At 64.4% G+C, this 42,168-nt stretch carries 39 protein-coding genes and 1 tRNA gene; 18 read left to right on the top strand and 22 right to left on the bottom strand.

Translation table 11 applies throughout. The features are described from left to right. Positions 1-5: 5 nt before the first annotated feature. Positions 6-698 (top strand): thiamine ABC transporter ATP-binding protein, encoded by a 693-nt coding sequence (gene thiQ, locus DYI42_RS12300; protein ID WP_213546237.1) that lies wholly within the window; start codon positions 6-8, stop codon positions 696-698. 125 nt (positions 699-823) lie between these two features. On the opposite strand, the gene DYI42_RS12295 is transcribed toward thiQ, so the two are convergent. Genes DYI42_RS12295 through petA form a run of 3 tightly spaced genes read right to left on the bottom strand, consistent with a single transcriptional unit; the run spans position 824 to position 3,576 of the window. Continuing rightward, the gene (locus DYI42_RS12295; protein WP_213546233.1) at positions 824-1,654 is read right to left on the bottom strand and encodes a cytochrome c1; all 831 of its coding nucleotides are present in this window, start codon (positions 1,652-1,654) and stop codon (positions 824-826) included. 18 nt (positions 1,655-1,672) lie between these two features. Next, positions 1,673-3,001, bottom strand: a complete 1,329-nt coding sequence (gene petB, locus DYI42_RS12290) for a cytochrome b (protein ID WP_213546232.1) — start codon at positions 2,999-3,001, stop codon at positions 1,673-1,675. Positions 3,002-3,015: 14 nt separating this feature from the next. Next, positions 3,016-3,576, bottom strand: a complete 561-nt coding sequence (gene petA / locus DYI42_RS12285) for a ubiquinol-cytochrome c reductase iron-sulfur subunit (protein ID WP_213546231.1) — start codon at positions 3,574-3,576, stop codon at positions 3,016-3,018. A 285-nt stretch (positions 3,577-3,861) separates the two neighbouring features. Between petA and DYI42_RS12280 the strand changes: the two genes are divergently transcribed. Further along, a complete protein-coding gene (locus tag DYI42_RS12280) occupies positions 3,862-4,542 on the top strand; it encodes an outer membrane protein (protein WP_213546230.1) in 681 nt (226 codons plus the stop codon). A 51-nt stretch (positions 4,543-4,593) separates the two neighbouring features. On the opposite strand, the gene DYI42_RS12275 is transcribed toward DYI42_RS12280, so the two are convergent. From DYI42_RS12275 to dapF, 4 genes are all read right to left on the bottom strand, one after another. Then, entirely contained in the window at positions 4,594-5,208 is a 615-nt protein-coding gene (locus DYI42_RS12275) for a glutathione S-transferase (RefSeq protein ID WP_213546229.1), read from the bottom strand. Between the two features lie 72 nt (positions 5,209-5,280). Then, positions 5,281-5,931, bottom strand: a complete 651-nt coding sequence (locus DYI42_RS12270; RefSeq protein WP_244867870.1) for an FMN-binding negative transcriptional regulator — start codon at positions 5,929-5,931, stop codon at positions 5,281-5,283. A gap of 72 nt (positions 5,932-6,003) precedes the next feature. Beyond that, the gene (gene mtaB / locus DYI42_RS12265; RefSeq protein WP_213546228.1) at positions 6,004-7,257 is read right to left on the bottom strand and encodes a tRNA (N(6)-L-threonylcarbamoyladenosine(37)-C(2))-methylthiotransferase MtaB; all 1,254 of its coding nucleotides are present in this window, start codon (positions 7,255-7,257) and stop codon (positions 6,004-6,006) included. Further along, positions 7,254-8,036 carry a diaminopimelate epimerase gene (gene dapF / locus DYI42_RS12260; protein WP_244867869.1) on the bottom strand — a complete coding sequence of 261 codons (783 nt, stop codon included), beginning with the start codon at positions 8,034-8,036 and terminating at the stop codon, positions 7,254-7,256. Before dapF ends, mtaB begins: the two co-directional genes overlap by 4 nt. 136 nt (positions 8,037-8,172) lie before the next feature. On the opposite strand from dapF, the gene DYI42_RS12255 reads away from it, so the two are divergent. Further along, a tRNA-Lys gene (locus DYI42_RS12255) sits at positions 8,173-8,248 on the top strand. A 34-nt stretch (positions 8,249-8,282) separates the two neighbouring features. On the opposite strand, the gene DYI42_RS12250 is transcribed toward DYI42_RS12255, so the two are convergent. From DYI42_RS12250 to DYI42_RS12235, 4 genes are all read right to left on the bottom strand, one after another. After that, positions 8,283-8,714: a universal stress protein gene (locus DYI42_RS12250; RefSeq protein ID WP_213546226.1), complete on the bottom strand. Its 432-nt coding sequence runs from the start codon at positions 8,712-8,714 to the stop codon at positions 8,283-8,285. Continuing rightward, entirely contained in the window at positions 8,711-11,323 is a 2,613-nt protein-coding gene (locus tag DYI42_RS12245) for a TRAP transporter permease (RefSeq protein WP_213546225.1), read from the bottom strand. The genes DYI42_RS12250 and DYI42_RS12245 overlap by 4 nt, the downstream gene beginning before the upstream one ends. Before the next feature lie 100 nt (positions 11,324-11,423). Then, on the bottom strand, positions 11,424-12,389 hold the full coding sequence (locus DYI42_RS12240) for a TAXI family TRAP transporter solute-binding subunit (protein WP_213546224.1): 966 nt from the start codon (positions 12,387-12,389) through the stop codon (positions 11,424-11,426). Positions 12,390-12,441: 52 nt separating this feature from the next. Further along, on the bottom strand, positions 12,442-13,305 hold the full coding sequence (locus DYI42_RS12235) for a MurR/RpiR family transcriptional regulator (RefSeq protein ID WP_213546223.1): 864 nt from the start codon (positions 13,303-13,305) through the stop codon (positions 12,442-12,444). Positions 13,306-13,427: 122 nt separating this feature from the next. Between DYI42_RS12235 and DYI42_RS12230 the strand changes: the two genes are divergently transcribed. Beyond that, positions 13,428-14,747 carry an aspartate aminotransferase family protein gene (locus DYI42_RS12230; RefSeq protein ID WP_213546222.1) on the top strand — a complete coding sequence of 440 codons (1,320 nt, stop codon included), beginning with the start codon at positions 13,428-13,430 and terminating at the stop codon, positions 14,745-14,747. 133 nt (positions 14,748-14,880) lie between these two features. Next, the gene (locus DYI42_RS24590) at positions 14,881-16,494 is read left to right on the top strand and encodes a GMC family oxidoreductase (RefSeq protein WP_213546221.1); all 1,614 of its coding nucleotides are present in this window, start codon (positions 14,881-14,883) and stop codon (positions 16,492-16,494) included. Here DYI42_RS24590 and pdxR read toward each other — a convergent pair. Further along, positions 16,475-17,938, bottom strand: coding sequence for a MocR-like pyridoxine biosynthesis transcription factor PdxR (gene pdxR, locus DYI42_RS12220; protein WP_213546220.1), 1,464 nt, complete (start codon positions 17,936-17,938; stop codon positions 16,475-16,477). The two genes, DYI42_RS24590 and pdxR, sit on opposite strands and share 20 nt — an antisense overlap. A 95-nt stretch (positions 17,939-18,033) precedes the next feature. Here pdxR and DYI42_RS12215 point away from each other — a divergent pair, with 95 nt between their 5' ends. The 6 genes from DYI42_RS12215 to DYI42_RS12190 all read left to right on the top strand — a co-directional run bounded on the left by DYI42_RS12215 (position 18,034) and on the right by DYI42_RS12190 (position 24,691). Continuing rightward, the gene (locus DYI42_RS12215; RefSeq protein ID WP_213546219.1) at positions 18,034-19,155 is read left to right on the top strand and encodes a mandelate racemase/muconate lactonizing enzyme family protein; all 1,122 of its coding nucleotides are present in this window, start codon (positions 18,034-18,036) and stop codon (positions 19,153-19,155) included. 35 nt (positions 19,156-19,190) lie between these two features. Then, positions 19,191-20,444 (top strand): NAD(P)/FAD-dependent oxidoreductase, encoded by a 1,254-nt coding sequence (locus tag DYI42_RS12210; RefSeq protein ID WP_213546218.1) that lies wholly within the window; start codon positions 19,191-19,193, stop codon positions 20,442-20,444. Positions 20,445-20,577: 133 nt separating this feature from the next. Further along, positions 20,578-21,645, top strand: coding sequence for an extracellular solute-binding protein (locus DYI42_RS12205; protein ID WP_213546217.1), 1,068 nt, complete (start codon positions 20,578-20,580; stop codon positions 21,643-21,645). 244 nt (positions 21,646-21,889) lie between these two features. Further along, on the top strand, positions 21,890-22,972 hold the full coding sequence (locus DYI42_RS12200; RefSeq protein WP_213546216.1) for an ABC transporter ATP-binding protein: 1,083 nt from the start codon (positions 21,890-21,892) through the stop codon (positions 22,970-22,972). Continuing rightward, on the top strand, positions 22,969-23,835 hold the full coding sequence (locus tag DYI42_RS12195) for an ABC transporter permease (protein ID WP_213546215.1): 867 nt from the start codon (positions 22,969-22,971) through the stop codon (positions 23,833-23,835). The genes DYI42_RS12200 and DYI42_RS12195 overlap by 4 nt, the downstream gene beginning before the upstream one ends. 4 nt (positions 23,836-23,839) lie before the next feature. After that, positions 23,840-24,691 carry an ABC transporter permease gene (locus DYI42_RS12190; RefSeq protein WP_213546214.1) on the top strand — a complete coding sequence of 284 codons (852 nt, stop codon included), beginning with the start codon at positions 23,840-23,842 and terminating at the stop codon, positions 24,689-24,691. 1 nt (position 24,692) lies between these two features. Here DYI42_RS12190 and speA read toward each other — a convergent pair whose 3' ends face one another. The 5 genes from speA to DYI42_RS12165 form a co-directional block, all read right to left on the bottom strand. Further along, complete coding sequence (gene speA / locus DYI42_RS12185; protein WP_213546213.1) at positions 24,693-26,588, bottom strand: biosynthetic arginine decarboxylase; 1,896 nt, start codon at positions 26,586-26,588, stop codon at positions 24,693-24,695. A 67-nt stretch (positions 26,589-26,655) separates the two neighbouring features. After that, the gene (locus DYI42_RS12180; protein ID WP_213546212.1) at positions 26,656-27,744 is read right to left on the bottom strand and encodes a sensor histidine kinase; all 1,089 of its coding nucleotides are present in this window, start codon (positions 27,742-27,744) and stop codon (positions 26,656-26,658) included. 7 nt (positions 27,745-27,751) lie between these two features. After that, positions 27,752-28,237: a response regulator gene (locus DYI42_RS12175; protein WP_244867865.1), complete on the bottom strand. Its 486-nt coding sequence runs from the start codon at positions 28,235-28,237 to the stop codon at positions 27,752-27,754. Then, entirely contained in the window at positions 28,234-30,447 is a 2,214-nt protein-coding gene (locus DYI42_RS12170; protein ID WP_213546211.1) for a sensor histidine kinase, read from the bottom strand. The genes DYI42_RS12175 and DYI42_RS12170 overlap by 4 nt, the downstream gene beginning before the upstream one ends. A 27-nt stretch (positions 30,448-30,474) precedes the next feature. Continuing rightward, a complete protein-coding gene (locus tag DYI42_RS12165; RefSeq protein WP_213546210.1) occupies positions 30,475-31,197 on the bottom strand; it encodes a response regulator in 723 nt (240 codons plus the stop codon). 169 nt (positions 31,198-31,366) lie between these two features. Between DYI42_RS12165 and DYI42_RS12160 the strand changes: the two genes are divergently transcribed. After that, positions 31,367-32,065 carry a DUF1045 domain-containing protein gene (locus tag DYI42_RS12160; protein ID WP_213546209.1) on the top strand — a complete coding sequence of 233 codons (699 nt, stop codon included), beginning with the start codon at positions 31,367-31,369 and terminating at the stop codon, positions 32,063-32,065. 19 nt (positions 32,066-32,084) lie between these two features. On the opposite strand, the gene DYI42_RS12155 is transcribed toward DYI42_RS12160, so the two are convergent. The 4 genes from DYI42_RS12155 to DYI42_RS12140 are packed head-to-tail and all read right to left on the bottom strand — an operon-like array spanning position 32,085 to position 35,723. Next, positions 32,085-33,221 (bottom strand): ABC transporter permease, encoded by a 1,137-nt coding sequence (locus DYI42_RS12155; protein WP_213546234.1) that lies wholly within the window; start codon positions 33,219-33,221, stop codon positions 32,085-32,087. Then, positions 33,221-34,153, bottom strand: coding sequence for an ABC transporter ATP-binding protein (locus tag DYI42_RS12150; protein WP_213546208.1), 933 nt, complete (start codon positions 34,151-34,153; stop codon positions 33,221-33,223). The genes DYI42_RS12155 and DYI42_RS12150 overlap by 1 nt, the downstream gene beginning before the upstream one ends. After that, the gene (locus tag DYI42_RS12145; RefSeq protein ID WP_213546207.1) at positions 34,150-35,103 is read right to left on the bottom strand and encodes an HlyD family secretion protein; all 954 of its coding nucleotides are present in this window, start codon (positions 35,101-35,103) and stop codon (positions 34,150-34,152) included. Before DYI42_RS12145 ends, DYI42_RS12150 begins: the two co-directional genes overlap by 4 nt. Further along, positions 35,100-35,723: a CerR family C-terminal domain-containing protein gene (locus DYI42_RS12140; protein WP_213546206.1), complete on the bottom strand. Its 624-nt coding sequence runs from the start codon at positions 35,721-35,723 to the stop codon at positions 35,100-35,102. The genes DYI42_RS12145 and DYI42_RS12140 overlap by 4 nt, the downstream gene beginning before the upstream one ends. 93 nt (positions 35,724-35,816) lie before the next feature. Between DYI42_RS12140 and DYI42_RS12135 the strand changes: the two genes are divergently transcribed. The 3 genes from DYI42_RS12135 to DYI42_RS12125 all read left to right on the top strand — a co-directional run bounded on the left by DYI42_RS12135 (position 35,817) and on the right by DYI42_RS12125 (position 38,079). Continuing rightward, entirely contained in the window at positions 35,817-37,070 is a 1,254-nt protein-coding gene (locus tag DYI42_RS12135) for an aminotransferase class V-fold PLP-dependent enzyme (protein ID WP_213546205.1), read from the top strand. A gap of 75 nt (positions 37,071-37,145) precedes the next feature. Continuing rightward, positions 37,146-37,724 carry a polysaccharide deacetylase family protein gene (locus DYI42_RS12130; RefSeq protein ID WP_213546204.1) on the top strand — a complete coding sequence of 193 codons (579 nt, stop codon included), beginning with the start codon at positions 37,146-37,148 and terminating at the stop codon, positions 37,722-37,724. Then, positions 37,711-38,079 (top strand): hypothetical protein, encoded by a 369-nt coding sequence (locus tag DYI42_RS12125; protein WP_213546203.1) that lies wholly within the window; start codon positions 37,711-37,713, stop codon positions 38,077-38,079. The genes DYI42_RS12130 and DYI42_RS12125 overlap by 14 nt, the downstream gene beginning before the upstream one ends. Here the strand turns inward: DYI42_RS12125 and DYI42_RS12120 are convergent. Beyond that, a complete protein-coding gene (locus tag DYI42_RS12120) occupies positions 38,054-38,581 on the bottom strand; it encodes an anthrone oxygenase family protein (protein WP_213546202.1) in 528 nt (175 codons plus the stop codon). The two genes, DYI42_RS12125 and DYI42_RS12120, sit on opposite strands and share 26 nt — an antisense overlap. Positions 38,582-38,659: 78 nt before the next feature. Here DYI42_RS12120 and DYI42_RS12115 point away from each other — a divergent pair, with 78 nt between their 5' ends. From DYI42_RS12115 to DYI42_RS12105, 3 genes are all read left to right on the top strand, one after another. Continuing rightward, positions 38,660-39,262 (top strand): TetR/AcrR family transcriptional regulator, encoded by a 603-nt coding sequence (locus DYI42_RS12115; RefSeq protein WP_213546201.1) that lies wholly within the window; start codon positions 38,660-38,662, stop codon positions 39,260-39,262. Between the two features lie 224 nt (positions 39,263-39,486). Then, positions 39,487-40,836, top strand: a complete 1,350-nt coding sequence (locus tag DYI42_RS12110) for an ABC transporter substrate-binding protein (protein WP_213546200.1) — start codon at positions 39,487-39,489, stop codon at positions 40,834-40,836. Positions 40,837-40,882: 46 nt separating this feature from the next. Beyond that, positions 40,883-42,118, top strand: coding sequence for a carbohydrate ABC transporter permease (locus tag DYI42_RS12105; protein ID WP_213546199.1), 1,236 nt, complete (start codon positions 40,883-40,885; stop codon positions 42,116-42,118). Positions 42,119-42,168 lie beyond the last annotated feature (50 nt).

Below are 42,168 nucleotides of genomic sequence, written 5' to 3'. Positions count from 1 at the left end.
GGCCAATGCTGGCGCTTGAGGGGCTGCGTCTTGAGCAGGGTTCCTTTGCCCTTGAGGCCGATTGGGCGGTGGAGCCCGGCGCGAGGGTGGCGGTGATCGGACCGTCGGGCGCCGGGAAATCGACTTTGCTGATGGGCATCGCGGGCTTCGTTGAGCCTGCGCGCGGGCGGGTGGCCTGGGACGGAAGAGACATTTCTGCGCTGGAACCGGGCGCGCGGCCCGTGTCGGTGCTTTTCCAGGAAGAAAACCTGTTCGGGCACCTCAGCGTGGAGCGCAATGTTGGGCTGGGTCTGCGGCCCGATCTGCGGCTCTTGGCAGCTGATCGGGAGCGCGTGGAGGAGGCGCTGGAGCGGGTCGGGCTGGGCGGCATGGGCGCACGCCTGCCTCGCGAGCTGAGCGGCGGCCAGAGGAGCCGTGTGGCGCTTGCACGGGTGTTGCTGCGGCAAAGGCCGGTGCTGCTGCTCGATGAGCCATTTGCTGCGCTTGGGCCTGCGCTCAAGCGGGAGATGCTGGAGCTGGTGGGCGAGATCGCCGCAGAAAGCGGCGCGACGGTGCTTATGGTGACGCATGATCCGGATGACGCGCGCGCCTTCGCAGGGCAGACGGTGGTGGTGGCCGAAGGCCGGGCCTCGGCACCTCTGGCCACCGGGCCTTTGCTGGATGATCCGCCGGACGGACTCAGGGCCTACCTGGGGTAGCTCTTCGTGGCCTCCGGGCACTCATCGCCCTTGCGAAGACGCCTCGAAGGGCGGATGAGCAGGCGTCGCAACGAAAAAGGCGCGGACCGTGCGGTCCGCGCCTTTCGTCATTCTGCGGTTGCGGCTCAGGCCTTGGCGTTCAGCGCCTTGGCTTTCGCCTTGTGCGGCGCCCAGAGGCGCTTGTTGGTCAGATAGAGCAGGACCGACAGGAATATGAGAAAGCCGACGATCAGGAAGCCGGTTTCCTTGCGCTGCATCATTTTCGGCTCGGCAGCCCACATCAGGAAGGCGGCGACGTCCATCGCTTCATCGTGCAGCGAGTTGTCGTGGCCGTCGTCGAACTCCACGTCCTCACCGACGAGCGGCGGGGCCATCGAGATCCAGCCGCCGGGGAAGGCGGTGTTCTCGTAGAAAACGGAGCCATACTCTTCCTTTTCCTCGCCGGTGTAGCCGGTGAGCAGGGAGGCGATGTACTCGGCGCCGCCCATGCCCTTGAAGAACTGGTTGATGCCGGTGCCATAGGGGCCGTGGAAGCCTGCGCGGGCCTTGGCCATCAGGCTGAGGTCGGGTGCGCCGGCGGTGGTGACGGCCGGGAAATTGTCAGCCGGGGTGGGTGTGCGGAACTCGCCGGTTTCGGCATCGTAGAAGTCGCGGTTGGCGTCTTCGTCGAGGATGACGATCTGCGAGGCGTAGGCGCGCACCTGGTCTTCGGAGTAGCCCAGCCCGCCCTCTTCGGCCATCGACCGGAAGGAGACGTACTTGAGGCCGTGACAGCCCGAGCAGACCTCGGTGTAGATCTTCAGGCCGCGTTGCAGCTGGTTCTGATCATATTTGCCGAAGGGGCCTTCGAAGGAGAAGGCATAGTCTTCGATGTGGCCCTCGCCCCCCGCCGCGAGGGCGGAGGAAGCCGGCATGGCCAGAGCAAGCAGAGCGGTGAGTGCGAGTTTGCGGATCATGTCTCTCTCTCCGTCCTCTTATTCAGCCGGCGCGGCCGATTTGGCCTTGCCGTAATGGGCGTTGAAGTCTTCTTCGATCGTGGCCGGACGCGGCAACGGCTTTTCGATCACGCCCAGCAGCGGCAGGATCACCAGGAAGTAGGCGAACCAGTAGGCCGAAGCGACCAGCGAGAAGCTGGAGTAGGGCTCTTCCGCCGGCATGGCGCCGAGCCACATCAACACCACGAAGTCGATCACCAGCAGCAGGAACCACCACTTGAACATCGGGCGGTAGCGGCCGGAGCGGACCGAGGACGTATCGAGCCAGGGCGCCAGCGCCATCACCGCGATTGCGCCGAACATCGCCAGCACGCCGAAGAACTTGGCGTCGATGATGCCAAAGCTGATCCAGTTGGCAAACATCACCACCCAGACATCGCCGGTGAAGGCCCGCAGGATCGCGTAGAAGGGCAGGAAGTACCATTCGGGCACGATGTGCGCGGGAGTTGAGAGCGCGTTGGCCTCGATGTAGTTGTCGGGGTGGCCGAGGTAGTTGGGCATGAAGGCCACCACTGCGAAGAACACCGCGAGGATCACCGCAAGGGCGAAGAGATCCTTGATCACGAAGTAAGGCCAGAAGGGCAGCGTGTCTTTCTCGGCTTCTTCCTTTGTTGCCTTGCGGACATCGACACCCGTGGGGTTGTTGTTGCCGGTCGTGTGGAAGGCCCAGATATGCACCGCCACCAGCGCCGCAATGACCATCGGCAGCAGGTAGTGCAGCGAGAAGAAGCGGTTGAGCGTGGCGTTGTCCACCGCCGGGCCGCCGAGCAGCCAGGTCTGGATGCTCTCGCCGACGAAGGGGATCGCGCCGAAGAGGCCGGTGATCACAGTGGCCCCCCAGAACGACATCTGGCCCCAGGGCAGCACGTAGCCCATGAAGGCGGTGCCCATCATGCAGAGGTAGATCAGCATGCCGACGATCCACGTCACCTCGCGGGGCGCCTTGTAGGAGCCGTAGAACAGGCCGCGGAAGATGTGGATGTACACCGCGAAGAAGAACAGCGAAGCGCCGTTCATATGGGTGTAGCGGATGAAGTAGCCGCCGTTCACATTGCGCATGATGTGCTCGATGGAGGCAAAAGCATAGTCGACGTGGGGCGTGTAGTGCATCACCAGAACGACGCCGGTGGCGATCATAAGCACCAGGCAGAAGGTGAGCACGATGCCCCAGATCCACCACCAATTCAGGTTCTTGGGGGTGGGGATCATCAGGGTGTCATAGGCGAGCCCGACGATGGGCAGGCGCGAGTGGAGCCATTTCTCGATGCCCGTCTTGGGCTCGTAGTGGTCGTGCGGGATACCGGACATGCGCGTTTTCTCCCTTAGCCGAGCTGAATGGTGGTTTCGTCGACGAACTCGGCGACAGGGACCGGAAGGTTCTCGGGCGCCGGGCCTTTGCGGATACGGCCCGACGTATCGTAGTGCGAGCCGTGGCAGGGGCAGAACCACCCGCCGAACTCACCGGCACCGTCACCGAGCGGCACGCAGCCGAGGTGGGTGCAGACGCCCATCATCACCAGCCACTCACCGGATTCATCGAGCGAGCGGTTCTCGTCGGTTGCAGGCAGGCCGGGCTTGTTTTCATTACGGTCGACCGGGTCGACCAGCTGGCTCACCTCGACGGCGCGGGCCTCTTCAATCTCTTCCGGGGTCCGGCGACGAATGAACACCGGCTTGCCGAGCCATTTCACGGTGAGCTGTGTGCCGACCTCGACGCCGCTCACATCGACGCGAATCGAGCTGAGCGCCCGAACGTCGGCGGAGGGGTTCATCTGGTTGACCAGGCCCCATGCTGCCCCGCCGGTGGCGACAGCGCCGGCCCCGGCGGTTGCATAATAGATGAAATCCCGGCGTGTACCTTCGGGCTCGTGAGTGTCCGACACGGGTTGTTCTCCTTCTCACCGGCCCGGCGCAACGCGGGCCATGACGCGGCATGACAGAGGCGTGAAGCCCTGCCATTTCGCGCGGTTATTAGCTGCCTGCATCGCGCCAGTCCAGCGGACATTCCCGCACAGTTGCGGCCAAGTGACGCAAAAACCGCCCGAAGGCCGGAAAAAGGGCAGCAAAGCATCACATCGCGCCCTGCGTCACCGCTGCGGCTGTAAATCGGCCCGGCCCGTGCTAGGTGGCAGGTAGACACCCTACGACCCCTCGGAGCAAAGCCGTCCATGCGTATTCCCGCCCTGTCCCGCCTCGCTGCAACGCTCACCGTGGCCATGACCACCCTTCTGCCCGCCGCAAGGCCAGCTGCGGCGGAGGTGGAGCTGAGCTTTTACACCGGTTACCAGACCGCGCCGCACAGCCGGGTGGAGGGCAACTACGGCGGCTCCGATTTTTCGTTCCTGTCTGAGTGGGAAGGTCGACCCTTCGAGATGCCGCCCTATTACGGCATCCGGGCAACCTGGTGGCGCAGTGCGAATCTGGGTTTTGGCGCCGAATTCACCCACACCAAGGTTTATGCCTCTGATGCGACCTTGGCGGACAACGGGTTTGACCGGCTGGAGCTGACGGACGGCCTGAACATCATCACCGCCAACGTGCTCTACCGCTGGCCTGGCAAGTGGGCGAGCGGCCGGCTTACGCCTTACGTCGGCGCAGGCCTCGGGGTTGCGGTGCCCCACGTCGACATTACCCCGACCGGCGGTGAGAAGACGTTCGAGTACCAGTTCACCGGCCCTGCCGCGCGCTGGATGGCCGGTGCCTCCTACGCGATCAATGACACCTGGTCGGTGTTTGGCGAATACCAGGGCACCTATTCCGCCAACAAGGGCGACCTCGAAGGTGGCGGCGAGTGGGAATCGAACATCGTGACCAATGCGATCAACATCGGTTTGAGCTACAATTTCTGATCGGGGTGATGGGCAGGTCGCCCACCCTGCGCTTGAGCTGCGCCGTGGCGTTCAGCCTTCGGGCGGTTTGGTGGCCTGCATCGAGGGGCGTTCGCTGAAGCGTGCGTACCATTCGGCCAGCGCTTCATTGCCCGTTCGCCAGTCCCGCTGAGGGTGGCGGAAGTCGGCGTAGCCCAGCCCGCAGGCCAGTGCGATCTGGGCGGCATCGAGCGGGCCTGAAAGGTGGCTCATCCAGCGCGCGTTGGCGGCGGTGGCAGCGCGGTGTGCCTTGGACCATTGCGCATCGACGATCTCGGGCATCTGTTTGTCCTCGGGACGCAGCCGGGCTTCGTAGGTCATCAGCAGCACGGCTTCCGTGAGCCCGTGGGCCAGCGCCTCCAGCGTGAGCACTTCCCAGATGCGGCTGTCGGGATAGAGCCGCCCGGTGCCTTGCGAATCCAGAAAGCGGCAGATCACCCGGCTGTCGAACATGGCAGGGCCATCGGCACGCTCGAGCGTCGGGATCTTGCCGAGGGGGTTTTGGGCGACCGGCATGGTGCCGGGGGCCAGCGGCGTGCCTATGGCATCTACACATTCGATCTCGTCCGCCAGCCCGGACTCGTGGGCCACCACCATGACCATCCTGACGAAGGGCGAGGCAGGGCTGTGGTGAAGAATATAGGGCATGGCAGGCAACCGGTTGAGGTAACGGACAATTCACGTTGGCCGAAGAATGCCGCTCTGGCAAGTTAACCGTGGTCAGCCCGCCGAACCGGCATCCTCCTGCGCGCCCAGCATCATTGCCGCGAGAAGTGCCGCCTCCTGCCCAATGCCGTAAGCCTTGACCTGCCGCGCCGCGGCCTCTCGGGCCGCGACAGGCTTGTTCTGTGCAAGTTTCCAGGTGCTCTCGACCTTTTCGACGGTAAAGCGGAAGGGCTGGATCATGCGCATCAGGCGCGCCAGCCTGTCTGCGGGCATCTTGCTGGCTGTCCAGGGCTCCTTGGGCAGAAGGCGCTGCTCGAAATGGTCGGAAAGTGCGTCGAGCACGCCGTGCAACGCATCGTCAGGCAGCGGCTCGAGCTGGCCATCGAGCTGGACGGCGACGTAGTTCCACGTCGGCACCTGGTGCTCCATTTCGTACCAGTCCGGGGAAATGTAACTGTCGGGGCCCATCACCGAGAGACGGGCGGGCAGGGGCGCGGCGCAGGCCCGGGCCAGCGGGTTGGAACGCATCAAGTGCAGAGCGGCGGTGCCGGTCTCGATGTTGAGCAGGAAAGGAACATGGGCGGTGAGCGGAAGTACCTCGCCATTGGCGGTCAGCGTCCCGAAGCCTCGTTCGGAGGCAAAAGCGAGGCTCTGGGCCGTGGGGGCATCGCGGTAGATCGGGTTGGGGTGCATTGCAGCGGTCATCCTCGGGCTTGACCCGAGGATCTCTTGCGGGTGGAGGTCCTCGGGTCAAGCCCGAGGACAACGGTGAGGAGATCAGGCGGCGGTGAGGCGGGCCTTGTCGGTGCCGGTGATCCTGGCCGTCACGAGGGCGCCCTCGGGCTGGTCGGAGGCAAACTGCACCTCGGCAAACTGCTCGGTGCGGCCCATGCGGGGGGATTCGGTGAGCACCGTATGGCTGCGACCTTGCTGCGCCGCGAGATGGCGCGCCACGGCGGCCTCCCCTGCCGCGCGCAGGCGGGCGGCGCGGGCCTTGATCTCGGGTCCGGGAACGGCGGGCATCTTCGCCGCCGGGGTGCCGGGGCGGGGGGAATAGGGGAAGACGTGGAGCCATGTGAGGTGGCAGTCCTCGACGAGCTTCAGGCTGTCTTCGAAATGGGCTTCTGTCTCGGTCGGGAAGCCGGCGATGATGTCGGCGCCGAAGGTCATCTCGGGGCGCAGCTTGCGGGCCTCTTCGGTGAAGCGGATCGCATCGTCGCGCAGGTGCCGGCGCTTCATCCGCTTCAGGATCAGGTCGGCGCCGTGCTGGAGCGAGAGGTGCAGGTGGGGCATGAGGCGCGGTTCGGTGGCGATGGCCTGCATCAGGTTTTCGTCCACCTCAATGGAATCGATCGAGCTGATCCGCAGGCGCGGCAGATCAGGCACCAGCTTGAGGATGCGCATGACGAGATCGCCCAGCTTGGGCTGCGCGGGAAGGTCAGCGCCCCAACTGGTGAGGTCCACCCCCGTCAACACCACCTCGTTGAAGCCCTTGCCCACCAGCCGCTTGATCTGCTCGACCACTACGCCCGCGGGCACGGAGCGCGAGTTGCCCCGCCCGAAAGGGATGATGCAGAAGGTGCAGCGGTGGTCGCAGCCGTTTTGAACCTGCACGTAGGCGCGGTGGCGGCCGAACCCGTCGATCAGGTGGCCCGCTGTTTCGGTGACCGACATGATGTCATTCACCTGCACCCGCTCGGTCTCGCCGATGAAGTTGGGCGCGAGGCTGGCCCATGTTTCGGGCTGCATCTTCTCGGTGTTGCCGATCACATGATCGACCTCGGGCATCTCGGCAAAGCTCTCGGGCGCGGTCTGCGCGGCGCAGCCGGTGACGACGAGGCGGGCCTCGGGGTTTTCGCGGCGCAGCTTGCGAATGTCCTGCCGGGCCTTGCGAACCGCCTCGGAGGTGACGGAGCAGGTGTTGACGATCACCGCACCATGCAGGCCCGCGCTCTCTGCCAACTCGCGCATCGCTTCCGTCTCATAGGCGTTGAGGCGGCAGCCGTGGGTGGAGAAGATCGGGGCGCTCATAGGTGCAGGACCCCAGAAAAGACATGGGCGGTGGGCCCCGTCATCCAGACGCCATCGTCGCGCCAGTCGATATGGATGGTGCCGCCGTCAAGCTCGATGGTCACCTTGCGCCCGGTCAGGCCGCGCCGGTGGGCGGCGGCGGCCACGGCGCAGGAGGAGGAGCCGGAGGCGAGGGTGATTCCGGTGCCACGCTCCCAGACGCGCATCCGAAGGTGGTCTGGGCCGATGAGCTGCGCGAACTGCACGTTGGTGCGCTCGGGGAAGAGCGGGTCGTGCTCAACCTCGGGGCCGCGCGTGGCAACGTCTACAGTTTCGGCGTTGTCCACGAAGAAGGTGCAATGCGGGTTGCCCATGGATGTGCCCACCGGATCGCCCTCAAGCGGCAGGTGCAGCGTGTCGGTTTCGCGGGCCAGTGGGATCTCGCGCCAGCTGGTGAGCGGCGCGCCCATGTTGACGGAGGTTAGGCCCTTGCCCGAATCGACGCAGGGCAGAAGGCCGCGCTCTGTGAGCAGCGTCAGTCTGTCGGCGCCGGTCTCGTTCATCAGGTGGCGGGCGATGCAGCGGGTGGCGTTGCCGCAGGCGCCAGAGAGGGAGCCATCGGCGTTGTAGAACGTAACCCTCGCATCTGCCCGGTCCGTCAGCTCGATCACAGCAAGCTGGTCAAAGCCGACGCCCCGGTGGCGGTCGGCGATCATGGTGGCGAGCTTCGGGGTCACAGACAGGCCGCCCGCGCGGTGATCGAGCACCACGAAGTCATTGCCAAGCCCGTGCATTTTCATGAAGGGCAGGCCAGGGGGAGGGGTCTGGTCGCGCATTGGCGGGCATATACATCCCGGCGCATCACCTTTCTAGTCCGGGCGCGAAGATTCCCGCTTGACCCCCCTTTGGGGATTCCCTAGAGAGCGGGCCTCAAGTGGGCCGTTAGCTCAGTTGGTAGAGCAACTGACTTTTAATCAGTGGGTCGCAGGTTCGAATCCTGCACGGCTCACCACTTGCACCAGAGATTGCGCCGGGAAACCCCCGGATCAGCGCACTACGTAGACCGAGCAGGTCGAGTGTCGGACGACGCGTGCGGCGTTGGGGCCGAGCAGGTAATCCTTGAAGTCCGGTGTGTGGGACCCGAGCACAATCAGGTCGGCGCTGCTTGCCTCTGCCGTCTTGAGGATTTCGTGGTAGGCATTGCCCACCCCGATCACGTGCCGAGTCTTCTGGTTCACTTCCTCGCCGAGCGTCTGCCCGACGAAGGTGATCAGCAGCTCCCGAGCCTTCGCGGTGGCCTTCGCGGTGTGATCCTCTTCGAAGTAGCCGCCCACGACGGACATGCCGTAGTCGGGGATCACGGTAATGACGTCGAGTTGGGCGCCCTCGGCCTCGGCCAGCTTGTTGGCGCGGCTCAGCACCTTTGCCTCGGCCTCCGGGCGGCTCACGTCGATGGCGCAGAGAACTGTGTTGATCATGCCGGTGCTCCTTCGAGTTCGGGCTCTTTGCGGCGATGTTGCAGGAAGGCGACCAGCGCCAGAAGCAGCAGCGCGGGGATGAAGATCAGCTCTTTCGGCAGCCCGTGCACCGGGGCGCGGACCGCGGTGATTTCGACCCGGTCGTCGCCGTAGAAATCGAAGCTTGAAAGATCATCGGCAATCGGTGCGCCGAAGGCCGGCTCATCAAGATACACCCGGCCCTCTTCGGGCAGGACCATGAAGCCCATGGCCTCGATCCGGCTGGCGGCATCTTCGCCTTCTGGGACTTCGACCACGAGCGTGACGTCCTTCATCTCGAAGGTGTCGAAATCGGGGCCGGAGACGACCACGCGGAGTGTGTCACCCGGCGTGGCATTGCCCACGGCCTGCTCGAAGGCAGCCGGCTCGATATCCTCGAATGGTGGCTGGATGTAGTCCATGAAGAAGCCGGGGCGGAAGAGCGCGAAGGCCACCACCAGCAGTGCGACAGTCTCGTAGATCCGCGACTTTGTCAGGAAGAAGCCCATCGTGGCGGCGGTGAACACCAATATCCCGATGGTGGCGACAATGAAGACGATGATGCCCTGCACCCATGTCACATCGATCAGCAGCAGATCGGTGTTGAAGATGAAGACGAAGGGCAGCGCCACGGTGCGCAGGCTGTAGAAAAAGGCGGTGAAGCCGGTTTTGATTGCATCTCCGCCCGAAACCGCCGCCGCTGCAAAGCTGGCGAGGCCCACAGGGGGTGTCACATCCGCCATGATCCCGAAGTAGAAGACGAAGAGGTGTACCGCGATCAGCGGCACCACGAGGCCGGACTGCGCGCCCAGTTCCACCACGACGGCGACCATCAGGGAGCTGACGACGATGTAGTTGGCTGTGGTCGGCAGGCCCATGCCGAGAATCAGCGACAGGATCGCCACGAAGATCAGCATCAGGATCAGGTTGCCGCCGGAGAGGAACTCCACGAAGTCAGCCATCACCTGACCGATGCCGGTGAGTGAGACCGTGCCGACGATGATGCCCGCCGTCGCCGTGGCAAGGCCGATGCCGATCATGTTTCGGGCGCCGTCGATCATGCCCCATGTCCAGTCGGAGACACCGGCTTTGAACTGCGGGCCCAGGTTGCTCTCGCCGCGGAACAGCGCCTTGAGCGGCCTCTGCGTGAGCAGGATGAAGAAGAGCAGGAAAGTTGCCCAGAAGGCCGAAAGGCCGGGTGAGCTGCGTTGGATCATCAGGAAGTAGACGAGCACGATGATGGGCAGCAGGTAATAAAGGCCCGCCTTGTAGATCTTGGGGATCTCGGGCAGCTCAACGACCTCGGCATTGGGGTCGTCGGCCTCAAGGTCGGGCACCTGGGCGGCAAGGTAGATCAGCCCGATGTAGACAAGGCCGAGCAGGGCGGCCAGCACCCAGCCGGAGGTGCCGGAGGGGAACATCGAGGTGATCAGCGCGACCGGGTATTGCGTGGCGTAGCAGAGCAGCGCGAAGCCGGCAAAGAAGCCGAACATGCCCAGGATCGTGTTGAAGAGGTTCACCACCTTGTTGCCGATGGTGGGCATCTTGTTCTTCACCGCTTCGAGGTGAACGATATAGACCAGCGCGATGTAGCTGATGATCGCGGGCAGGAAGGCGTGGGTGATAACCTCGACGTAGGAGATGCCCACGTATTCGACCATAAGGAAGGCCGCGGCGCCCATCACCGGCGGCATGATCTGGCCGTTGACCGAGCTGGCCACTTCGACCGATCCGGCTTTCTCCGAAGAGAAACCTACTCGCTTCATCAGCGGGATGGTGAAGGTGCCGGTGGTGACCACGTTGGCGATGGAGGAGCCCGAGATGAGGCCGGTGGCGGCGGAGCCCACCACGGCGGCCTTGGCAGGCCCGCCGCGCAGGTGGCCGAGGGCACCAAAGGCCATCTTGATGAAGTAGTTGCCCGCGCCCGCCTTATCCAGCAGCGCGCCGAAGAGCACGAAGAGGAAGACGAACTGGGTGGAGACGTTGAGCGCGATGCCGAAGACGCCCTCGGTCGTGATCCACATGTGCGACATGGCCTTGCGCAGCGAGGCGCCGGCCCAGCGGATCTGGTCAGGCACAACCTCGGAGGAGCCGAAGAAGACATAGGCGAGGAAGACGATTGCGAGCACCACCATCACCGGGCCGAGGGTGCGGTAGGCGGCGATGAAGAGGAAGATCAGGCCGGCGAGGGCGAAATAGGAGTCGGTATCATCCGCGAGCCCGCCGTTGCCGACGATCTTTTCGTAGAAGAAGTAGCCATAGAGCGCGAGTGCCGCCCCCCCGACGCCCAATATCCAGTCATACCAGGGCACCGCATTCTTCGGGGCTGACTTCCAGAGCGGATAGGCCATGGCGGAGAGGAAGATTGCAAAGGCGAGGTGGATCTGGCGGGCATTGTTGATAAGATCACCCGGCAGCAGCGTGAGGCCGACGGGCGAGGCGAGCAGCACCTGGAAGATCGACCAGACAAGCGCCACCCCGGCGATGAGCATTCCGAGCGTGCCGGGAACGACCCGTGCCCCGCTGTCGGAGGCAGCAACCAGTTCCTGAAGCTCTTCTTCGCTGAGCGCGCGTTTTTCCTTGTCGGCCATGTCCACCCCCGTGCGGCCTTGTCGGCCTTGTTCGCTTTATCTTCTAGGGTCCGGAGGGCGGGCGCACCGCCCCCCGGGTCTTTGTGTCAGGCGTGGAGTGTTACTCCATCATGCCTTTTTCTTTGTAGTAGGCCTCGGCGCCCGGATGCAGCGGCGCGGAGAGCGACTGGGTTGCCATCTCTTCAGGGGTCAGGTTGGCGAAAGCCGGATGCAGACCTTTGAAGTCTTCGAAGTTGTCGAAGACGGCAGCAGTCAGCGCCATGACGGCCTCGTCAGACACCGCGTCGGAGGTCACCAGCGTGGCGCGGACGCCGAAGGTCGTGGTGTCCTCGTCATTGCCGCGATACATGCCGCCGGGGATGGTGGCGACCGAGTAGAAGGGGAACTCTTCGACCAGCGCGTTCACCGCATCGCCCGAAACTTCCACCAGCACCGAGTCGCAGGCCGTGGTGGCCTCCTGGATCGAGCCGGAGGGGTGGCCGACGGTGTAGACCATCGCGTCGATCTGGTTGTCGCAGAGCGCGGCGGACTGTTCGGCGGCTTTCAGCTCGGAGGCGAGCGCGAAATCATCCGAGGTCCAGCCCATCTTCTCCATGAGCACTTCCATCGTCGCCCGCTGGCCGGAGCCGGGGTTGCCGATGTTCACGCGCTTGCCCTTGAGATCTTCGAAGGTGGAGATGCCGGCATCGGCGCGGGCCACCACGGTGAAGGGCTCAGGGTGCACCGAGAAGACGGCGCGGAGGCCCTCGAAGGGCTCGCCGTCAAACTGCACCACGCCATTGGAGGCGTTGTACTGGATGTCGGACTGGGCCACGCCGAATTCGAGCTCGCCGGCCTTGATGGTTTCGACGTTATACACCGAGCCGCCAGTGGACTCGACCGAGCACCGGATGCCGTGATCGCGACGACCCTTGTTCACGAGGCGGCAGATGGCGCCCCCGGTGGGGTAATAGACGCCGGTGACACCGCCGGTGCCGATGGTGATGAACTCTTCGGCCATCGCGGCGGGCGCCATGAGGGCGGCGGCTGCGAGACCGGCGAAACCGAGCTTGAGGCTCTTGGTCATGTCATTCTCCCTGTTTGACAATTTTTATATCCATAAGTTGGACCGTGATTGGCTACGAGTCCACCACCTCTTCGAGCAGCCGGTTCTGCGCTTCGATCCGTGAAATCCTTTCCGTAACGTCAGGTCCGCTGCGGCGCGCGACCATGGCGATGAGTGTTTCAAGCAGAAACAGGGTGGCGACGTAGGAAGAAAAGAAATTTGGCGTTTCGTCGGGTGTGATGAAGTGGCTTTCGGCATGGGCGAGGGCAGGGCAGATGTGGCTGTCTGTGAGCAGCACGGTGAAGGCCCCGGCGTGGCGGGCCGCCTCCATGGCCCGAATCGTGGTGCGGGCCGAGGGCGGCTTGGTGATGGCAAGCATTGCATCCTGCGGCCCGAGCCCGGTGAGCGTGGCCCCGAGAGAGGCGCCACCCTGCCCGGCCAGCTCCCAGCCCGGCCCGAGAAATCGGCCCATGTAGGCACCGTAGGTCGCCGGGCCGAGCGAGCCGAGTGCCCCGATCAGAACGACCCGCCGGGCAGAGGCGAGGCGGGCGGCGGTTTTCTCAAGCAAATCAGGGTCCAGCCCGGTGCAGAGGCTGTCGATATTGCCGACACAGGCATTGCGATACCGCGCCAGCAGGCCAGGCGCAGCCTCGGGCGTTTCGTGCTGGATGTCGTCGGCCCGGACGGCGAAGCGGCGCACCTTGCTTGCGATCTGCCCGCGCATCGCCTCGCGCAACTCCTCGAAACTGGCGTAGTCAAGCGCGTGCGCCATGCGGGTGAAGGTGGCCGGGGCCAGCCGCGCCTCGGCGGCAATAGCGCGCAGACCGCGCGTGGCTGTATCGACGGGATTGGCCGCAACGTAGTCACCCGCCTGGCGCAGGCGCGGGCTGAGGGTGGCGTATTTGGCCGCGAGACGTGTGTCGAAGGGGGTGCTCATCGGCAGGCTCCGGAATTTTCTTTGGGCCCTGCTACCGTTTCAATTGTTTCATGCTTTGTCAAATACTGAAACAAGCGTATCACTCATCGCAAGATGCACCACTCCACCACGGAATCCCCGAGATGACCCACGTTTTTCACCGCCACACTGCATATGTTCCGCCCGTCGCTGCGTCGGGGGATGGGGCTTACATCTACGCGGCAGATGGGCGCCGCTTTCTTGATGCCTGCGGGGGTGCGGCGGTATCTTGCCTCGGGCATTCTGACAGCGCGGTGAAGGCCGCGATCCACGAACAGGTGGACGCGCTGGCCTATGCGCATTCGGGGTTCTTCTCTTCGGCGGCAGCCGAGCGGTTGGCCGACAGGTTGGTGACCCATGCCCCCGAGGGCATCGAGTATGTCTACTTCACTTCGGGCGGCTCGGAGGCCGTGGAAGCCGCGCTGAAGATGGCGCGGCAGTTCTTCGTGGAAAAGGGGGAGACGGGACGGACGAAGTTCATTGCGAGGCGTCAGAGCTACCATGGCAACACGTTGGGGGCGCTGGCCACCGGCGGCAATGCCTGGCGGCGCGCGCCTTTCGCGCCAATCATGGTGGAGGGCACCCATATCGCGCCCTGCTACGAGTACCGGGGCCGCGAGGCGGGCGAGAGCGTGGAGGCCTACGGGCTGCGCGTGGCCGACGAACTGGAGGCCGCGCTGCTGGCGGCCGGGCCTGAGACCGTGATTGCCTTCATCGCCGAACCCGTGGTGGGGGCGACGATGGGGGCTGTGCCTGCTGTTGAGGGCTACTTTCGCCGGATCAGAGAGATTTGTGACCGCCACGGCGTGCTCTTGATCCTTGACGAGGTGATGTGTGGCATGGGCCGGACGGGCACGCTCTTTGCCTGCGAGCAGGACGGAATTGCGCCTGATATCGTGACCATCGCCAAGGGCCTTGGGGCGGGCTACCAGCCAATCGGGGCCACGCTCTGCTCGGGAACGATCTACGATGCCATTGCGGGCGGCTCGGGCTTCTTCCAGCACGGGCACACCTACATGGCGCACCCCACGGCCTGCGCCGCTGCCGATGCGGTGCTGACCCGGTTGACCGAAGGTGGCATGTTGGCCCGCGTGGGCGACTTGGGCGCGCAATTGATGGCCGCGCTGAACGCAGAGTTCGGCCAGCATCCGCATGTGGGCGACATCCGGGGCCGGGGCCTCTTTATCGGGATGGAACTGGTGGCGGACCGCGAGACAAAAGCCCCATTCGACCCCGCCCGCGCGGTGCACAAGAAGATCAAGGCTGCGGCCTTCGAGGCCGGGCTGATGTGTTACCCGATGGGCGCCACCATCGACGGCCAGCGCGGCGACCACGTGCTGCTCGCTCCGCCCTTCATCCTCACAGAAGAGCAGATCGGCGAGTTGGTCGAAAAACTCTCGGAGGCAGTGACCGCGGCGCTTTGAGCGCCATGTGGGGGCGATGCACACAAATCGGTGCCTTCGTGCCAGAATGGACTTCTCGACAGTGCGGAATGGCCCCGTGACGCCAGACCGATCGCGCTCTAGGCTGTGAGGCTGCAAGTGCAGGGAGCGGCGTGTGGACACGATTGAATGCGACGTGGTGGTGGTGGGCGCGGGCTCGTCTGGCTGTGTCGTGGCCAGCCGCCTCGCCGAGCGCCCGGGCCTGCACGTCTGCGTGCTTGAAGCAGGTGGGCGTGACCTTAGCCCATGGGTGCGCATGCCCATCGGCTATGGCGGGGCCTTCTACCACCCGCGCCTGAACTGGCGGTATTATACCGAACCGGAAGCCGGATTGGGCGGGCGCAGTGCCTATTGGCCGCGCGGGAAGGTGATCGGCGGGTCCAGCTCGATCAACGCGATGGTCTTCATCCGGGGTCAGGCGGAAGACTACAACCGATGGGCCGAAGCGGGTTGCACCGGTTGGGGCTATGCCGACGTGCTGCCCTACTTCAAGCGGCTGGAAGACAACCTCACCGGGGCGAACGCTTGGAGGGCAACCGGGGGGCCCGTGGGCGTGACCTCAATTGCCGCCGAGGCGCATCCCTTGGCGCATGCCTTCATCGCCGCGAGCAAGGCCGCCGGCCACGCGGTAAACCCTGATTTCAATGGCGCAACGCAGGAAGGTGTGGGCTTCTACCAGATCACCACACGCGGCGGGTTTCGCAGTTCAGCCGCGGCGGCCTACCTGCGGCCCGCTCTGCGTCGGCGCTCGCTCCGGCTTGAGACGGGTGCTCACGTGACACGGCTGCTCTTCGAGGGGCGGCGCTGCGTTGGCGTCGAGTTTCGCCGGGGCGATTCCCTTCATCAGGTGACGGCCCGCCAGGTGGTGCTTTCAGCCGGGGCCATAGGCTCGCCCCAAATTCTGCAACTGTCCGGCGTGGGCAATCCGGATATGCTGGAATCGCATGGAATAGAGACAGTTCACGCCGCGCCCGAGGTGGGGCGCAACCTTCAGGATCATATCGGTTTTGATCTGGTCTACGAGGCCACTGTGCCGACGTTGAACGCCATTCTCGGGCGCTGGGCCGGACGCGTGGGGGCCGGGATGCGTTATGTGATCACACGCGGTGGGCCGCTCTCGCTCTCGGTCAACCAGGCGGGCGGATTCGTGCGCAGCGACGCGGGCCGCAGCAGGCCCAACCTCCAGCTTTACTTCTCGCCGCTCAGCTACACCAAGGCTGTGCCGGGCAAGCGGCGGCTGATGAAGCCCGATGCCTTTGCCGGGTTCATGATTGGCGTTTCCAACTGCCACCCCAAGAGCCGGGGTGAGCTCTGCATTCGCTCGCGCAACCCCGAAGAACCGCCAGCCATCCGCCCCAACTACCTGAGCGCGCCCGAAGACATGGAGGAACTGCTGGCCTCGGTGCCGATCATGCGCGCCATCGCGGGGCAATCGCCGCTGGCCAGCGTGACTCGGGCGGAGTTGAAGCCCGGCCCGGCGGCGGCTGAGCGCGAAGCGTTGGAAGATTACATCCGGGCCACGACAGGCTCGGTCTTCCACCCATGTGGCACCTGCGCGATGGGGGTCGACGACAGCGCCGTTGTCACCCCCGACCTGCGCCTGCGCGGGATCGAAGGCCTGACGGTCGCCGATGCCTCGGTGATCCCCTCCATCACCTCGGGTAACCTAAACGCCCCGGCACTGATGATCGGCGAAAAGGCGGCAGATCTCATCGCGGCGCGGCTCTGAGCGCGTTTGCCAGCCGCTCCACCCCGCGTTGCAGCTCGATCCGGGGCACCGCCGAAAAGCCCAGCGTCAGCCCCTGCTGCGCAATCGGCGCCAGCGCAAAGCGGGACAAAGGGGCGGTGGCCAGCCCCTCGGCACGCGCCGCCTCTGCCACCGCCACCTCGTCGCGCGGCTGCGGGAAGTATCCAACCGTATGAAAGCCGGTCTCCGTCGGCTGCACGTTGAGAAGCCCACCGAGGTGGCTCTGCGCTGCCTCCAGCAGGGCATCGCGCCGGTCCCGGTAGAGGTCTCTCATCCGGCGGATATGGGCCGAAAACCGCCCCTCCTCGATGAAGGCCGCCGCCACCGCCTGCACCGAATGCGACACCCCATGCGCCGCCGCTTCAAGCGTGCGAGTGAACACCTCTGACAGCCCCGGCGGCACCACCGCATAGCCCAACCGGATCGCCGGAAACAGCGCCTTGGAGAAGGTGCCGACGTAAATCACCCGCCCCCCGGCATCCAGCGCCTTCAACGGAGGCAGCGGGGCGCGGCCATAGTGAAACTCGCCCACGTAGTCATCCTCGATCACCCAGGCCCCCGCCATTTCGGCCTCTTCCAGCAGCTCGAAGCGCCGGTCGCGTGACATCGGCACGCCCAGCGGATGCTGATGGGCCGGGGTGGTAAAGGCGGCGCGAAACTTCGGCTCGGCGGCGCGCCCGGCGGCAATGTCGATCCCCTGCCCGTCCACCGGCACGGGCACCAGCCGTGCCCCGCGTGACAAGAAGGCGTTGCGCGCGCCGATGGCACCGGGGTTCTCGATCCAGACGGCATCGCCCGGCTCCAGCAGGATCTGGGCGATCTGCACAAAGGCATCCTGCGCCCCGGCAAAGACGAAAACCTCCCCCGGTGCGCAACTGAGGCCCCGGTTGGCGCGCAAGTGCTGGCAAATGGCCTCTCGTAGGGCCGGCAGCCCGGCAGCCTCGGGATAACTCATCAGCCCGGCACGAGAGCCGCGCCAGTATTTCGCCTGCATCCGCGCCCATTGCGCCATCGGGAAGGCATCGAACGCGGGCATCCCGGTGACGAAAGGGCGCGGGGTGCGCGGGTGATCAAGCCGGGGAAAGTAGCGCTCCGTCAGGTCTTTGGTGACGTGTGATACCCCCTCGGGCGCGGGAGCAGCGGGCGCATGCGGGCGCACCTCCTCCGACACATAGGTGCCTGCTCCGACATGGCTCGATACCATTCCCTCGGAGGCAAGCTGCTCATAGACGGTCACGGCGGTGGTGCGGCTGACGCCGTGATCCCGCGCCAGCACGCGGGTTGCGGGCAAGCGTGTGCCGGGCGGCAACGCGCCCGACAGGATCAGGTCACGCAGGCGGGTGGTGAGCTGCATCGACAGGCTCGCGGCATCTGACCGATCCACCGAAAGGCCCGGAATCAGCGCTCCGCCTGCGTATTTGGTCACCCCACCCTCCGATTGGTCTGCCAGCCTTTGCGGAGTGGACCTTATCGGCAGACCGTTTGGCAAGTTCAATCGGCCCGTAACCGGGAGTCCGCACCATGCGCCTGACAAAAATTGAAACCTTCGCCACCCCCGATGTGGGCTTCGTGCGTGTCAGCGACGAGGCGGGCCGCGAGGGCTGGGGGCAGGTTTCCACCTATCAGAGCGATATCAGCGCCGCCGTGCTGCACCGGCAGGTGGCACCGCATGTGCTGGGCGTCGAATTCGACCCTGACACAGGCCAGGATGACCTGTTTCAGCGCGCCTGGGAGAAGGAGCACAAGTTTCCGGGCTCTTACATGTGCCGCGCCATCGGTGGGGTGGAAACCGCGCTGTGGGACTTGCGCGGCAAGGCGGCGGGCAAGCCGGTGGCGGTGCTGCTTGGCGGCAGCCCAGGCAAGCTGCGCGCCTACGCCTCCTCGATGAAGCGCGACATCACGCCGGAACAGGAGGCCGAGCGCTTTCGGCGGTTGCGCGGCGAGCACGGATTCGATGCCTTCAAGTTCCGCATCGGGGCCGAATGTGGCCGAAACAGAGACGAATGGGAGGGACGCACCGAGGCGATCATCCCCGAGATTGCCGCCGCGATGCGGGGCGAGGATGTGGCGCTTCTGGCCGATGCCAACTCCTGCTACGCGCCCGGGGAGGCCATCCATTACGGGCGGATGCTGCAAGACCACGGTGTCTCTCACTACGAGGAACCCTGCCCCTATTGGGAGCTGGAACAAACAGCCGAAGTCACCGCCGCGCTGGAGATCGACGTGACAGGCGGCGAGCAAGACTGTTGGCTGCCAACATGGCGGCGGATGTTCGAGCTGAAGGCGGTCAATGTGGCCCAGCCGGACGTTCTCTATCTCGGCGGAATTGGCCGCACTTTGCAGGTGGCAAAGATGGCGGCTGCGGCGGGCCTGCCTGTTACCCCCCATGCGGCCAACCTCGGGCTGGTCACGCTTTTTACCATGCACCTCCTGCGGGCAATCCCCAATGCCGGCCCCTATCTCGAGTTCTCGATTGAAGGGGCCGACTATTACCCATGGCAATACGGCCTCTACCGAAATGACCCCTACCGCGTTGAGGGCGGCAAGGTGGAAGTCACCGATGCGCCCGGCTGGGGCGTTGAGATCGCGCCGGAGTGGCTGGAGGCGGCAGGCTACAGGGTGAGCGAGGCGGCAGCACGGTGATTGCGCGAACCCCGGGCGACGGGCAGGATCGTGGGATGAAGACAACGCCCTATTGGTGGGACAGCACCCCGCCCGCGAAGCTCGAAAGGGGGCCGCTCCCGACCCGTGCTGATGCCGTGGTGATCGGTTCGGGCTACACCGGGATGCATGCCGCGCTACAGATGGCGCGGGGCGGGCGCCACGTGGTGGTGCTGGAGAAGGGTCAGGTGGGAGAGGGCTGCTCGACGCGCAACGGCGGCCAACTCAGTCACTCTATCAAACCGTCCCTGCGCGCGCTGACTGCAAAGCACGGGCGCGAGGTGGCCGCCGCGATTCGCGCCGAAGGCCCCGCCTCGCTTGCCTTCACTGGCGACTTTATCCGCAAGGAGGGGATCGACTGCGACTTTCGGCTCTGCGGGCGGTTAGACGGGGCCGCCACGGCGCGGGCTTATGTGGAGATGAGCCATGAAGCCGATGGCGAGAACATCATTGCTGTGCCGAAGGAGCGCCAGCGCGATGAAATCGGCACCGATCTGTATCATGGCGGCCTGATCCACATGAATTACGGCGGGCTGGACCCGGCCCGCTACCATGCCGGGCTGCTGGCAAAGGCGCTGGAGGCGGGGGTGATGGTACTGCCCCAATGCGGCGTGGAGGCGATGGACGAGCGGCCGGGCGAGGTGACGCTGCGCACCGCGCATGGCAGCATCACGGCTGCGGATGTGGTGCTTGCCACCAACGGCTACACTTCCAAGGCGACGCCCTGGCATCGGCAGCGGGTGATCCCGATCGGCAGCTACATCATTGCCACCGAAGAGCTGCCGGAGCAGGTGATAAACCGCCTCTTCCCGCACAACCGGATGCATTGCGACAGCCGCCGCGTGATCTACTACTACCGCGCCTCGCCTGACAGGAAGCGCGTGCTCTTTGGCGGGCGCGCGGCGGCAGGTGAGGCCGGGGCAGTGGTGGCGGCCCAGCGGCTGCGGGCCGAGATGGTGCGGCTGTTTCCCGAGCTGGAGAGCGCGAAGATCACCCATAGCTGGATGGGCTTCGTCGCCTTCACCTTCGACAAGCTGGCCCATACAGCAGACCGGGGCCGCATTCGCCATGCCATGGGCTATTGCGGATCGGGCGTTGGTATGGCCTCTTACCTCGGCATGAAGGCGGGGCTCAGGGTGCTGGGCGATCCGGGAGGAGATACCGCGATGACGGCACCAGACTTCCCGACGCGCCCGCTCTACACGGGCGACCCATGGTTTCTGCCCGCTGCGGTTGCAAGCTATCGCCTGCTGGATCGCCTCGGTTTGTAACGGCTGTGTATCGGTTTGCCAGGATGCGCGAAATGGACCTTTCGGACCAAACCATTCTGGGCTTCACTCGACGTCAGGCCTGCGCGAGACGGGCCAAAGCATTCAACAAACGACCCCAACCGGAGGATCAGACATGAAACCCACCATCCGCGCCCTGCTTGCCGGAACCGCCATGGTTCTGGCCGGGGGCACCGCCAGCGCCGAAACGCTGCGCCTGCTCACCTGGGGTGGCTATGCCCCGGAAGACGTGATTGCCGCCTTTGAAGAAGAATACCCGGATATCGACGTCGAGGTGACGCTCTCGAACAACGAAGAGATGGTGGCCAAGTTGCGCGCCACCGGTGGCACTGGGTTTGACCTTGCCCAGCCGAGCCATGACCGGGTTTATGCCGCGCAGGTGGAATACAACATCTACAAGCCGCTCGACCTCTCCAAGATCGACACCGACAAGATGACGCCGAACCTGCTGGACGGCGTGAAGGCAAACACCACGATCGAGGGCGAGGTTTACTCGGTGCCGCACCAGTGGGGCACGTCGGGCATCATGGCCAACATGAAGGAAGCGCCCGATGCCACCGGCTGGGCCGACCTGTGTGACGAGAAATACGCCGGCCGCACTTCGATGCGCCTGCGCCGCACGATCCTTCTGGGCACCGCTTTCGGCATGGGGATGGATCCTTTCGCGCTTTATAGCGACCCGGAAGGATACCAAGACATGCTCGACCAGGTCACCGAGAAGCTGATCGCCTGCAAGAGCGTCATCAAGACTTACTGGAGCGGTGGCGATGACCTGAGTGCGCTGATGCTTTCGGGCGAGGTTGTGCTGTCGGAGACGTGGGACTCCACCGCCTTCAAGCTCTACGGCGAGAACCCCGACATCGTTTTCGTACCGCCGGAAACCGGGGCGCTGGCGTGGATCGACACCTTCACCATCCCGCGTGGCGGTGAGGCCGATGACGCGGCTTACAAGTGGATCAACTTCGTGCTGCGGCCCGAGATCACCCAGATGATGTCGGCCTCCACAGGCGCCATCGCGGCTGTGCCCGATGGCATCGACCTGCTGCCGGAAGACAAGAAGGCGGCTGTGTCTGCGGCGTTCGACCAATCCGACATCGACAACCTCAAGTTCTTCGCCAACATCCCGCCGGGGATCGAAGACATGGAAGGCCTGGCGCTGGAGCGCATCAAGGCCGCCAACTGAGGACAGAGGGCCGGGGTGCGTGCGCTCTGGCCCTTTATCGACCGGGTTGAGCGTTGCATCGCGCGGACTCAAGGCGAAGCCGCCGCGCAGCGCCGACCCGCCCCCCGGGGCGGCGCTTGGGTGACGTTGGCGCTTTCCTCCTCGGGAAGATGACACGATAACCATAAAGCGCACCCGAATTGCCGTTGCAGCGCCACCCCGCGGGTCGGCGCAGCCCGGCTCCGGACCACAGGAAGACCCGCCCATGCATGACCTGAGCTGCACTGATCTCACCAAGAGGTTCGGCACTTTCACCGCCGTTTCCGACGTGTCGCTCGACATTCCTTCGGGCTCGTTCTTCTCGATCCTTGGGCCATCGGGCTGCGGCAAGACCACGCTGATGCGGATGATTGCCGGGTTCGAGAACCCCTCAGCGGGGGATATCCGGATCAAGGGCGAAAGCGTGCTGGCGTTGCCGCCGAACAAGCGCAACGTGAAGATGGTATTCCAGCATCTCGCGCTCTTTCCGATGATGACGGTGGGCGAAAACATCGCCTACGGCCTGCGCTGCCGCAAGGAACCCAAGCACGAGATCGGCCCCAAGGTGGCCCGCGTGCTGGAGCGTGTGGGCCTGCCGGGTAACGAAGACAAGAAGATCGACCAGCTTTCTGGCGGCCAGAAGCAGCGGATCGCCATCGCGCGCTGCATGGTGCTGGAGCCTGACGTGCTGCTGCTCGACGAACCGCTGGGCGCGCTCGACCTCAAGCTGCGAGAGCACATGAAGATCGAGCTGAAGCAGCTTCAGCACCAGTTTGAGACCACGTTCCTCTACATCACGCATGACCAGTCGGAGGCGCTGGTGATGTCTGACAACGTGGCGGTGATGAACGCCGGGCGCTTCGAGCAGATCGGTGCACCGAAAGACCTTTACGATGCGCCCGCGAGCGGCTTTGTCGCCGGCTTTGTCGGCGACGCGACGGTGCTCGAGGGCAAGCTGGGCGAGGTGCGCGGCAGCCAGGGCCGGGTGGTGCTGGAAGGCGGGCAGGAAGTGGTTGGCTCCGTCTCTGATAGTAGCACCACGGGTGACACTGTAGAGGTGTTCCTGCGGCCCGAAGCGCTGCGGCTGGGGGACGGTGAACCGGGGTGCCGCCTTGGTGGCACCGTCGACAGCCTGCTCTTCAACGGGGCCTCCAGCCGCATCCTCGTGCGCACCGGGCGCCACCTCATCGAGGTGGCCGACCCCGAACAGCGCAGCGGGGTCAGCGAGGGCAGCACGGTGAACGTGTGCTGGAGCGCCGACCGCGCGCGCATCTTTGCCCGGCGGCCAGACGGAGGGGCCATTGTATGAGCCGCGACGCGGGCCGTCTTTCGCTGATCCTGCTCTTCACGCCATTCGCGCTGTGGATCGCCCTGCTGATCATCCTGCCCCAGCTTGGCATCGGCTATGTGTCGATCCGAGAGAAGGTGGGGATCAACCAGTATGAATACGGGTTCAAGAACTACGTCGATTTCATCACCGAGCCGGTCTATCGCAACACGCTGCTGCGCACCGCATGGATGAGCATTCTCGTCACCGCGCTGGCGCTGATCATCGGCTTTCCCATCGCTTGGTATATCGCCAAGATCGCCCGCGAACGCTCCCGCGCCGCACTATTCCTGATGTGCCTCATCCCGCTCTGGGTTTCCGACCTTGTGCGCGCCTACGGCTGGATCGTGCTGCTGCGCGAGACCGGGGTGATTTCGATGACACTGGTGAAATGGGGCATCATCAGCCAGCCCATCGAGATGCTCTACAACGATATGACGGTCATCATCGGACTCGTCTACACGGTCATCCTCTTCATGATCGTGCCGCTGGTTTCGACCCTTCAGGGCATGGATGACGCGCTGCTGGAGGCTGGGTACAACCTCGGCGGCTCCCGCGTCACCGTCTTCCGCCGGATCATCGTGCCCTATGCCATGCCGGGCATCGTGGCGGGCTGCATCATCACCTTCATGCTGACGGCGGGCAGCTACCTCACGCCGATCCTGCTGGGTGGCAAGAACTCGAGCTGGTTTACCGAACAGATCTACAACCAGTTCATCACCCGGTATAACTGGGAGAGCGGCTCGGCCTTTGGCGTCTCGCTTCTCGTCTTCACCTCATTCGTGGTCTGGGCCGGGCTGCGGCTGACCGGGCAGAGCCTGGCGACCACCGTGGCGAAGGAGTAGGCGGATGCAGGGGTCCCGCAGCCTGATGACGCTCTACCGCGCCTATGTGGTGGTCTTCTTCCTCTACCTCGTCGCGCCGCTCGTCGCGGCGGGTGTCTTCGCCTTCAATGACAGCATGTTCCCCTCGCTGCCCTGGAACGGCTTCACATGGGATTGGTTCTTCTCGCCCAACGAGCCCAAGCTTGGCCTCTTCCACGACGACCGGCTGCTGCAGGGGCTTGGCAACTCGCTCTACATCGGCGTCATCGTCGCCGCGCTATCGGTGGCGGTGGGCACCTGCAATGCCTTCCTATTCGTGCGCAAGGACTTCCGCTTCAAGAGCGCACTTTACGTGCTGATGGTGGTGCCGCTGGTGATTCCGGGGGTGATCCTCGGCATCTCGATCCTCGTGCTGGCCTCCACCATCGCGGGCCTTGCCGACCAATGGTTCGGGGTGTTCCTCACCTCGCTCCGTCCCGGCATCCCGCTGGTGGTGATGGGGCAATTCTCATTCCTCGTCACCATCACCTCGCTGGTCATCATCGCGCGGCTGGAGAAGTTCGATATCTCGCTGGAGGAAGCGGCGCTGAACCTCGGCGCCTCGCGCCCGCGCACCCTGCTGACGGTCACGTTGCCCTTCCTCTTCCCGGCGATGTTCTCGGCCTTTGTCGTGGCCTTCCTCGTCAGCTTCGAGAACTTCAACACCACGCTCTTTCTCGTCGGCTCAGACTCCCCGCTTACGATCACCATGTACGACCGGATGGTGAAGGCAGGCTCCACCCCGGTGCTAAACGCCACCTCCGTAGTGCTGATGCTGGGCTCCGGCTTGCTGGCCCTGCTCTCGGTCTTCGCGCAGCGGCCAAAGAAGCAGGCATGAGTTACTCGAAGTAGGTGTAGCCGTTCATCGAATTGCGGAAGGCCTCGATCAATTCGCGGCCTTCCCGTGCATCGATCCCGCCATCGGATATGGCCGCATCCACCCGCTTGCGGAAACCGTCCGTAATGTTGCGCGTGTTGTATTCGACGTAGCTCAGCACCTCGCTGATGGTATCTCCTTCCAGCTCTTCCACCAGATCAAAGCCGCCATCATCGCGCAGCGTGATGGTGGCCACGTTGGTATCGCCGAAGAGATTGTGCAGATCACCGAGCGTTTCCTGGTAAGCGCCGACGAAAAAGGTGGCGAAGTGATAGCGTTCCCCCTCCTCCACGGCGTGAACCGGAAGGGTTGAGGCCGTGCCATCCGCGAGGATGAACCTGTCGATCTTGCCGTCGCTGTCACAGGTGATATCGGCCAGAATTGCGCGGCGGTCTGGCACCTCGTTCAACCGTTGCAGCGGCACCAGCGGGTGCAGCTGGTCGATCGCCCAGACATCGGGGAGGGACTGAAAGAGCGAGAAATTGCAGTGGAGGATGTCGGCAGTGCTGTCGAGTTGGTCGAGGATCTCGGCCGAGCCGCCGGGGGATTCGGCGATGTCATGGATGCGGGACATGAGCCACAAATAGATGCGTTCGCCCCGGGCTACCTCTCGCAGGCCAATCGCGCCGCGACGGAACATCGCGCGCAGCTCGTTGCGATAATAGCTGGCGTCGTTGATGCACTCTTGCAGGCGTTTCGGCTCGAGATAGGCGGTGATGGCGGCGAGGTCCGAGACAAGGTGATGGTCGCCCGGCTCGGGCTCCGGCGCGCTCTCCACGTCGTAGCGGGTTGTTTCCAGCACGTCGAAGACAAGCGCGGCAGACAGGGCCACCACGCCGCGCCCGCTTTCTGTGACCAGCGTGGGGTGTGCCGCGCCAGCCTCGTCCATCGCGTATTTCACCGTTTCCACAATGTTGGAGCAGTATTCCGGCACCGAGTAATTCACCGAGGATTCGGTGGCGCGCGCCTCGCCGGTGTAGTCGATGCCAAGGCCCCCGCCGAGATCAAGGTGGGTGAGGGGCACGCCTTCGGCCAGCAGTTCGGTGAAGTAGCGGCAGGCCTCCGAGGCGGCGCGGCGCACGTCGTTCACATCGGGGATCTGGCTTCCGAGGTGGCTGTGCTGGAGCGTGAGGCAATGCAGGAGGCCAGCCGCCTTCAGCTTTTCAACTGCCGTTACCAGCTGTTCGGAATTGAGGCCGAAGGCCGACCGATCCCCCGAGGAGGCCGCCCAGGCGCCGCCGATCTGGTTGGTGAGCTTGATTCGCACCCCGAGAAGCGGATCAACCCCCAGCTCCTTCGCAACGCGAATGGCGATGTCGACTTCGTTGAGGGATTCCAGCACGATATAGGTATTGAACCCGGCTTTCCGCGAAAGCGTGGCGAGGCGCACAAACTCTTCGTCCTTGGTGCCGTTGCAGACAATGAGCGCCTCGGGGGCCAGTGGCTGGCCCAAAGCGATGACCAACTCGGGCTTTGAGCCTGCCTCCAGCCCGTAGCCCATGGGTGCGCCATATTCGACCAGCCGCCGCACCACTTGCTCCTGCTGGTTCACCTTTATGGGAAACACGCCGCGGTAGCTGCCGCCGTAGCCGGCCTTCCGGATGGCCTCGGCGAAGCTGCCGGTCACGCGGTGCAGGCCATATTGCAGGAACTGAGTCACGCGGAGGAGCACAGGCGTCTGAATGCCGCGCTCCGACAGGGTGCTGACCACGCCGGGCAGGCTGACAGGCTTTGCATCGGGCGAAAATGGATTCACCAGGCCAATTTCGCCGCTGTCCAGCACCTCGACAAGGCCGCGGCCCCAGCGGTTGACACCGTAAATGGCGTGGGGGGCGGGGGTCTCTTCGGGGTTGGTCACAAGGGGCTCCTCCGGCTGCGAGTGCTTTGTGCCGGATGGTAGAGCATGGGCGCGGGGCTGCAACGGGTCAGCCGGCGCGATCGAGCGATTGGGGCCGATGTGGCAGGGTGAAGTGGATGATGGTGCCCTCGGACACCTCCGGATCGCACCATATGCGCCCGCCGTGTCGATCCACGATCTTGCGGCATGTGGCGAGGCCGAGGCCGGTGCCTGGGATGGAGGCGGACACGGGCAGGCGCTTGAAGGGCAGGAAGATGGTTTCCCGGTGCTCGGGCGGCACCCCGACACCTTGGTCGGCCACTTCGAAGTGCAGGCCTTCGGGCCCCTCGCGGCAGCGCACATTGATCCGCGGCGGGGACTGTCCGGCGTATTTGATCGCGTTGCCAACAAGGTTTTGCAGCAGCTGGACGATTTGCGGAGTACGACAGCGCACCATGCCGTCTGCATCGCAGGTGATCCGTGCCTCGGTGCGCTCGATTTCGGCGAGCAGCACTTGGCAGGCCTCCTCGACAAGAACGGCGGCATGCACGACTTCCTCATCGGTCTCGGAATCGTAATGGATATGACCGGCGAGGCTGTTGACGAGGTCATGCAGCCGGTCGGCGGACTTGCCAATGAGCTCCACATCTCGGTTGATTTCTTGCGCGGCGCCCCCGGCGATGTCTTCCTGCAGCTTCTCGACCAGAAAGCGCATGGAGCGGATCGGGGCCTTGAGATCGTGCACAAGGACTTCCGAGAACATCGAGAGATCTTCGCGCTTCTCATCCAATTGCCAGCGCATCCGCGCCAACTTGCAGCCGGTCTTGATCACGCGGTCGAGTGCAGCGGGAGAGAGATTGCGCTTGGGAAGGTAGTCGATCGCGCCGCGCCGGATCGATTCCTTGGCAATTTCCTCGTCGCCCTGGCCCGTCATCATGCAGATGGCGGCACGCGGCCAGCGCTGGGCCAGCTCCGTGATCAGCTCTACACCGCTGGTATCGGGCAACATGTAGTCCAGAAAGATCATGTCGGGTTCGGCCAGGTTGCGGTTCATGGCCTCGGCGCCGGTTGGTGCTTCCTGCGTTTCGGAGGGCTCCTGTCGCTGGCTGATCAGGCGTCGCAGCAGCTTGCGGTCACCGGCATCATCGTCAATTACCAGAAACGTTTGCACCATCATGACACCTTCAAACCTTGGTCAGCGGCGCTGAGCAGGACATGTCTGGTAGCACGACGATGCGCCAGAAATGCTCGACCGTGTTGATCAGTTCGAGAAAGTCGGCCCCGGCGCGCCCCTTGATGATGTAGCCCGCCACATTCTGATCGTAGGCACGAAACACGTCTGTCTCGTCCTCCGATGTGGACAGCATGAAAACGACGGCACGGTTCAGGCGGGGGTCTGAACGCAGTTTGGCGAGAAATTCGTGCCCGTTCATACGGGGCATGTTGATGTCGAGCAGCAGCACGTACTGTTCGGGAGGTGGTGTTGGCCCCTCGCCACGCAGAAACGCCAGCGCCTCCACCCCGTCGCGCAGACGGTGGATCGGGTTGGCGATGTGGGACTTCTTGAGTGCGCGAACAACTGCTTTTGCGTCGCCATCATCGTCCTCGATGAGAACGAGATTGAGCATCTGCTGCCGTGTCTCGGGTATGCGTCGGTGGACGGCGTTCATGCAGCGATCTCCCTGTCGTGTGTGTCAATGGGGTGCGGCCAGATCAGCCGGAACAAGGTGCCGCGGGTTCCGTCCGACTGCAGTTCGATTTCGCCACCGACAACCTCGACGTGCTTGCGCACCATCGCCAGACCCATTCCGCTGCCTTCTACCTCGTCGCGGGGGCGCAACGTCTGGAAGATCTGGAACACGTTCTCGTGGAACTCGGGCGCAATGCCGGGGCCGTCGTCTTCCACCGTTATTTCCCAGGCGGAGGGACGGGGCACCATGGTTAGGCGCACAGTGCCTTCAGAACGGTCATGATGTTTGAAGGCGTTGCTGACGAGATTGGTCACCACCAGCTGGAGCGGCATCCGGGGTAGGGTCACGCCATCCCATGGCCCCTCGACCTCCAGCCGCATGCCTTCGGGGATCAGAAGCAGACCGCGCAACTCTTCGATGAAGACATGGCCGGGCACCGTCTCTTTCGACTGTGCGGTACGGCCGATGCGAGAATGTTCTAGCAGGTCGTTCAGCAGGCCTTCCATGCGCAGCGCCCGGCTCTGAAGCAGCTCGAGGCTTTCTCGGGTGTCCTCGGTGAGGTGGGGTTCCAGATCATCCGCGAGCCAGCCTGCGGCATTCTGGATCACGCGGAGCGGGGCCTTCAGGTCATGGCTGGCGACATAGGCAAACTGGTCGAGTTCCTCGTTGGAACGGCGCAAGGCTTCGACCAGCGCGTTCACGCGGTCTTCGGCGGCACGGCGCACCGAGATGTCGCGCACGAGGCCGATGAACTTGATCTCGCCGTCCAGTTCGGCGCGGCTGACGGAAATTTCAATCGGCAGGCTGCGTCCGGATTTGTGGCGCCCGTGGATCTCGCGGTTCCCGGCCATGCGCACACCCGTCGAACCGACTCGGGAAGCGGCGACATGAGACTGGTGCCGGGCGGCAATGTCCTCGAACATGAGCACGGTGAGCGGCTGCCCCTTCAGCTCTTGGGCGCTATAGCCAAACATCTTCTCCGCCTCCGGGTTGATATCTTCGATATGGCCGTCGCCGGATATCGTGATGAGCCCGTCGGCCACGTTACGCACTGTCCATTCCAGGCGTTCGTGGCTCTTGGCGACCTCGGCGCTGAGGTCTTCGAAGCGTTGTGAAAGCTCCGCGGCCAGAAACTGGGTGACAGCGCCGGCGAAGAGCGAGAGCAGAACCGTCATCAGGGTGTGGCGGATCACGAGGCCAGCAATGGCGCCGGTGATCGGGGTGGATGTGCCAAACGTCAGCACCCCGAATTGCACCGAGAGAGGCTGATGGCTGGCGAACGGCACCACGTGGAGGTAGGCGGTTTTGTCATCGATCTGGGCAAATCCGTTTCGCCCCAGTTCGCTGCCGAGCGCCTCGGCGTGCGGCAGCGGAACATAATCGGGGTCGGTGTGGTGGAACAGCCGGGGGTTGCGCTGCCCCAGTTCGTAGAGCAGGTAATCTCCCTCGCTGTTCACGACGGCAATCTTCTGGTCCGGTAACACCTCGGGGCGGACGGATTTAAGTAGCTCTTCGTAATCTGCATTGATCACGATTGCGCCGAGCAGCCGTCCTTCGGCGTCATGAAGGGGATGGATGAGGCGGATCGTCACCGGGCCACCGTCTCGTTTTCCTCGCTCCCGGTTGTAGGTGACGCGAGAGAAATATGGTGCGGATCCGGCATCCGTTTTCAGGCGCGCGAGGTAAGGCTCGCCCCCCTTTCGTTGCAGTTCACTGTCGGGAACGCGGGTGACCTTGCCGTTTCGCCCGTCAACGCGCACCGCTTCGCGCCAACCGTCGGCTGCAAGGATCAGCCTCAGCTGAACGTAGTGCGGCCTCGCTTCGAGCTTGTTTGAGAAAAGGGTGGCGAGCCTGTTTTCCCACTGGGTGAGCGTTGAGGCATCTTCCGGGTCAATCCCGTCGGGAGCGGCGAGCGACCGTTCGATCCCTCGTATCGGCGGATAGTTGGCCAGAATGGTGCCGTCTGTTTCCATCGCTTCGAACACGCCCGAGATCTGTTCGGCATAGAACTGGGCCCGCTGCGCCAGTTCTCGCTCCTCGGCGCGCAGGGCATCGGCCCGCGTCGTCAGCACGTGGTAGGCGCCGTAGAGCGCGCTCACCGCGATGACCATGCCGACAGCAAGGAGCGTGAGCCGTTGGGTGAGCCGCTCGGCGGAAGGCTGAGTTTTTGTCTGCCGTGCGTTCCTCATTGGCCCTCCGGCCGAAATGACGCCCAACTATCCCGCCGTGTTGACGAGCTTGATGTTGCGGGTGGCTTCCAGCTTGCTCTGCTCGACGAGGGTCATCAGGTCATCGAGGAAAACGACGAGATCCTTGCATCCGCGCTCCAGCGTGGTGATGTGCTCGTCGCTGCCGGGCTCCACCTCGCCCGCACGCAGCTTGCGGATGTGGGACAGGGTGCCCGAGAGAATCTCTCGCATCTCCGGCCCGCAGGAGGTGAGAAAATGCGAGATTGTGCGTTTCATCTGTTGCTGGAAGTTGCGGGCATCCGAGATCGAAGCATAGAACATGCGCCGCTCGAAGGCCGAGACCATGGACTTGCGCAGGTTGTCGACAGAGAGTTCCTCCTTCACGAGGTAGTCGGCACAGCCCCGGCGCATGGCCTCCACGGCAATCGCGCGGCGGGTGACGGAGGTGAGCATGATCGGAATTACCTGCGCCTGTTCCTCGTGGCCCAAAAGCACCTTGAGCGCATCGAGGCCGGTTTCCATCCCGAGGTTGTAATCGATGAAGGCGACATCGAACGGGGTGTCGAGCTTTTCGCGCATTTCCGCGATCGAGTAGGCCTCGGTTACCTCAAGGTCGAGCCCGGCACGCTCGCAAACGCGCTGGAGCCGGAGGTGATCGATATCGTCATCATCGAGCACGAGCGCCCTGAGACGAGAGGGAATAGCGGTATCCGCGGCGGGCGCGGGAAAGGGGATTGGCTGCGTCGACATGGGCGCGCTCCTGCATCAGGTGGCAAGCGATTGATCCTGACTGTAGGGAGCGCGGCGTTAATATTCGGTTGCCACTTTGGGCCTTCCAGTCTCGACTTTCTCTAAATCTCGCCACAGTTTGCCCGCCAGTGTCATCTGCGTGTTGCCGGAAAGCCGGAGGGTCGGGCCCGTGAGCGAGTTCAGCCGATATGCAATCTATTACGCCCCACCCGAGGGGCCGCTGGCCGATTTCGGGGCGGCCTGGCTGGGCTGGGATGCGCTCGCCGCAAGGACGGTGATGCAGCCTCCCGCCCCCGGGTTGGACATGGGCGCGATCACCGAGGCGCCCCAAAAATACGGCTTTCATGGCACCATCAAGCCGCCGTTCCGGCTGAAGGAAGGCCGCCGCCCGGAGGAGCTGGCGGCGGCACTGGCCGGGCTCTGCGCAGATGCCAAGCCGCCCGAGATTCAGGGGCTGAAATTGTCGCGCATCGGTGGGTTTCTGGCGCTGGTGCCAGTGGGTGAAGGCACTTCGCTCACCGCGCTGGCCGGGCGCGTGGTGGAGGAGATCGATGGCTTTCGGGCCCCGCCTGGTCGGGATGAGCTGGCGCGCAGGCGCGGCACGGGGCTTTCGCCGCGCCAGGATGCCCTGCTGCTGCGCTGGGGCTACCCCTACGTTATGGAGGAGTTTCGCTTTCATGTCACCCTTACGGGCAAGCTCACCGCTTCGCAGGCCGAGGCGACGGAGGAGGTGTTGAAGGAAAGGCTTGTGGGCCTTCTGCCTGCGCCTTTCATCGTTGGTTCGCTTTGCCTTTTTGGTGAGCGGGCCAGGGATGGCCGGTTTCAACTCGTGCGCCGGGTGCCCTTGGGCGGCGGCCCAGAGGGCTGATGCACGAGCGGCAGACCGTTCAATCCAACGTGCGGCGGAATCGGGCCAGAGTCACCAGCGTGAGCAAGGCGGCGAAGATGCCGAGTGCGGCCAGAGGCGCCGCGACATCTGCAAGATCCGCGCCCTTCAGCATCACCCCGCGCACCAACCGGAGGAAGTGCGTGAGGGGGAAGACCTCACCCAGGTACTGCGCCCAAAGCGGCATGCCCCGAAACGGGAACATGAAGCCGGACAGCAGCAGCGAGGGCAGAAAGAAGAAGAACGTCAGCTGCATTGCCTGCATCTGGGTGCGCGAAACGGTGGAAATCAGGTAGCCCAATATCACCAGCGCCAGCACGAAGACGAAGACCCCGAAGAGCAGCAGTGACAGGCTGCCGACGAAGGGGATGGAGAACATCGCCCGCGCCGCCAGGAGCACCACGGCCACCTGTACCGCGCCAACGATAAGATAGGGCACGATTTTGCCCAGCATGATCTCCAGCGGCGTGGCCGGCATCGACAGCAGGTTTTCCATCGTGCCGCGCTCGGTTTCGCGGGTGAGCGCCATGGAGGTCATCATCACCATGGTGAGTTGCAGGATGACGCCCAGCAGGCCGGGCACGATATTGTATTGGGTGATGCCCTCGGGGTTGTAGCGGCGGTGGACGGCGACCCGGAGCTGAGTGGCGGCGCGTTGAGCCGCCTCGGCCTCTTGCCCCGTCTCGCGTAGCAGCGCGTCAGCGGCGACCTCGCTGAGCGTCGAGATGGCCCCGGACGCCACTGAAGGGTCTGACGCGTCAGCCTCGATCAGGATGGTCGGGTGATCGCCCCGTGCGACGCGGCGGCCAAAGTCTGAAGGCACCGTCACCACGAAGGCGACGTCGCCGCGCGCGATCATCCGCTCGGCCTCGGCCGCTGAGGCGTCGGGCGCGATGAAACGGTAGTAGTCGGTCAGCTCCAGCGCGGTCACCATGGCCCGCGTGTAGCGGTCCTGCGTGGGGGCGACGAGGGCGGCGGGCAGCTCTTTCGGGTCGGTGTTGATGGCGAAGCCGAAGAGCACAAGCTGCATCAGCGGCACGCCCAGCATCATCCCGAAGGTTAGCTTGTCACGCCGCATCTGGATGCTTTCCTTGGCGATCAGCGTGCCCAGTCGGGCGAGAGAGAAGAGCCGCGATATCATTGCATGTTGTCCGCGCTTTCGGACATCAAACGGATGAACACGTCTTCCAGCGAAGTCTCGGAAGCGGTGAGGGTGCAGCCGGTGTCCGCTGCGACCCTCTCGGCCGAGGCTCGCAGCGCTGCGCCATCCCGGCCCACCACGTGCAGATCGGCGCCGAAATGGGCGACCTGCTCGACACCTTGCGCCCCCTTCAGGCGCGCACCCGCCTTCGAGGTCTGTGCCGATGTGCCGGTTAGAAGAAGCGTCGTCAGCCCCGCCTCTGCCACCACCTCTTCCACCGTGCCTCGGGCCACCAGCGTGCCGTAGGCGATGTAATTGATCCGGTGGCAGCGCTCGGCCTCGTCCATGTAGTGGGTGCTTACCAGCACCGTCAGCCCCTTCGCCGCCAGCGCATGGATCTCGTCCCAGAACTCGCGACGCGCCTTCGGGTCCACCCCGGCGGTGGGTTCGTCGAGCAGCAGAAGATCGGGCTTGTGCATGATGCAGGCGGCCAGGGCGAGGCGCTGTTTCCAGCCGCCCGAAAGGGACCCGGCCAGCTGCTTGCGGCGCGAATGCAGGCCAAGGTCTTGCAACGTTTCCTCCACAACCTTCCGGGCGCGCTTCAGCCGGTAGAGTCCGGCAACGAAGCGCAGGTTCTCCTCGATCGTCAGGTCTTCGTAGAAGCTGAACCGCTGGGTCATGTAGCCCACCTTCAGCTTGATCCGCCGTGCCTCCTTGCGAATGTCGTGGCCCAGCACGATGCCCTCGCCGGCGTCGGGCGTGAGCAGCCCGCACATCAGGCGGATCGTGGTTGTCTTGCCCGAGCCGTTGGGGCCGAGGAAGCCCGCGATTTCGCCGCGCTGGACGGTGAGCGATACGTCGTTCACCACCGTCTTGTCGCCAAAACGCTTGGTGAGGCCTTTCACCGAAATGGCGGGCTCGGCGCTCATTCTCTCACCTGCGCAGGCAGGTCCACGTCCACGATCTGGCCGGGCTTCAACCGCGTGCCCTCATCGGGACGGGCCTCGACGAGATAGACCAGCTTCTGGCGGTTCTCGAGCGAGTAGATGACGGGCGGGGTGAACTCCGGCCCATCGGCCACGTAGTTGACGGTTGCCGCCAGCCCGGCCTCGCACCCATCGCAGTTGACCGTGAGCCGTGACCCGGGCGCGATCTGCGACACGGCGGTTTCGGGCACGTAGAGGCGCAGCTTCACCGCGCCGTCGCCGAGGAGTGAGAGAACCGGCGCCGATGGGCCTGCGTTCTCTCCGGCAATGCGGATGATGTCGGTGATCTGGCCTGCGACGGGCGCGGTCAGGCGACGCTGCGCCAGGGCCCATTCAGCCTGATCCCGGGCAGCCTTCGCGCCCTCTACCTGCGCCTGTGCCGCGGCGATCTCCTGAGCGCGGGCGGGCAGGCGGGCCACGGAGAGCTGCGCCTCGGCCTCGGCCACGGCAGCACGGGCCACCTCTGCGGTGGTCGCCGCATCATCGCGCTGGGCCGAGGTGGCCGCGCCGCGCTCGGCCAGTTGCGCCATGCGGCCTGCCTCACGCTCGGCCTCTGCCTCTCGTGCACGGGCGGAGGCAAGGGTGGCCTCCAGCACTTTCATTTCTTCCGGGCGCTTGCCCTCGGTGAGATTGGCCAGCTGGTTTTCCGCCTGTGCCAGCGCCGCCTCGGCCTGGGCCAGTGCGATTTCGGCATCGCGGCTTTCCATCTCTACCAGCAGGTCTCCTTCGGCCACGCGATCCCCGCGCGTGACCTCGACCGCGCGGATCTGGGCCGAGGCGATGGGAGCGACAAGGGTGTATTCCCCCTCGACGTAGCCGGTGGCGAAGGGCAGCGCCGGAGCGCAGGCGGTGAAAAGGGCGGAGACGACGGGGATGGCGCAGACGAAGCTCATGAGCTGCTCCTTTCAAGCGCGGCATGGAGGTGTTCGGCCAGCGTGTCGGCGATCGCTTCGGCTTCGGCAGGGCCCGCGACGTTCCAGCCCATGCGGCGCAACACGAAGGCGCGGTTGATGCGGAAATAGACGATTCCGCCAACGAAGGCGAAGACGGCAAGCCGCGTGCGCTCGCTCTCCGCAGGCTGGCCTGTTGCGACGCCCCACAGGTGGCAAAGCATCCGGTGGCGGGGTTCGAACAGGCGGGAATAGAGCGTATCCGATGCCCCAGCCGCTTCGGTGAGAACGCGCAGGACGAAAGGCACGTTTTCCCCGGCTTCGTCGTCTGTGAACATGTAGGTCACCGCGCGGCGCAACAGGGCCTCAAGCGCGTCCCGCGCCGTCTGCTGTGAGGCGGTCGCAGCGATTGGCAGTTCCGAAACGCGGCTCATCCTTCGCGCGACCTCCTCCACGCAGGCGTCATGCAAACCGGCCTTGCCGCCGAAGTGGTAGGCGATGGAGGCCACGTTGGTGCCCGCCTCTGCAGCGATCGCGCGGGTGGAGGTGGCGGCATAGCCTGCCTCTCCAAATAGCTTCAGCGCCGCCGAGATGAGGGCCTTGTGAGTCGGGTGGCTATCCATACTCCCAATTAATCAAACGATTGATTGAAATCAAGCTGCGCTTGTAGCCGGTTGCCTCAAGGCATAGAGCGGGCGCATGGAACGGAGGCGCATATGCTGGGCAATTCACCTGATCTGATCACCCAAGTCCGGGGGCGCTTTGCCCATGTCGAGAGTGATCCCTTTTCCGGCGAGCGGATATTCTTCGAGAACGCGGGTGGTGCGTTGACGCTGAATTCGGTGGTGGAAACCTCGGCAAGGTTCGCCGCCATCCCCGACAACCAGGGGCGCGACAACCCGGCGTCGGCCTATCTCGTCGATGTCATCGCGAAGGCCCGCGCCGACGCGCAAACCTTTTTCAACGCGCCCGCCGGCGGGCAGGTGGTGGTGGGCGAAAGCGGCACCGAATTGCTGTTCCGTCTTGCACGCGCGGCCTGTGCGGGACAGGCGCCCGGAAAGGTCGTCAGTTCCACGTTGGAGCACCCGGCAAGCCGCTCCGCCGCAGCGCTCGGCGCGGAGGCCGCCGGGCTGGAGCACGTGGTGGTGGCGCATGACGACGCCACCGGCACCATCGGGCCGGAGGCTTATGCCCTGGCCATGACGCCGGATGTGCGCGTGGCCACCATTGTTCACGCGTCACCGGTGACCGGAATGGGAATGGATGTGGCCGCCATCGCGGGCGCAATCCGCGCCGTCGCGCCGGAGTGCCTGATCCTCGTCGATGGCATACAGCACGCCGCACACGGCCACGTGGATGTTGCCGCAGCGGGCGTCGATGGATACGTCGTATCGCCCTACAAGATGTTCTCGCGACACGGCTTCGGCCTCGCATGGATCTCCGAGCGGCTCGCGGCGCAGCCCCATGATACGCTCAAGGGCGGCGGCGCGTGGGAGTTGGGCACGCGCGACACCGGGGCCTATGCCACCTTCTCGGATGTGGTGGATTATTTTTGCTGGCTGGGTGAAGCGCTGGGCGAGGCGGGCGACACGCGGGCGAAGATCGAAGCCGCCGCTGCGGCGATCCACGCGCATGAAACGGACCTGACGAACGCCATGCTGCACGGCACCGGCAACCAGAAGGGGCTGGCAGAGCTTGAGGGCGTGACCATTCTTGGCGGTGTGGACAACCCGGCACGAGAGGGGCTGGTTTCTCTCACGTTGGAGGGGCTGACCGCCGAGGAGCTGGTGAGCGCCCTGCGCGAACGCGGGATCCGCACCCACGCCCGCAAGGCAGATCATTACTCGGGCAACGTGCTCACCCCGCTGGGGCTGGCGGGCTGTTTGCGGGTGTCGATGTGCCACTACAACACAGAGGCGGAGGTGGCCGCCTTCCTCGCCGCCATGGCTGAGATCGCAGGGGCGGCCTGACGCACGCTTTACGGGAATCGGCGCAACAGATACCATCTCAGGCATTGAATCGTCGATTTCCGAAAGTGATTACCCATGGCAAAGAAAATCCGCCTGTCGTTTGACGATGGCCCGAAGCCCGTTCCTGCGCTGACGAAGATCCTGAAGATCCTGGACGACAATCACGTCGTCGCAGATTTCTACGTGAATGGTGTCGAGATGGAGGATGCCGCCGGAAAGGCGGGTGCCCAGGCCATTCATGCAGGGCACCACAAGGTTGAAAACCACGCCTTCCACCACATCAAGCTGAGCCCGCTGCCCATCGAGACACTTCGGGAAGAGGTCAAGAAGAACCAAAAGATCATCAAGGATACGGTCGGCGTGCTTCCCACACGCCTGCGCCCGCCCTACGGCGACGGCATGTGGACGAACCCGAAAGATCCGGAGCTGTTGCAGGTGGCGCGGGAAGAAAATCTCACCATCACCCTCTGGCAGGTCGATACCGAAGATTGGAAGGTTCCGATGGCCGACAAATGGGATTGGGTGATGGGCGAGGTGAAGAAGCGGGCCACGAAAGACCTCAATGATGTGTTGATGCACGTGCTCGAGACCACGGCCCGCGATCTGCCGGAGCTGATCACGCGGCTGAAGGGCGAGGGCTATGAGTTTGGGTAAATGCGCGGCCCTTGTGCTTCTTGCGGCGCTGGCCCTCGCCGGGTGCCGCGAGGGGGATGGGCCAGCCGCCGAGCTTGCGGCGGCCGCGGAAAGCTTCCGTGACAACCGGGATGCCGCCAGCCTGGAGGCGGTCTCGGCCCGGATCGGGCCGGGCACGAAACGCTCGGAGGTGGAAGAGCTGATAGGCCCGCCCACCTACTCGCCGGTCGACGGCGTGGCGATGTATGCCTCCAACGACCGGCAGCAGGTGGGCGAGCGTGATCTTACCCTTGGCCTCATCATCGACTATCGCGATGCCGACGCAAAGCTGACCGACTCCGTCCAGACCATCAGCTATGGGCCGATAGGCGAGTAGCGCTGCCGCGGCCTGCGGCGAGCAGCCCGGCGGCCGCCAGCAGAAGGCCGACGCCGGTGAAGACGGTGCGCGCCTGGTTCCAGCGCTGCCACGGAGCCGAGTAGTCGGCCCAGATCGTGGAGGCGTCCGCCTCGATTTGCGCTGCTGTGACCTGCGCCAGCGCTTCGTTCATCGGCACGTTGACGGCCATGGTCAGGACCGTACCGCCAAAGAGCACGACCAGCCCCGAGAGTGTAAACAGAAGGGCCACCGCTTTGCCCTGCCCGGCCTTCCATGCCAGCAGTCCCGTGATCAGGAGCGCAGGGCCGGTGCCAAAGAAGCTGGGGGCGAACACGGCGTTACGGACAGAGGCGTTCATCGCCTGCATCGCGCGAATTGCGACGTCCGGCGAAGCCGCGTCGAGGCCCCACATGGTTGAGCAGACCCACGCATAGAAAAAGCCGAAGAGGCCGCCGCACAACAGAAGCGACAAGAGTGCGGAGATCCGGAAGAAGGCTGTCATGTCAATATCCGTATACATTGTTACGCTTGCGATAGAGCCGTAACCTGATATACGGTTTGGTGTCAACGGGAGTGTTTCATGCGAGAAGACAATCGGGCGCGGCGCCAAGCGCAGATCATGGAAGCGGCCTACCGCGTGCTGGGGGAAAAAGGCGCCACGGGCATGTCGATGCTCACCGTGGCCAAGGCGGCGCGGGCCTCCAACGAGACACTCTATAACTGGTACGGCGACAAGCTCGGCCTGTTCCGCGCCATGGCGGAGCAGAACGGTGCCGATCTCGTGGCGCAGCTGCAAGACGCTCTGGCAGAGGATGCCTCGCCGCTCGAAGCCCTCGACAGGATCGGCCCGGTCCTGCTCGAGTTGCTCACGGCCCCGCGCGCCGTCGCGCTCGCCCGCGCTGCTGCAAGTGACCCTTCGGGCGCGCTGGGTGCCTCACTGTCTGAGGTGGGGCGACATCGGGTGAAGCCGATGATCGAAGCCCTTTGCCAGAGGGCGCTGGACACGCGGGCGTTGAAAGGAGGCGACGCGAAAACGATCTGCGATACCTACCTTTCCCTGTTGCTGGGTGATCTTCAGATCCGGCGCGCGATCCACGCCGCCCCGCCGCCGGCCGCCACCGAAACCAGGGCCCGGTCTGACCGTGCGTTGATGCTGACCTGGCGCCTGTACGCACGGGAGTGAGCGCCGAAAATGCTGCGCCTGCAAAGGCTTGATTAAGGTCTGATACGACAAAAATCACTTGCCCGAAGCGGTTTGAATGCCAACTATGGCTTCAATACGGGGATAAAGCGCGGCACAGCGCAACGGCGGAAAACGCGCCGAAATCCACTCCGGAGGAGCGAGCAGCGAGATAATCGGCGGGTCCGCAAGAGGCCCCCTCGTGACCAACACCGGGAGGAAACTCAATGACCAAAGCACATATAAAACGCGGGCTTCTCGCGGCCACGGCGCTCACCCTTGGCGTGAGCGTGGCCGACGCTCAATCGATCCGATTCTGGACGACGGAGGAGCAACCTGAGCGGCTGGCGAAGCAGCAGGAAATGGCAAAGGCCTTCGAGGCGGAGACGGGCACGGCGGTGGAGGTGATTCCCGTCACCGAGTCCGATCTCGGCACACGTGCGACGGCTGCCTATGCCGCCGGAGACCTGCCCGATGTGATCTATCACACCATCCAATACACCCTACCCTGGGCCGAAGCCGGAATCCTCGATGCGGAGGCCGCGACTGAAGTTTTGGAAGAGCTGGGTGAGGATACCTTCGCCCCCGGCCCGCTCGCCATGGCCGCCTTTGAGGATGGCACAGCCGCCGTTCCGGTGGACGGCTGGACGCAGATGGTCGTCTATCGAAAGGATCTTTTCGAAGAGAACGGACTTGAGCCGCCCAACTCCTACGCCAACGTGCTGGCTGCGATCGAGGCGCTGCACAACCCGCCAGAGATGTACGGCTTCGTCGCCGCGACCAAGGTGGATGAAAACTTCATGTCTCAGGTGCTGGAGCATGTCTTCCTGGCCAATGGCGTGTCGCCGGTGAACGAAGAAGGCTTCGCCCCGCTCGACGTGGCCGCGACAACCGAAGTGCTCGACTTCTACAAGGCCATCGCCGAGGCCTCGCCGCCGGGCGAGCTGTTCTGGAAGCAGAGCCGCGAGCTTTACTTCGCCGGGCAGGCCGCGATGATCATCTGGTCTCCCTTCATCCTCGACGAGTTGGCAGGCTTGCGGGATGACGCCCCGCCCACGCTGACGGATGACCCGACCAGCGCCGAGCTGGCCTCCAAGACCGGGATCGTCACCACTTTCTCCGGCCCCTCCAATCCCGATGGCGCGGCCTGGGGCGATACCCGCTATTTCGGCATCACCTCCGATGCCGACACGGATGCCGCGATGGAGTTTGTGATGTACTCGATGGACCAGGGCTACATGGACACGCTTTCCATCGCACCCGAAGGCAAGTTCCCGACCCGGCGCGGCACGGCGGACGAGCCCGAGAAGTTCAAGACCGAATGGTCGATGCTGGAGGTTGGCGTGGACCGCAAGGCGGCCCTTTCGGATCTTTATGCGCCGGAGATGATCGACGAGATCGTCAACGGACTCAATGTGGCGCAGCGCTGGGGCGTTGAGGAAGGGCAGCTTTCGCTGGCCTCCAAGATGATCAACAGCCAGGTCATCAACCGCCTCGTGCGGGAGTACATCGACGGCGCCCGCGATGCGGCGGCGACCGTTGAGATGATGAACGAGGAACTGGCGAAGGTTCAGTGAACCTTGGCCATCGGGCGGCGGGGGAGCCTCGCCGCCCGGCTTCAAGATGAGCGATACCCCCATCCCCCCCAAGGGCACCGGCCCGCTTGCCAAGCGCGAGGCGCGGCTGGCCTGGGGCCTTCTGGCGCCCACGATCATCAGCGTTTCGCTGGTGGTGATTTTGCCGCTGCTGGCGATCTTCTGGATCAGCGTCAAACCCATCGGCTTGGCCGACCTGCGCCCGCCCACGCTGAGCGTCAACGAGCAGTTGCGAGATGCCGACGAGGCCGAGCCTTACATCCGCTATCGGGTGCGCAACACCAGCCAGGACGTGGCGCTCACCTCCGCGCGGTTTTCCGACGTGTTCCCCGAAGGCGCAGAGCCGGGCACGGTGCCCGAAGGCTGCAGCTACGAGGCCCGCACGCTCACATGCGACCTGGGCGAGGTTGAGGCCGGGGGCCGCAGCGAGATTCGTGTGCCGATCGTGGCGGACGACCCGGAGGCTATGGAAGACCCGCTGGAAGACAGCGAGCCGACCGTTACCGTGAAGGCCCCCAACATCCTCACCAACTTCGAGTTCACCGGCGAAAACTTCGCCCGTGTCTTCGACGGTGGCGAGTTCTGGCAGGTTCTCTGGGTAACGCTGCTCTACACCGTCTTCGGCACCATCGGCGCGCTGGTCATGGGCCTCTTTGCCGCCTTGCTGCTGAACAAGAGCTTCCGGAGGCAGGGGATATTGCGGGGGCTCTATCTCTTCCCCTATGTCGCCCCGGTGATCGCGGTGGCCTTCACCTGGGTCACGCTGTTTGACCCGTTCAGCGGCTCTGCCAATGCGTTGCTGCTCCAGATGGGCGTGACGAATGAGGCAATCAACTTCTTCGGCCAACGCCCGCTGGCGCTGATCATGGTGATCGTCTTCGAGATTTGGCGCTATTTCCCCCTCAGCTTCCTCTTCATCCTCGCCCGGATGCAGAGCATTGATACCGATATGTACGAGGCCGCCGACATGGATGGCGCCTCTCCCTTCCAGAAGTTCTGGTACCTCAGCATGCCCCAGCTCCTCGGCATTCTCTCGGTGCTGTTCCTGCTGCGCTTCATATGGACCTTCAACAAGTTCGACGACATCTTCCTGCTGACAGGGGGCAATGCGGGCACCCGTACCCTCACCGTGAACGTCTATGAGCAGGCCTTTGCGATCTCCAACATCGGGGCCGGTGCGGCTGTGGCGGTGGTGATCTTCGCCTGCCTGATCATGTTCAGCGTCTTCTTCTTTAAGTGGATCAGCCGGGAGGAAGGGCTATGAGCGTGTTTCCCTTAGCTGGCGTTGCGCCGTGGGGGGCCAGCCCCCCACAC

The sequence above is a fragment of the Vannielia litorea genome (assembly GCF_018424695.1).
In the GTDB taxonomy this organism is placed as follows: Bacteria; Pseudomonadota; Alphaproteobacteria; order Rhodobacterales; family Rhodobacteraceae; genus Vannielia; species Vannielia litorea_A.
The sequence above is the reverse complement of the archived record's forward strand: the minus strand, read 5'-3'. Positions and strand labels throughout refer to the sequence as shown.

What these genes read in the sequence shown, in the direction of transcription:
- thiQ (WP_213546237.1), top strand. Translation starts at nt 6, where the DNA reads ATGCTGGCGCTTGAGGGGCTGCGTCTTGAGCAGGGTTCCTTTGCCCTT.
- DYI42_RS12295 (WP_213546233.1), bottom strand. Translation starts at nt 1,654, where the DNA reads ATGATCCGCAAACTCGCACTCACCGCTCTGCTTGCTCTGGCCATGCCG.
- petB (WP_213546232.1), bottom strand. Translation starts at nt 3,001, where the DNA reads ATGTCCGGTATCCCGCACGACCACTACGAGCCCAAGACGGGCATCGAG.
- DYI42_RS12280 (WP_213546230.1), top strand. Translation starts at nt 3,862, where the DNA reads ATGCGTATTCCCGCCCTGTCCCGCCTCGCTGCAACGCTCACCGTGGCC.
- DYI42_RS12275 (WP_213546229.1), bottom strand. Translation starts at nt 5,208, where the DNA reads ATGCCCTATATTCTTCACCACAGCCCTGCCTCGCCCTTCGTCAGGATG.
- DYI42_RS12270 (WP_244867870.1), bottom strand. Translation starts at nt 5,931, where the DNA reads ATGACCGCTGCAATGCACCCCAACCCGATCTACCGCGATGCCCCCACG.
- mtaB (WP_213546228.1), bottom strand. Translation starts at nt 7,257, where the DNA reads ATGAGCGCCCCGATCTTCTCCACCCACGGCTGCCGCCTCAACGCCTAT.
- dapF (WP_244867869.1), bottom strand. Translation starts at nt 8,036, where the DNA reads ATGAAAATGCACGGGCTTGGCAATGACTTCGTGGTGCTCGATCACCGC.
- DYI42_RS12250 (WP_213546226.1), bottom strand. Translation starts at nt 8,714, where the DNA reads ATGATCAACACAGTTCTCTGCGCCATCGACGTGAGCCGCCCGGAGGCC.
- DYI42_RS12245 (WP_213546225.1), bottom strand. Translation starts at nt 11,323, where the DNA reads ATGGCCGACAAGGAAAAACGCGCGCTCAGCGAAGAAGAGCTTCAGGAA.
- DYI42_RS12240 (WP_213546224.1), bottom strand. Translation starts at nt 12,389, where the DNA reads ATGACCAAGAGCCTCAAGCTCGGTTTCGCCGGTCTCGCAGCCGCCGCC.
- DYI42_RS12235 (WP_213546223.1), bottom strand. Translation starts at nt 13,305, where the DNA reads ATGAGCACCCCCTTCGACACACGTCTCGCGGCCAAATACGCCACCCTC.
- DYI42_RS12230 (WP_213546222.1), top strand. Translation starts at nt 13,428, where the DNA reads ATGACCCACGTTTTTCACCGCCACACTGCATATGTTCCGCCCGTCGCT.
- DYI42_RS12215 (WP_213546219.1), top strand. Translation starts at nt 18,034, where the DNA reads ATGCGCCTGACAAAAATTGAAACCTTCGCCACCCCCGATGTGGGCTTC.
- DYI42_RS12210 (WP_213546218.1), top strand. Translation starts at nt 19,191, where the DNA reads ATGAAGACAACGCCCTATTGGTGGGACAGCACCCCGCCCGCGAAGCTC.
- DYI42_RS12205 (WP_213546217.1), top strand. Translation starts at nt 20,578, where the DNA reads ATGAAACCCACCATCCGCGCCCTGCTTGCCGGAACCGCCATGGTTCTG.
- DYI42_RS12200 (WP_213546216.1), top strand. Translation starts at nt 21,890, where the DNA reads ATGCATGACCTGAGCTGCACTGATCTCACCAAGAGGTTCGGCACTTTC.
- DYI42_RS12195 (WP_213546215.1), top strand. Translation starts at nt 22,969, where the DNA reads ATGAGCCGCGACGCGGGCCGTCTTTCGCTGATCCTGCTCTTCACGCCA.
- DYI42_RS12190 (WP_213546214.1), top strand. Translation starts at nt 23,840, where the DNA reads ATGCAGGGGTCCCGCAGCCTGATGACGCTCTACCGCGCCTATGTGGTG.
- DYI42_RS12180 (WP_213546212.1), bottom strand. Translation starts at nt 27,744, where the DNA reads ATGATGGTGCAAACGTTTCTGGTAATTGACGATGATGCCGGTGACCGC.
- DYI42_RS12175 (WP_244867865.1), bottom strand. Translation starts at nt 28,237, where the DNA reads ATGAACGCCGTCCACCGACGCATACCCGAGACACGGCAGCAGATGCTC.
- DYI42_RS12170 (WP_213546211.1), bottom strand. Translation starts at nt 30,447, where the DNA reads ATGAGGAACGCACGGCAGACAAAAACTCAGCCTTCCGCCGAGCGGCTC.
- DYI42_RS12165 (WP_213546210.1), bottom strand. Translation starts at nt 31,197, where the DNA reads ATGTCGACGCAGCCAATCCCCTTTCCCGCGCCCGCCGCGGATACCGCT.
- DYI42_RS12150 (WP_213546208.1), bottom strand. Translation starts at nt 34,153, where the DNA reads ATGAGCGCCGAGCCCGCCATTTCGGTGAAAGGCCTCACCAAGCGTTTT.
- DYI42_RS12145 (WP_213546207.1), bottom strand. Translation starts at nt 35,103, where the DNA reads ATGAGCTTCGTCTGCGCCATCCCCGTCGTCTCCGCCCTTTTCACCGCC.
- DYI42_RS12140 (WP_213546206.1), bottom strand. Translation starts at nt 35,723, where the DNA reads ATGGATAGCCACCCGACTCACAAGGCCCTCATCTCGGCGGCGCTGAAG.
- DYI42_RS12135 (WP_213546205.1), top strand. Translation starts at nt 35,817, where the DNA reads ATGCTGGGCAATTCACCTGATCTGATCACCCAAGTCCGGGGGCGCTTT.
- DYI42_RS12130 (WP_213546204.1), top strand. Translation starts at nt 37,146, where the DNA reads ATGGCAAAGAAAATCCGCCTGTCGTTTGACGATGGCCCGAAGCCCGTT.
- DYI42_RS12125 (WP_213546203.1), top strand. Translation starts at nt 37,711, where the DNA reads ATGAGTTTGGGTAAATGCGCGGCCCTTGTGCTTCTTGCGGCGCTGGCC.
- DYI42_RS12120 (WP_213546202.1), bottom strand. Translation starts at nt 38,581, where the DNA reads ATGACAGCCTTCTTCCGGATCTCCGCACTCTTGTCGCTTCTGTTGTGC.
- DYI42_RS12115 (WP_213546201.1), top strand. Translation starts at nt 38,660, where the DNA reads ATGCGAGAAGACAATCGGGCGCGGCGCCAAGCGCAGATCATGGAAGCG.
- DYI42_RS12110 (WP_213546200.1), top strand. Translation starts at nt 39,487, where the DNA reads ATGACCAAAGCACATATAAAACGCGGGCTTCTCGCGGCCACGGCGCTC.
- DYI42_RS12105 (WP_213546199.1), top strand. Translation starts at nt 40,883, where the DNA reads ATGAGCGATACCCCCATCCCCCCCAAGGGCACCGGCCCGCTTGCCAAG.